The 41,583-nt window shown below is 58.4% G+C and carries 49 protein-coding genes and 5 pseudogenes; 20 read left to right on the forward strand and 34 right to left on the reverse strand.

The annotated features are described in order from the left end of the window. Positions 1 to 371: 371 nt before the first annotated feature. The 7 genes and pseudogenes from BM348_RS22550 to BM348_RS19830 form a co-directional block, all read right to left on the reverse strand. On the reverse strand, positions 372 to 722 hold the full coding sequence (locus BM348_RS22550; RefSeq protein ID WP_092907734.1) for a DUF4268 domain-containing protein: 351 nt from the start codon (positions 720 to 722) through the stop codon (positions 372 to 374). Positions 723 to 992: 270 nt separating this feature from the next. Continuing rightward, complete coding sequence (locus tag BM348_RS19805) at positions 993 to 2,036, reverse strand: NAD(P)/FAD-dependent oxidoreductase (RefSeq protein WP_092907736.1); 1,044 nt, start codon at positions 2,034 to 2,036, stop codon at positions 993 to 995. Continuing rightward, a complete protein-coding gene (gene trxA, locus BM348_RS19810; RefSeq protein ID WP_092907738.1) occupies positions 2,033 to 2,389 on the reverse strand; it encodes a thioredoxin in 357 nt (118 codons plus the stop codon). Before trxA ends, BM348_RS19805 begins: the two co-directional genes overlap by 4 nt. Before the next feature lie 223 nt (positions 2,390 to 2,612). Beyond that, positions 2,613 to 3,205, reverse strand: a pseudogene (locus tag BM348_RS22330) (class I SAM-dependent methyltransferase). Beyond that, positions 3,126 to 3,836: pseudogene (locus tag BM348_RS19820) on the reverse strand (rhodanese-like domain-containing protein); the annotation flags it as partial. The pseudogenes BM348_RS22330 and BM348_RS19820, both read right to left, overlap by 80 nt. Positions 3,837 to 3,906: 70 nt before the next feature. Further along, complete coding sequence (locus tag BM348_RS19825; RefSeq protein WP_092907740.1) at positions 3,907 to 5,700, reverse strand: bifunctional metallophosphatase/5'-nucleotidase; 1,794 nt, start codon at positions 5,698 to 5,700, stop codon at positions 3,907 to 3,909. Between the two features lie 42 nt (positions 5,701 to 5,742). Then, positions 5,743 to 6,900, reverse strand: a complete 1,158-nt coding sequence (locus BM348_RS19830) for an aminotransferase class V-fold PLP-dependent enzyme (RefSeq protein WP_092907742.1) — start codon at positions 6,898 to 6,900, stop codon at positions 5,743 to 5,745. Positions 6,901 to 7,155: 255 nt separating this feature from the next. On the opposite strand from BM348_RS19830, the gene BM348_RS19835 reads away from it, so the two are divergent. Then, positions 7,156 to 7,509 (forward strand): DsrE family protein, encoded by a 354-nt coding sequence (locus BM348_RS19835; RefSeq protein WP_175507273.1) that lies wholly within the window; start codon positions 7,156 to 7,158, stop codon positions 7,507 to 7,509. A 49-nt stretch (positions 7,510 to 7,558) separates the two neighbouring features. Here the strand turns inward: BM348_RS19835 and BM348_RS19840 are convergent. From BM348_RS19840 to BM348_RS19850, 3 genes and pseudogenes are all read right to left on the reverse strand, one after another. Next, positions 7,559 to 7,753 (reverse strand): annotated as a pseudogene (locus tag BM348_RS19840) (M20 family metallopeptidase); the annotation flags it as partial. A gap of 26 nt (positions 7,754 to 7,779) precedes the next feature. After that, positions 7,780 to 7,968 (reverse strand): hypothetical protein, encoded by a 189-nt coding sequence (locus BM348_RS19845; RefSeq protein WP_394328120.1) that lies wholly within the window; start codon positions 7,966 to 7,968, stop codon positions 7,780 to 7,782. Between the two features lie 289 nt (positions 7,969 to 8,257). Continuing rightward, positions 8,258 to 8,470: a hypothetical protein gene (locus tag BM348_RS19850; RefSeq protein WP_092907819.1), complete on the reverse strand. Its 213-nt coding sequence runs from the start codon at positions 8,468 to 8,470 to the stop codon at positions 8,258 to 8,260. A 116-nt stretch (positions 8,471 to 8,586) separates the two neighbouring features. On the opposite strand from BM348_RS19850, the gene BM348_RS19855 reads away from it, so the two are divergent. The 8 genes from BM348_RS19855 to BM348_RS19895 all read left to right on the forward strand — a co-directional run bounded on the left by BM348_RS19855 (position 8,587) and on the right by BM348_RS19895 (position 13,213). Further along, positions 8,587 to 9,024: a DUF302 domain-containing protein gene (locus BM348_RS19855; protein ID WP_092907744.1), complete on the forward strand. Its 438-nt coding sequence runs from the start codon at positions 8,587 to 8,589 to the stop codon at positions 9,022 to 9,024. 2 nt (positions 9,025 to 9,026) lie between these two features. Next, positions 9,027 to 9,587 (forward strand): class I SAM-dependent methyltransferase, encoded by a 561-nt coding sequence (locus BM348_RS19860; RefSeq protein ID WP_092907746.1) that lies wholly within the window; start codon positions 9,027 to 9,029, stop codon positions 9,585 to 9,587. A 296-nt stretch (positions 9,588 to 9,883) separates the two neighbouring features. Then, positions 9,884 to 10,378: a hypothetical protein gene (locus tag BM348_RS19870; protein ID WP_092907750.1), complete on the forward strand. Its 495-nt coding sequence runs from the start codon at positions 9,884 to 9,886 to the stop codon at positions 10,376 to 10,378. Positions 10,379 to 10,527: 149 nt separating this feature from the next. Then, complete coding sequence (locus BM348_RS19875) at positions 10,528 to 10,890, forward strand: winged helix-turn-helix domain-containing protein (protein WP_092907821.1); 363 nt, start codon at positions 10,528 to 10,530, stop codon at positions 10,888 to 10,890. Next, positions 10,890 to 11,153 carry a DUF7521 family protein gene (locus BM348_RS19880; RefSeq protein WP_092907751.1) on the forward strand — a complete coding sequence of 88 codons (264 nt, stop codon included), beginning with the start codon at positions 10,890 to 10,892 and terminating at the stop codon, positions 11,151 to 11,153. The genes BM348_RS19875 and BM348_RS19880 overlap by 1 nt, the downstream gene beginning before the upstream one ends. Positions 11,154 to 11,261: 108 nt before the next feature. Continuing rightward, the gene (locus tag BM348_RS19885; RefSeq protein ID WP_092907753.1) at positions 11,262 to 11,987 is read left to right on the forward strand and encodes an SCO family protein; all 726 of its coding nucleotides are present in this window, start codon (positions 11,262 to 11,264) and stop codon (positions 11,985 to 11,987) included. Then, on the forward strand, positions 11,988 to 12,551 hold the full coding sequence (locus BM348_RS19890; protein ID WP_092907755.1) for a TlpA family protein disulfide reductase: 564 nt from the start codon (positions 11,988 to 11,990) through the stop codon (positions 12,549 to 12,551). It begins immediately after the preceding gene. Next, positions 12,548 to 13,213: a cytochrome c biogenesis protein CcdA gene (locus BM348_RS19895; RefSeq protein WP_092907757.1), complete on the forward strand. Its 666-nt coding sequence runs from the start codon at positions 12,548 to 12,550 to the stop codon at positions 13,211 to 13,213. Before BM348_RS19890 ends, BM348_RS19895 begins: the two co-directional genes overlap by 4 nt. A gap of 2 nt (positions 13,214 to 13,215) precedes the next feature. On the opposite strand, the gene BM348_RS19900 is transcribed toward BM348_RS19895, so the two are convergent. From BM348_RS19900 to BM348_RS21595, 6 genes are all read right to left on the reverse strand, one after another. Next, positions 13,216 to 14,139: a sulfite exporter TauE/SafE family protein gene (locus BM348_RS19900; protein WP_092907759.1), complete on the reverse strand. Its 924-nt coding sequence runs from the start codon at positions 14,137 to 14,139 to the stop codon at positions 13,216 to 13,218. A 313-nt stretch (positions 14,140 to 14,452) separates the two neighbouring features. After that, positions 14,453 to 16,240, reverse strand: a complete 1,788-nt coding sequence (locus BM348_RS19905) for a carbamoyltransferase family protein (RefSeq protein ID WP_092907761.1) — start codon at positions 16,238 to 16,240, stop codon at positions 14,453 to 14,455. Positions 16,241 to 16,688: 448 nt separating this feature from the next. Then, positions 16,689 to 17,819, reverse strand: coding sequence for an MBL fold metallo-hydrolase (locus BM348_RS19915; RefSeq protein WP_092907765.1), 1,131 nt, complete (start codon positions 17,817 to 17,819; stop codon positions 16,689 to 16,691). A gap of 179 nt (positions 17,820 to 17,998) precedes the next feature. After that, positions 17,999 to 18,403 (reverse strand): helix-turn-helix domain-containing protein, encoded by a 405-nt coding sequence (locus tag BM348_RS19920; protein ID WP_092907767.1) that lies wholly within the window; start codon positions 18,401 to 18,403, stop codon positions 17,999 to 18,001. Positions 18,404 to 18,505: 102 nt separating this feature from the next. Beyond that, entirely contained in the window at positions 18,506 to 19,543 is a 1,038-nt protein-coding gene (locus tag BM348_RS19925) for a sulfite exporter TauE/SafE family protein (RefSeq protein WP_092907769.1), read from the reverse strand. Next, on the reverse strand, positions 19,544 to 19,690 hold the full coding sequence (locus BM348_RS21595; RefSeq protein WP_175507274.1) for a DUF7512 family protein: 147 nt from the start codon (positions 19,688 to 19,690) through the stop codon (positions 19,544 to 19,546). It abuts the gene before it with no gap. A 392-nt stretch (positions 19,691 to 20,082) separates the two neighbouring features. Between BM348_RS21595 and BM348_RS19930 the strand changes: the two genes are divergently transcribed. Beyond that, positions 20,083 to 20,928, forward strand: coding sequence for a universal stress protein (locus BM348_RS19930; RefSeq protein ID WP_092907771.1), 846 nt, complete (start codon positions 20,083 to 20,085; stop codon positions 20,926 to 20,928). A gap of 38 nt (positions 20,929 to 20,966) precedes the next feature. Here BM348_RS19930 and BM348_RS19935 read toward each other — a convergent pair whose 3' ends face one another. Further along, complete coding sequence (locus BM348_RS19935; RefSeq protein ID WP_245779562.1) at positions 20,967 to 21,170, reverse strand: helix-turn-helix domain-containing protein; 204 nt, start codon at positions 21,168 to 21,170, stop codon at positions 20,967 to 20,969. An 80-nt stretch (positions 21,171 to 21,250) separates the two neighbouring features. Between BM348_RS19935 and BM348_RS22105 the strand changes: the two are divergent. The 4 genes and pseudogenes from BM348_RS22105 to BM348_RS19955 all read left to right on the forward strand — a co-directional run. Continuing rightward, positions 21,251 to 21,340: pseudogene (locus BM348_RS22105) on the forward strand (SHOCT domain-containing protein); the annotation flags it as partial. Positions 21,341 to 21,951: 611 nt separating this feature from the next. Then, positions 21,952 to 22,386, forward strand: coding sequence for a thioredoxin family protein (locus BM348_RS19945; protein WP_092907773.1), 435 nt, complete (start codon positions 21,952 to 21,954; stop codon positions 22,384 to 22,386). A 110-nt stretch (positions 22,387 to 22,496) separates the two neighbouring features. Then, positions 22,497 to 23,036 (forward strand): DUF1684 domain-containing protein, encoded by a 540-nt coding sequence (locus BM348_RS19950; protein ID WP_092907775.1) that lies wholly within the window; start codon positions 22,497 to 22,499, stop codon positions 23,034 to 23,036. Positions 23,037 to 23,184: 148 nt separating this feature from the next. Then, positions 23,185 to 24,339, forward strand: coding sequence for a cobalamin-independent methionine synthase II family protein (locus BM348_RS19955; protein WP_092907777.1), 1,155 nt, complete (start codon positions 23,185 to 23,187; stop codon positions 24,337 to 24,339). Positions 24,340 to 24,383: 44 nt separating this feature from the next. Here BM348_RS19955 and BM348_RS21740 read toward each other — a convergent pair whose 3' ends face one another. Then, a complete protein-coding gene (locus tag BM348_RS21740; RefSeq protein WP_217642057.1) occupies positions 24,384 to 24,539 on the reverse strand; it encodes a hypothetical protein in 156 nt (51 codons plus the stop codon). A gap of 128 nt (positions 24,540 to 24,667) precedes the next feature. On the opposite strand from BM348_RS21740, the gene BM348_RS21745 reads away from it, so the two are divergent. Then, positions 24,668 to 24,880: a hypothetical protein gene (locus BM348_RS21745; protein WP_139231262.1), complete on the forward strand. Its 213-nt coding sequence runs from the start codon at positions 24,668 to 24,670 to the stop codon at positions 24,878 to 24,880. A gap of 39 nt (positions 24,881 to 24,919) precedes the next feature. Here BM348_RS21745 and BM348_RS19965 read toward each other — a convergent pair whose 3' ends face one another. After that, positions 24,920 to 25,192: a hypothetical protein gene (locus tag BM348_RS19965; protein ID WP_092907781.1), complete on the reverse strand. Its 273-nt coding sequence runs from the start codon at positions 25,190 to 25,192 to the stop codon at positions 24,920 to 24,922. A gap of 92 nt (positions 25,193 to 25,284) precedes the next feature. Between BM348_RS19965 and BM348_RS19970 the strand changes: the two genes are divergently transcribed. Beyond that, positions 25,285 to 25,629: a thiol-disulfide oxidoreductase DCC family protein gene (locus BM348_RS19970; protein WP_092907783.1), complete on the forward strand. Its 345-nt coding sequence runs from the start codon at positions 25,285 to 25,287 to the stop codon at positions 25,627 to 25,629. 93 nt (positions 25,630 to 25,722) lie between these two features. Here BM348_RS19970 and BM348_RS19975 read toward each other — a convergent pair whose 3' ends face one another. From BM348_RS19975 to BM348_RS19990, 4 genes are read right to left on the reverse strand one after another with little or no spacing between them, the layout of a single operon-like run. Then, positions 25,723 to 26,895 (reverse strand): inorganic phosphate transporter, encoded by a 1,173-nt coding sequence (locus tag BM348_RS19975; protein ID WP_092907785.1) that lies wholly within the window; start codon positions 26,893 to 26,895, stop codon positions 25,723 to 25,725. 53 nt (positions 26,896 to 26,948) lie between these two features. Continuing rightward, positions 26,949 to 27,410: a YeeE/YedE family protein gene (locus tag BM348_RS19980; protein ID WP_092907787.1), complete on the reverse strand. Its 462-nt coding sequence runs from the start codon at positions 27,408 to 27,410 to the stop codon at positions 26,949 to 26,951. Between the two features lies 1 nt (position 27,411). Then, complete coding sequence (locus tag BM348_RS19985; protein ID WP_092907789.1) at positions 27,412 to 27,909, reverse strand: YeeE/YedE family protein; 498 nt, start codon at positions 27,907 to 27,909, stop codon at positions 27,412 to 27,414. Between the two features lie 20 nt (positions 27,910 to 27,929). Further along, a complete protein-coding gene (locus BM348_RS19990; RefSeq protein WP_092907791.1) occupies positions 27,930 to 29,123 on the reverse strand; it encodes an MBL fold metallo-hydrolase in 1,194 nt (397 codons plus the stop codon). A gap of 242 nt (positions 29,124 to 29,365) precedes the next feature. Here BM348_RS19990 and BM348_RS19995 point away from each other — a divergent pair, with 242 nt between their 5' ends. From BM348_RS19995 to BM348_RS22110, 3 genes are all read left to right on the forward strand, one after another. Further along, on the forward strand, positions 29,366 to 29,611 hold the full coding sequence (locus BM348_RS19995) for a sulfurtransferase TusA family protein (RefSeq protein ID WP_092907793.1): 246 nt from the start codon (positions 29,366 to 29,368) through the stop codon (positions 29,609 to 29,611). Continuing rightward, entirely contained in the window at positions 29,611 to 30,201 is a 591-nt protein-coding gene (locus tag BM348_RS20000; RefSeq protein ID WP_092907795.1) for a DsrE/DsrF/DrsH-like family protein, read from the forward strand. Before BM348_RS19995 ends, BM348_RS20000 begins: the two co-directional genes overlap by 1 nt. A gap of 115 nt (positions 30,202 to 30,316) precedes the next feature. Next, on the forward strand, positions 30,317 to 30,451 hold the full coding sequence (locus BM348_RS22110) for a HalOD1 output domain-containing protein (RefSeq protein WP_245779565.1): 135 nt from the start codon (positions 30,317 to 30,319) through the stop codon (positions 30,449 to 30,451). Positions 30,452 to 31,057: 606 nt separating this feature from the next. On the opposite strand, the gene BM348_RS20015 is transcribed toward BM348_RS22110, so the two are convergent. The 7 genes from BM348_RS20015 to BM348_RS20945 form a co-directional block, all read right to left on the reverse strand. Continuing rightward, the gene (locus BM348_RS20015) at positions 31,058 to 31,984 is read right to left on the reverse strand and encodes a transcription initiation factor IIB (RefSeq protein ID WP_092907799.1); all 927 of its coding nucleotides are present in this window, start codon (positions 31,982 to 31,984) and stop codon (positions 31,058 to 31,060) included. Positions 31,985 to 32,629: 645 nt separating this feature from the next. Further along, positions 32,630 to 33,241, reverse strand: a complete 612-nt coding sequence (locus BM348_RS20025; RefSeq protein WP_092907803.1) for a hypothetical protein — start codon at positions 33,239 to 33,241, stop codon at positions 32,630 to 32,632. A gap of 851 nt (positions 33,242 to 34,092) precedes the next feature. Next, positions 34,093 to 34,950, reverse strand: a complete 858-nt coding sequence (locus tag BM348_RS20030; protein WP_092907805.1) for a DNA-binding protein — start codon at positions 34,948 to 34,950, stop codon at positions 34,093 to 34,095. Positions 34,951 to 35,680: 730 nt separating this feature from the next. Beyond that, positions 35,681 to 35,974: a PadR family transcriptional regulator gene (locus tag BM348_RS20040; RefSeq protein ID WP_092907807.1), complete on the reverse strand. Its 294-nt coding sequence runs from the start codon at positions 35,972 to 35,974 to the stop codon at positions 35,681 to 35,683. A gap of 148 nt (positions 35,975 to 36,122) precedes the next feature. Next, positions 36,123 to 36,581, reverse strand: coding sequence for a type VII toxin-antitoxin system HepT family RNase toxin (hepT, locus tag BM348_RS20045; protein WP_092907809.1), 459 nt, complete (start codon positions 36,579 to 36,581; stop codon positions 36,123 to 36,125). Next, positions 36,578 to 37,060 (reverse strand): type VII toxin-antitoxin system MntA family adenylyltransferase antitoxin, encoded by a 483-nt coding sequence (gene mntA / locus BM348_RS20050; protein WP_092907811.1) that lies wholly within the window; start codon positions 37,058 to 37,060, stop codon positions 36,578 to 36,580. Before mntA ends, hepT begins: the two co-directional genes overlap by 4 nt. Positions 37,061 to 37,256: 196 nt before the next feature. Then, positions 37,257 to 37,760: a hypothetical protein gene (locus tag BM348_RS20945; protein ID WP_139231263.1), complete on the reverse strand. Its 504-nt coding sequence runs from the start codon at positions 37,758 to 37,760 to the stop codon at positions 37,257 to 37,259. 682 nt (positions 37,761 to 38,442) lie between these two features. On the opposite strand from BM348_RS20945, the pseudogene BM348_RS22270 reads away from it, so the two are divergent. Continuing rightward, a pseudogene (locus tag BM348_RS22270) lies at positions 38,443 to 38,730 on the forward strand (AbrB/MazE/SpoVT family DNA-binding domain-containing protein); the annotation flags it as partial. Positions 38,731 to 38,748: 18 nt separating this feature from the next. Here BM348_RS22270 and BM348_RS21605 read toward each other — a convergent pair. The 4 genes from BM348_RS21605 to BM348_RS20950 all read right to left on the reverse strand — a co-directional run bounded on the left by BM348_RS21605 (position 38,749) and on the right by BM348_RS20950 (position 41,102). Beyond that, entirely contained in the window at positions 38,749 to 38,970 is a 222-nt protein-coding gene (locus BM348_RS21605) for a hypothetical protein (protein WP_175507276.1), read from the reverse strand. A gap of 105 nt (positions 38,971 to 39,075) precedes the next feature. Continuing rightward, positions 39,076 to 39,474 (reverse strand): hypothetical protein, encoded by a 399-nt coding sequence (locus BM348_RS20065; RefSeq protein WP_245779563.1) that lies wholly within the window; start codon positions 39,472 to 39,474, stop codon positions 39,076 to 39,078. Between the two features lie 153 nt (positions 39,475 to 39,627). Further along, a complete protein-coding gene (locus tag BM348_RS20070; protein ID WP_092907817.1) occupies positions 39,628 to 40,143 on the reverse strand; it encodes a DUF7437 domain-containing protein in 516 nt (171 codons plus the stop codon). Between the two features lie 404 nt (positions 40,144 to 40,547). Next, positions 40,548 to 41,102, reverse strand: a complete 555-nt coding sequence (locus tag BM348_RS20950) for a hypothetical protein (RefSeq protein WP_139231264.1) — start codon at positions 41,100 to 41,102, stop codon at positions 40,548 to 40,550. Positions 41,103 to 41,583 lie beyond the last annotated feature (481 nt).

Consider the following 41,583-nt stretch of genomic DNA (forward strand, 5'->3'; position numbering starts at 1 on the left):
AGCGAGATACTGCCATCGTGATGCGCTCTGATTTCTGGAACGTCGACCAACCCCTCTTCACGCGTTGCCGGGATTGCCGGGAGATTCTTTACAAACACCCTGCATTCGATCTTCTATTCGAAGCTGACGACGGTAATCTCGGTTTTGATATCTAAAGATTTGGCTCTGGTGAATCGCCATAGGGCGTTGGGTTGGACCTACATAGTGGCACTGTGAATGAGTCCAATCGTTTCGCCAGCAGAGATTCGGGGGAAACTGAAGCCAGAATTGTCCAAGAGTAGTGCATCGAGCACCTGATATAGAGTTGAAAGTCGCCGGAGTCTAGCGATTCACCAGAGCCAATATCTCATAAAACAGCTCGCCATGTTCAATCATCCACTGGTGGTACTCATCCCAGGATGTTTTCTCAGAGAGGACACAGGACGACGTAACGTGATTTTCGCTCGGTTGCTATTTCGTTGAGCTTCCTCAGGTGACCTCCAGATCAACGACTTACTCATCTCCTCTTCAATCTCTGCTTGTTGGCTCTTTAGTTGCTGGTAGGCCTCTTGATCGTCTTTGATGATCATCTGGCAATACAGATTACTTTCGACAGTATTGACGGTGAACTGGAGCTTGAAACCGGAACGTCCGATTGGGTTATTGTACCAGTGCTGGGGTTGGGTTTGCGTGCTCGGAGTGGGGTCTCTCGTTCGGTGATCAGGTCTCGGAACTGTGTCCAATACTCCTCTTGGAGCTTCTTTGTCTCGGAAACCTCTCCTTCAGATCTTTGGTCTTCTCTTTCCCCTCTGATGGATCTTCGACTGGGTTGAGTCGGACTGCAGGCGGTGATTCTGCGATCCGCCACACTTCTAATCTGATCGAAAACAGATCGATTCCCTCACGGCTGTTCTTGTTGAGCCAATGGAACGCGTCCTTGTGTTCGTCGTTAAACTGCGGAGACAACCAGACAATGATCCCCAACCTCACTATTCATAGCACTCATATTTCAGCTACAGAGGCATCTCAAGTGCGATTTCTTCCTCCCTCTTGAGCGCCTCAAGATATGCTTCGGCGTCAAGCGCTGCCATGCTGCCAGTACCAGCGGCGGTGATCGCCTGTTGATAGTGCGGATCAGCGACGTCGCCGGCGGCGAAGACGCCCTCGACCGTGGTCTTGGTCGTCGTGCGGCCGTCGTTGTCGGTTCGAGTGTGGAGGTAGCCGCTCTTGTCACGGTCGACGGCGGTCCCCTCGAGGAACTCGGTATTCGGCGTGTGCCCAATTGCGTAGAACACACCGCCGACGTCGATCGTCTCGAGCATCACGTCGGGGTCGTTTGCAGTTTTTTCGAGGGGATAGCCTTCGGGATGAGAGACAAGCGTCGCGCCGGTGATTCCCTCTTCTTGTGAGCCCTGGAGCGCTTCAAGTTCCGTATTCCAGCGGAACTCGATGGCCTCATTATCACGGGCGCGGTCAGCCATGATCTCGGATGCGCGCAGTTCCTCGCGACGGTGAACGATCGTCACGCTGTCGGCGAACTTTGCGAGGAAGAGCGCCTCTTCCATCGCCGAATCGCCGCCGCCAATCACGAGGACGTCGTCACCGCGGTGGAACGCGCCGTCGCAGGTTGCACACGTGGAGAGCCCGTAACCCATCAGTTCGTCTTCGTTCTCGGCGCCGACCCAGCGAGCGCTCGCGCCGCTCGCGACGATCAGCGCACGCGTTTGCAACGTGTCGCCGTTCGAGAGTTCGAGTTCGAACGGCCGCTCCTCGAGCGTCACGTTTTCGACAGTGCCGTGAGTGAACTCAGCGCCGAAGCGCTCGGCCTGGTCCTTGCCGTTTTGGATCAGCTCCATCCCGCCGACGCCCTCAGGGAAGCCGAGGTAGTTCTCGATGTCGGTCGTCAGCGTCAGTTGGCCGCCCGGTTCGGGTCCCTCGAGCACCAGCGGCTCGAGGTCGGCCCGCGCGGCATAGACGGCCGCGGAGAGGCCAGCGACGCCGGAACCGACGAACACTACGTTGCGAACATCCGTGGTCGTGTCTGTTTCCTTGTTCATTCGGTGTATCTCTCGATCAGGCTACGGAGTCGGTCTTCCGGCAGCGCGCCGGACTGCTGTTCGACCTGTTCGCCGTCCGCGAAGAAGGCCAGCGTCGGCACGCCGCGAACGCCGAACGAGCCCGCGAGTTGCTGGTGTTCGTCGACGTCGACCTTCGCGATCACGGCCTCAGTCGTGTCCGCGAGCTGCTCAAGGACGGGATTGAGCATCTGACAGGGGCCACACCAGTCGGCGTAGAAGTCAACGAGGACGGCATCGTGCGCCGTCGTGACGTTCTCGAGGTGGCTTCTGCCGTCGATGTAGATCGGTTCGTCGAGCGATTCTCCGGAGGCGCCGCGTGCATCAGTTGCCATCACCACTACGTATGGACTGATAGCGTTTAAAGGTTTTGTGAGATTTGTACAATATATAGGCAGAAGGGCTTGGAGTACCCTCGTACAGCGCACATGGTGATGAACGGAGAAATAAGCGGATAGCGTCGGATAGGTGGCCGCACAGGAGAATTCGGAGAGACATGGTGACGTTTTCGACGATCGAACCGTCTCTATCGGTTTTGCACATATAACTAACAACCAGTTATTCGACGGAGTCGGTCGGTTCCTCTGAGGGACTCGCGTCAAAGCGCACGAAATACCCGGCTCGCGTTCCGACGCGCGCGTCGAACGCCAGTCCCCGCCGTTCGACACGGCGTCGTAGCCCTTCGAATCCGACGAAGTGCGGGTCGGGGAGAGACTCGCCGACGACGAGTCGACCGTCCGGTTTCAGGACTCGCTCGAGTTCGTCGAGAGCTCGCTCCTGGTCAGGAATTTCCCCGAGGACTAAGACCAGATACGCGGCATCGAACGTGTCGTCCGGATACGGAAGCGATCGTGCGTCGCCGCGGATCGGTTCGATGTTCGGGTTCCCTCCTGTCGCATTCGCGCTCGGAGGTGCTCGACCATCTCCGATTGGACGTCCACGGCGTGCAGCGTCCCCGACGGTTCAATCGCTCGCACAACCGTCCCCGTGTAGTAGCCGGTTCCCGGGCCGACCTCGAGAAGACGTTCACCGGACCGGGGATGGAGCACGTCGCGCAGCCGGGAGCGAGTGATGACCGGGCGCGGGAAGTTGATCGCGTGGCGCTGGGCGTACGGGCACGGTGATGGGTTCGATCGCCTCGCCGTCGGCAAGAGGTTCGTAGTCGTACTCGACGCCCCGCTCGCTCGCGTGTTCTCCGAGATGGTAGGGGACGTCCAGCTCCGCCGCCAGTTTCGATCCACCCGAGATGTGGTCGGCGTGGACGTGGGTGTCGAGGACGCGTTCGATCGTCAGCCCGGCCTCCTCGGCGACGATTTTGAACTGGTCCGTCTGTCGCGTCGGATCGACGACTATGGCCGACTCGGCGTCTCTCGAGCCGACGACGTAGCCGAGACAGCCCTTCGCCCGTCGCTGGAGTTGCAGGACGTCGAGGTCGTCGTTTTCGGCCTCGACGGGAACGATCTCGTAGACTTTGCTCCAATCCTCCATGCCGCCCTTCACGACGGACACGTCGTCGTAGCCGTGTTGCTCGAGTTCGAAGCTGAACGGCGTCGATGTAAGCCCCTTTCCACAGATCGCGACTACTGTCTCTCCGTCTTTGGCCTCCTCAACGCGCTCGAGTTCCTCGTCTCCGAACTCGTTGTCCGGACCGAACGGGATGTTCTCGGCGCCGTGAATACGCCAGCCCTCGTAACTATCTTCAGGGCGCGTATCGACGAGCGTGAACGACTCGTTTGAGTCAATCATATCCGCGAGCCGTTCAGGGGAAATTTGGTTCACCATTGGAACCTCCTTACAATACTATCTGGTGCGAAGCCGCCGATAGTTCTCATCCCTGCATAGGCATCCTCAGCTACCGGTACGGATTTCGTCCGCTCTCGGGAAAGCGAGTCCTGGTTGGGATTAACCGCGTCTCGCAGTACTCATCTCCGCCGGCGTAATCAACCCCCGGTTGGATGTACGGGTATGGTCCGTCAGCGGGCGTATTCTGGACCCATCCGCCGTTGTCGGGCGTCTGGACGAGCGTCGTCTCCTCATAATCGATCGGCGAGTAGTCATTGAGGTAGTCGACGACAACGTCAACCGGAACGACGCCGTCTTCAATGTCGATATCTTGGAACGGGAAGCCGCAGTTTCCGAGATCCCGTTCGGGATCACCGGGGCGGGTAAACGTCGCGATCGAGTATTGCGCTTCGGGATCGACTGGTTCCCCGTCGACGACGAAATCGACGAGTCTGCGTTCGCGTTTCGCGGTCGGATCGATGATCACCTCCACGTTCGAAGAGTAGTTCCGGACACGGCCGTCCTCTTGCTCGTAAACGTACGGTGTGAAGTTGTCAGTGAGGAACGCCTCCATGTGGTTCAGCAGTTGCTGACCGTACGCCTCGCCGCGAGCCACTGGTGCGGTCATCGGAAACGCTTGATATAGGTGCTCAAGTGTTATCTCGCCGGCGGGAACTGCCGGACCGTAACGGAAGCCATGGGTGACCGCTAATTCGGTGCCGAAGTACGTTCGTAGTGCGTCGGCGAACAGCGCGTTCCAATCGCTCTCGAGGAACGATTGTCGATCGAGCGACGCCTCCGTCCTCCCGACGACTGTGTCCAGCGGCCGCTCGAGGGTTCCGTCCCCTCGATCGTAGGAGATTTCGTCGTCGAAGAACGGCGATCGGATATCCGCGACCGTACGTTCGGCTACCGGTTCCGGGTCGGATGTGTAGTCGTGGTCTTCGGCGAGACAATAGAGAATGTGCCGAAATGCGACGCCATCGTCATCGATGTGGAGGTCCACGCGGCCGAGTCCGTCACCTGTTCCTGATTCGACGACGAGAGTCTCCGTCTTATCGATTAGGATCGGCTCGTGCGTGTACTCGTGGGTATGCGCACTGAACAGAACATCAATACTCTCGATGTCCTTTGCTGCTTGGACGGCCCACGGCAACCCGATCTCAGTGACCGCGAGGACGACATCAGCACCCTCGTTGCGCACGGATTCTGCAGCTTCCTCGAGCAATGCTGGGTGCTTTCCGAACCGGTACTTTCCCTCGTGGAACGCCGGCGCCATACGGTCGACGTAGACGTTCGTCATCCCGACGATTCCGACGTCGACGCCATTCGCACGTTCAATCGTGTAGGGTTCGAACAGCAACCCGTCCGCATCTGGCCCGTAGAGGTTGTTCGCCAACACCTGCGCCTCGAGTTCGTCCATCAGATTCCGTAGGTTCCCGTCCTCGGCGGCCTCGTTCCCGAAGTCCCAGTTCCCCGGAACGTACACGTCCGGATCGATGTGCTCGGTTATCGGTTCTAGCATCGCCCTGCCCTTCGTGTACGTCGTCACCGCGGTGCCATGGAACGTGTCGCCGCTCATCAGCGTAAGCGTCTCATTGGTAGCCGAGCGGATCTCCTCGAGTTTGCCAGCCAACAGCGGGATCCCACCGCCGCGCCGGAGGATCCGGTTGTCGCCAGCGAAGTCGAAATCGGGGTGCGATTCGGGATTATCGTAGTAGACGTGATATTCGGGAACGAGCTGGCCGTGAAGGTCGCTGACGTGGAGACAGACTACGTCCGGTACTTGTCCCTGATCGCGGTCAGCCTCGTCCGATCCGTCGAGCCGCTTCCACTCCTCCAAGTATTCCGTGTCGAGATCCATACGATGCTCTTTCACGTCCTACGAGAGCATGTATTCAAGTCGTTACCCTGCATTGTGCTTCCGCAATTCCCACTCTTGCTCCAGTCCGTCGAGCAGTCGATCGATGTCGTTTGCAGTATTGACTGCGTGGACGGACGCTCGAACGGCGGTCGGAGATGGCAGTGCTCGAACGACGATTCCGTCGGCGGCCAGCCGTTCGACTGTCGTCGCCGGATCGTCGACATCGATGGTCACGAGCCCCGACTCCGGTACTGAGGGGCTGAGAAGACGGTCAGCGGGGACACCGTCTACTAGTCGGCCGGCGAGACGGCGGACGCGGTCTTCGATCCGGTCGATCCCGACTTCATCAATCACGTTGATTGCTTCCCGGAGTGCAACGTGGGGTGCCGGGTTCGCTGACCCAACTTCGAACCGACGTGCGCCGGCTGCGTACTCGTAGGGATCGTCGGATGGCGTCTCGACGCTTCGATAACCGACCGTTCGCGGCTCGAAACCCTCAGCGACGTCACGGTCGACGTAGAGGAAGCCGCCGCCCCACAGTCCGAGAAGCCACTTATGGCCGGCAGCAGCGACCGCGTCGGCACCCCACTCCGCGACGTTCATTGGTAGTTGTCCGGGGACCTGTACGGCGTCGACGAGCGCAAGCGCACCAGCGTCGTGGGCGATATCAACCAATTTCCCTACCGGAAGCTGCGTCCCGTGGGTCCACGTGACCGCGCTGAAGCAGGCGACTCTGGCATCCGTAACGACCTCGGCGAAACGCTCGAGATCGACGCGGCCGTCCTCGGTCTTGACGACCCGAACCTCGACGCCTTCCCGCTTGAGGCGTTGCCATGGGAGAATTCCAGCGGGATGCTCAAGGTCCGTCCGCACGACGACGTCGCCGGGTTGCCAGTCGATCGCGTTGGCGACGGCGTTGATCCCGGCCGTCGTACTCTCGGTGAGCGCGATCTCGTCCGGGTTGGCGCCGACAAACGACGCGACTCGCTCTCGAGTGCGGTCGAAGGCTCGAAACGCCGTCTCGTAGGGGTGGTCGCCAACCGGTGACTCATACTCGTGCTCGCGGACGAACTCGTCGGCGGCATCGACGACGTATTTCGGACTTGGACCGTGAGCGCCGAAATTGAGATAGGTTCCGTCCTGTAAGGCAGGGATATCCGCCCTGAACTCGGTCGGCGTCATCGTCGGACTCGGTTGCATACAGTATCTTACGAACGCAGTAGATAATAATCTTGGGTTTACTATGAAATACTAATGGCAGTCGCCGTGAACGAGCAATTCACCGACGAGCAACGGGGGTTGCAAGAAACCGGTCCCCAGTCCCATCTCGAACGCTTCGTTCATCCACAGAACCGTTCCTGGTGATTCGGCAACAACTATCGTGACCACTGAACGCTATTGCACACCTAATCGGAGGCGACAGTATTATATTATATTGGGGGTATAGTACAATACATGCCTGAACCAAGAGGCGATGACACTGGGGAACAATTGGGAATCGTACTCGAAACCAGCGATCCCGAACGCGCGTGGAACGCCTTTCGTCTCGGAATCACCGCACTAGAGAACGGAAACGACGTATCAGTGTTCCTACTCGGCGACGGCGTCGAAGCTGAGGAGATCACGGACGATCAGTTCGATGTACGGAATCGAATGGAGGAGTTTGACGAGGCCGGCGGGGAGTTGCTGGCCTGTGGCACCTGTCTGGACATCCGAAACAGCGATGGGAGCGAGGTCTGCCCGATCTCGACGATGAACGATCTCCTCGAGGTCGTGACGACCGCCGATCGAGTGCTGACGATCGGATAGTAATCGGTTCCGGATACCCTGCACAGCGGAGCGCTCGAGCGTCGGAGTGCTATCCGGATGGATCCATCCTGTCGACTGCAGACGCCCATACTTCGGACAGACACGCGTACACCATCGCGTTCCCGATGAGTGCGTCGACGGTCGTGTACTCGTCGACCGCATGGACGGTATCCGTCGCGAGCGCGAACTCTACCGTCAGAACGCCGGCGTTTCGAAGTGTCTTCGCGTCGCCGCCGCCGGTCGCGACGAGCAGGTCGTCTGTCTCGACCGTCACGAGTTTCGGTTCGCGATCGATGTCGGCGACCTCTGCGCCAGTGTGCAGGTCGACGCCCCGCTTTTCGTGAACTCTTTGGGCGTCACGGCTACGAGGTCGTCCAATTCGTCGACCACGCCCTTGACGTAGTAGGGCATCCCACAGGGGGCGTACGGCATCCACTCGCCCTTCTCGAAGACAATCACGCCGAGGTCCGGTTCCTCGCGTTTCGCCTATCTCGCGGCGCTTATTCCCACGACGTTACCACCGATGACGACGAACGTATCGGTCATACGTGTAGATTGGTGCGCTCCCATCTAAAGTATTTCTCATTATCCACAACACTATACATTCAAAGACAGCTGTGAAGAACGTTCTGCCGACCGACAACTGACGCTATTCGGCGTGTTTCGCCGAATACGGTGCAGTCGCCCTCGTGTCGTCGTTGATCGGTCACACGACGAAGGGAATGTTCTCCACGGCCGTCTAGAACAGTTACGTCTCGCAAGCCGAGCATCCGGACCATAGTCGGAACAACAGCGCGAGGGCACCGAGCACGGTGAGTACGAAGAGTCCTTCTACGAGACCTGCGACCAGTCCGACGGTAGTACCGCCGGTGACCGCCATCGTGCCGGGTCCGACACAGCAGAGACTTGCCAGCCCCGCGAGGCCCAGTAGCGACCGTCGGGAGGCAGTGACCGAATTCATGGGTGAATTTCCGAAACCGAGGCGGATATGTGTTCGGACGATTTTCCGAGTCGGCGAAACGGTAACGGCGAGATCCGAAGTGACTTTCGTATACATCCCAATACTTCTCACGAACAATGCTACCTATCGATCCCGCGAAGATCGATCCGGACGACATCGGTGCGAAACAGACGACCCTCGAGACGGACCATGAAGACGCCATCGAACACGTTCGCGAAGTGTTCACCGACGCGGGATTCGGCGTTCCCGTCGAATTCTCGCCGTCGGAATTGCTCAACGAGAAGGTCGATGCTGACCGCGACCCCTACTACGTCCTCGGCGCGTGTAACCCGTCGGTCGCCGACCGGGCACTCGAGGCTAGCGACGGTAAACTTGGCGCGCTGTTCCCGTGTAACGTCGTCGTCTGGGAGGAAGAACCCGGTCGACAGCGCGTCTACCACGTCTCGATCATGCGGATCGCACGACTAGTCGGAATAGCACCGGAGGACGACGAGATGGAAGACATCGTCGCCGAGACCAGCGAACTGGTCGATACTGCGTTCGAGAACCTGTAACCATGGGATACCACACGTTCGACGCCGAACGAGCGGACAAGTTAGAGGTGGCCGGACGGCGCTATCGGTTCGTCTCGGCTGAGGAACTGCTGTGGGCGCTCTCCCTCTCGCCAGAGGACACAGTTGCCGACCTCGGCAGTGGAACCGGCTTTTTTACCGATGACGTCGCACCATACGCCGGTGAGGTCTACGCAGTTGACGTTCAAGAGGAGATGCATGAGTACTACCGAGGGAAGGGCGTCCCGGAGAACGTCGATCTCGTGACCAGCGACGTGAGCGACCTGCCGTTCGACGACGGCGGCGTCGACACCGCGTTCTCGACGATGACCTACCACGAGTTCGCGAGCGACGCGGCGCTGGCCGAGATTCGCCGAGTCCTCGCTGCCGACGGCCGACTCGTCGTCGTCGACTGGGCGGCGACCGGAACCGGAGAGAACGGTCCGCCGGTCGACGAGCGCTACAGCGCCGACGAGGCAACGGACACCCTCCGCGAGGTCGGGTTCGATATCGAACACGAGGCCGTCCGACCGGAGACCTTCCTGCTGATTGCTACGCTTGAGTAACGAACTCGTCGATTTGCTGAGTCAGCAAATCGGAGGTGGTAATTTCAGGGTATCACTCCTCGATTCAGTCGGATGCACCTGTGCGACTCGAGCAGAGAAAATACGATCAAACGTGTCGAAACGATCTCGTATCCATTCGAGAGATGGTGGGGAACGATTGGCTTCGTTTTCGTCGGTGTTGCGTTACTCCCGTACGACAGCGCTCTAATTAGCGCCACTGAGATCGCCATGTTGCTGTTTTTCCTCGGACGGGTGGGTCATCCCAAACGGTGTACGATCACGACGGGGGATCCGAAATGAGTGGACATAGTTTACTCCAATCGATCCGATCCGATTGGCGAACGATGATATGGGGGATAGCCGCTGGAATCAGCGTGTTCCTGCTATTCGGACTTGTTACTGGACTTATCCCGAATCCACTCTACGTCCGGATGGTCCCGCGGACATGGATTGACTACATGTTTCTGATTCTGACCGCGCTTCTGGCGGGCATCTATACCGCACAACGAGTGGCGACAACGGGATCTAAACCCGACCTCAAGGACACCGACGGGAGCGAAATCGACGATTCGAGCAATGAAGATCGCTGGGTTTTCGGCGGCCTCATTGGCGGGTTCCTCGCGGTCGGTTGCCCGATCTGTAATGTCGCCCTGCTTGCATTGTTCAGTTCGTCAGCGCTCATGACGTACTTCGATCCGTTACGACCGGTGATCGGCATACTCTCAGTGTCGATACTGATCGGACTGATCTATACTCGTCACAGACGGTCGTGTTCATGCTGCACACCGTGATCGACGCAATCGTGTGCCCTCGCGGAATCGTCGCGATACAAAATCAGCAGTCACGATGTGCGCCTCGAGCGTGTGTACAAGAGGATACCGATGTTTTGCTGAATCAGCAAATCGTGTCCTATTTGGCGCTTAAAGACGGGATATATCATGTGCAACACGGAGGTCCCTCGGATTCGACGGAGATATTCCAGATCCTCGCAGACGAGTATGCACGGGAGATTCTCCTCGCAGCGGATCGGGATGGACCGAAGACCGCAAAAGCTCTCAGCAAAGAGTGTGACGCCTCGCTCGCTACGGTTTACCGCCGAGTGTCGAGGCTACAAGACCATGGACTCATCGAGGAGCGTCGAACCGTCGACTCGGACGGATCACACCGTAGTGAGTTTGAAACAGCGCTCGAAGAACTCCACATAGATATTACTGACGGACAACTCTCACTGGCGATAGAGACGCGGGACGAACTCGCTGACAACTTTACGGCGCTCTGGAATGGGCTCCGGGGTGACAAATAGTGGAACTCTCGTTTCTCCTCGCTAAATCGTTCACACTCCTTTTGAGCCTGATCGTCGCGTATCTGGCGTATCACGGCTATCGACGATCCGGTCAGAAGCCGATGCTGTACGTCTCCGGTGGATTCGTCTTTATCGGTGCCGGTGCGATCTGTGAAGGACTTATCTACCACGTATTCGGGACGACAATCGCATCTGCCGCTCTTGTTCAGGCAGTTATCGTCTCGAGTGGCATGGGACTCGTCCTTTTGTCGCTCACGAAGTAGTCTCAAATACTTGCATGCTCAGAGCATGTCTCGTTATACACGAATGGCGTTTTGCTGACCCAGCGAATCGCCGTTCGGAATTTACGATTCCCACCGAAATGCCGATGCATGAACCGGCGTTTCTGCCTCCGATCGATCGGTTCCTCGAGTATCGCCGCCGTTGCAGGTTGTCTAGATTCTCTCCCGACTGGTGACGAGGGAAATGCGGACACCGGTAAAGGTAGTGATCAAAAACATGCTGACGGAGTGACCCTTGGACCGCCTGAACAGGACCTGAGCGAGGCATCCCACCCGAGTTACGGTGACGAAGCCCCGGCGGTCTCGCTTCCTGATCCGTTGACTGGTGAGACCGTTTCGACTGATCAGTTCGAAGGTAGTCGATCTACCTTGATGACGTTCTTTTACACATCGTGTCCTGATGGCGTCTGTCCTGCGTTGTTACTGCGGTTGCGACGAGCACAGGAGGTAGCGGCTGAGCAGGGGTACGGTGATGAGGCTGCGTTCCTCGCGATGACGTTCGACCCCGAGCGGGATACTGCGGACGTGTTAGAGACGTATGCCGGCGAACAGGGCGTCGATCATGATGCCGAAAACTGGCACTTCCTGCGACCTGAACGGTACGACGACGGCAAAGAGATCGTGACCGAACAGTTTGGGTTACCGCTCGAGAAGCGGGATGCTGACGAGTACGAGAATCTCGACTACATGTTCCCTCACTTGCCCTATATTTTTCTCGTCAACGAGCGGGGACTCGTCGAACGTGTCTATCCAGACGGCGCGACTATTTCGCCATCAGAAGTAGTGGACGACCTCGAAACGGTGGTGAACGGATAGATGCGACGACGAGACGTGCTTACCGGTGTAGGAAGTCTGGGTATCATCGGCGGAGCCGGGGTATTGGCAGTTCGTGGCCCACCGTCGTTTGCCGGAACCGACGACTCAGACGGCGGTGAAGCGACGACTGCTGACCCGATGATGATCGAGACGATCGACGCACCGGGAAGCGAAGCCGGCGAAGTTCGCGTTCCGGCGACCGATCAGGCGACGTTCATCGATTTCTTCGGAACGTGGTGTCCGCCGTGTGTCGAGCAGATGCCTGCACTCGCAGCGGTCAACGAGCGTCTTGGCGATGATGTGCTGTTCATATCGGTCACGAACGAGGCGATTGGCTCAGCTGTCACCAAAGAAGAACTCGTCGATTGGTGGACGAAACACGACGGAAACTGGCTCCTCGGACTCGATCCGACTGCTGAACTGACAGCACAGTATCTCTCCGGGGGGTATCCGTCTGCCGTCGCGATCGATTCGTCCGGACGGGTTCAGTGGTCGGATGCCGGCGTCAAGACCGCCGACGAACTTGCGGCGGGAATCGAACTGGCGCTCGAGGCGGAGAGATGATCGACGCCTCGCTGCTGTCGACGGTCGCTTTCGCGCTCACCGCCGGCGTGGCGACCTTCTTCAGCCCCTGTGCGTATCCGCTGTTGCCCGGATACGTCGGATTTTACGCCAGCCGGACTGACGGGGAGAACGCGTCGATCGTCGGGGCGACCGTTCGAGGCGTCGTCGCGGGTATCGGTGTCTTGGGTACGTTCGCTGTCCTCATCGGTGGGACGTTCTGGCTGGGTCAATCGATAGTCTCGCGGCTGACGATCTTCGAGTCACTCGTCGGCGGGCTGTTAGTCGTCTTCGGCGTCCTCGTTCTGGTCGGTCGTGCGCCCTCGCTGTCGATCTCACTGCCGGAACGGCGCTCGAGCGTTGCCGGGTTCGGGATTTTCGGCGCTGGATACGCGCTTGCGGGAGCTGGGTGCGTCGCCCCCATTTTTCTTGCAGTCGTTGCTCGGTCGGTGTCGCTACCGACAGAGTCGGCAGCGCTTGTCCTAATAACCTACGTTGGAACTGTCGTCACCTTGATGGTCGCTGTAACAGTTGCGACCGGGATGGGACTCGTGGCGAGTGCGAGTCGATTCGCAGCCTATTCGGGCCATTTGAAACGATTGGCGGGCGGCGTAATGATCGCTGCAGGCATCGGGCAACTGTATCTGGCGTTGATCGTCTACTAAGTTCAAAAGAACAACGTTGGCACGGTGTTCCGCAAGATGTTAAGTGAGATGACGAACAGTAGTCCGACGACGAACCAGTTGAACGTTCGTTCGTCGAACTCGAGACGCCGGAGGTACGTGCCCAACAGCAGGCCGACGACCGTGACCACTGCAATCACGGAGCCGAGCCAGATCCGATAGGTCGTCAGGAGCTCGGTAAATAGCGCCATCTGGACGATCCGGACCGTGAATATCGTTCCGAGCACCATCGAGAGTCCACCGATGTACCTCTCGGCGTTTCGTTCGAAGGTGTGGAAGTACGCCGGCAGTAGCGGTCCAAGGTTCGCGAACGCGAGCAAAAATCCCTGCGAGAATCCTGCGGTTCCGAGAGCAAACGGATGGTGTGCCTCTTCGACCATGACGAAGTTCTGGGCGACTTGAAAGGCGACGTAGCCGAGGAGGACGAGGGCGATGACGAAGGGGACCAGCGGCCCAGTGCTGAACGTCGCCAGCGCTACGACGCCGAGGACGGTTCCGACGATGGCGAGTAACAAGAGCGGCCACTCTTCGCGAACGAACGCCCGTCCCGTACTGGTTTCTGCGATCTGAAACATGTTGAGCATCCATGGCGGGATAGCCAGGACGACGACGGCGACGGTTGGATCAATTACTGTGGCGAAGATCGGCGTCATGATGAGCGAGTAGCCGAAGCCGGTCATTCCCTTCACGATACCAGCGACAACCGCGACCAGACTCAACGCGGCGAGCAAGCCGATTGAGAGATCCGATTCAATACCTTGGCCGACGCTCTCGAATCCGGGGAAGAAGACAATCGAGGCGACGAAAGCGGCCAGCGTCGCGCCGACCATCGTCAGTTCTCGAGACCGGAACTCCAGGAGGTTGCTGAGGAACTGTTCGATATCGGCTGGAGATTCGGGAGCACTCATGCTAGTTCGAAGACGAATTGAGACGACACGAAGTCGTGATTATGGAACGTTCACGGGCCGACCGTATTCCACTGTTCGATACGGCGAAATTTATCCTGGTTCGAGTCACTGATGCCTCACCAAAACACGGTATCAACCCCTCGACGGAGCGTGTTCACAGGATAGTCTCGCTAAATCGACCCGTCGCAGATACCAGTAATATCATCCGTTATTTCCACCGAACAATTGAATACCAACGACTAATGACCGAAATCATCTCTACAGAAGTCAACGCAAAGTGTCTCGAAGCTCGAGCCTGAGGCAGTTCACGTAGCTATTTTGGTGCCGCAGTCGCCATGTTACCCACCTCAAGGGCCAGTTCGGAATCGCGGTCGGTTTTTGTCGTTTCCTTTTCGATCACGAAATCCTCGAGAACGAGTACATCTAGACCCATCCCGTAGAAGTCCTTGATCGCTTGCGTCGGCGTCCGTACGATCGGTTCGGCGTGATCGTTAAACGAAGTGTTGAGGACAACTGGCACGCCGGTGATGTCGGCGAATTCGGAGAGGAGACGGTGGTAGCGTGGATGTTGCTCCTCACGAACTGTCTGCGGACGCGTCGAGTCGTCAGACGGATGTAGGACTGCCTCCAGGTCTCTGGTTTTCTCGGGTCGAACGTCGTACGCGTCGATCATGAACGGTGACGGTCCGTCGTTGACGAGGTACTCATCGGCGGCTGACTCGAGCATCGACGGCGCGAACGGACGCCACTCCTCTCGATGTTTGACGAACCGGTTCACCCGGTCTCGAGATGCCGTGGTGCGAGGATCGGCGAGGATGCTTCTGGCACCGAGCGCCCGCGGTCCCATCTCCATCCGGCCCTGGAACCAGCCGACGAGGTCGCCGTCGGCGAGCCGTTCGGCGACGTACCGCTCGAGGTCCTTCGGTTGCGCGTACTCGAGTTTGTTCGTCTTGACGGTCGATTTTATCTCTTCGGCGTCGTATTCGGGACCGAGATAGACAGTGGTCTGACGGTCGACGGCCGACGGCGACTGCCCCGTCCATCCCGCACCGAGCGCGAGTCCCGCGTCGTTGGCGACCGGTTGGACGAAGATATCGTCGATCAGCGGCGACTCGCGAACGCGTTTGTTCAGTTTGCAGTTTAGCGCGACGCCGCCCGCCATCGAGACGTTCGCCGTGTCCAACTGATCGACGGCTGTTTCCGCGATGTCGACGACCGTCTCCTCGAGCAGTTTCTGAGAGGTATGCGCGAGGTCTTTCTCCCACTGGTCGAACTCGCCAGGCGTCTCGTTTCGAGGACGGCCAAACGCGTCCTCGAGGGTTTCGGTGCCGTGGCCGGTTCCCCAGCGCTTCGTCAGTTCGGTGACGTCGTAATCGGCGCCCGTGTCGATCAACTCGCGCAGGACGCCTTCGATCTCCGGATTGTCCTCGCCATAGGGTGCCAGCCCCATCACTTTCCCCTCGCCGTTGAACATCCGGTAGCCGAGGAACTCCGTGACGACCGCGAAGAAGAGTCCGAGACTGTTCGGGTGTTCGTAGGTGTACGCGCGTGTCAGGCCGTCCTCGTCGTCGGCATACCAGACGACTGTCGAATCGTACTCACCTTTCGCATCGATCGTAAGAACGACGCCATCGTCGAACCCGGACGGATGGAACGCGCTCGCAGCGTGGCAGCGGTGATGCGGAATCGTCTCGATCGGCGGCACCGGCGAACCGATCGACTCGAGGCGATTCTCGATCTGTCGGGTCGGAACGAACCGGCTCCGAACCTGCGTGACGAGCGTCTGCTCGAGTGCGGAGAGTTTTCGTCCAAATCCGGGTACTTGGATCGCGTCGGAAACGTAGTGTGAAGCGATCTCGCCACGGAGCTGCGGCTCGTACGGGAGGAGAATCCGATTCAGGTCCGGAAGAGACAGGTTTCGATAGTCGAGACACGCCCGGATCGCGTGTTTGGGAAACGTATCCGTGGCGTGTTTGTCCCGCGTGTATCGCTCTTCCTCAACGCCGAAGACGGGCGTTCCGTCATCGAAGAGAACGGCGCTCGGGTCGTGCTGGCCGTAGAGTCCGATCGCCGGTTTGAACGCGAGTTGATAGTCAGTCATGGCTCGTGAAAGTGATGTATCGTAACCTAACCCAGGAGACGGCAAAACGACGCTGACGATTTGCTGACCCAGCAAATCGTCGGCAACGCAGTCGTGTTCGTCGTCGGCCTGGCACTGGCGGTCCGCATTCGAACGGATCTCGACGCGATCGAGCACTCTGCCCGAGACCTCGCCCGGCGCGACGCCTGCAAGCAGTCCACCGACCGTCAGTGTCAGCTACCGCTCGACGCGTATTCACGGTTCTCGTCGATGTTTCTCCGACAGCAGAAATCGGTATACCCGATTGAACTGGATACCGGTTCGTGAACGGGAAAACTGTTCCATTGGGGCCGGAATCCGCTGGGCCGCACGTTCGTCTTCCAGTTCCCGTTACCGAACCCAAACTGTTCTCTCACGACGGTCGTCCAGAGCTCCGACGACAGCGTGACCGTTCGAACGACTGACGACATTAGTTCGCAGCGCAGTTGTTCGGCCCGAGTTCGAGCGCCTCGACGTCCCCGCCGGGTTGCTCCCTGCCCCAGTTGATCTGCTTAATCTCGTTGTAGTTCGCTGGTTCGTCCGCGAGGCTCTCGACGATGGTCTCGACGAACGCCTCCTCGTCGCCGTCCTCGACGTGACTCAGGAGTTCGTTGGTCGTCTCTTCCTGGAGGTCGCCGAGTTCGGTCGCGAGCGGGCGAATCGACTCGTCACTGAAGTGACCCGGAAGGACGACGGTCTCGTCCGCGAGGTCCGTCAGCCGCTCGAGGCTGTCGAACAGCTGGCTCGAGGCCTCCCGAATGGCCTCCTCCTCGCTGTCCTCGAGGTCGGGACGGCCGACGCTGCGGAGGAACAGCGTGTCTCCGGAGAGGAGAGCGTCACCGAACCGGAACGAGACGCTGCCGGGGGTGTGTCCCGGCGTGTGGAGCACCTCGAGGTCCCGGTGGCCGACGGGAATCGTCTCGCCGTTTGCGAGTTCCGTGACGTTCTCGAGCTCGCCGGCGTCGTCCCCGTGGAGGTGATAGGGAACGTCGAGTTCACCGGCGAGTCGGCGGGCGCCCGAGACGTGGTCGGCGTGGGCGTGGCTGTCCGCGACGCCGACGATCTCGAGGTCGCGCTCGTCGGCCGCGTTCAGGTACCGATCAACGTACTGGCTCGGATCGACGACGACGGCCTCCTCGCCGTCGTGGGCGAGGTACGAGACGCAGCCCGTCCCGGGGCGGACGACCTGAACGACTCCCTCGACACCCGCACTCTCCTCAAGGTCGTACTGACGGTGGACGCGACCCCAGCCGTTCATGCCGTCGTCGATGGATCTCGCGTCGAACCCGTGTTCGCGAAGGAACTCCGCCGCTCGCGTGGACGTGATGCCAGCGACGCAGACGACCGCGATCTCCGTGTCTTTCGGGAGCTCGTCCAGGTGCTCCTCGAGCGTGGAGTAGTTGTACTCCAGCAGTTCGTCGTAGATGGGTACGTTCGTGCTCCCGTCGATCCGCCACTCCTCGTAGTCGTCCTCGTTCCTGACGTCGAGGACGAAGAGGTCCTCCTCGTCTTCTTCGATGCGTCGTGCGACTTCCGTCGGATCGAAGTTAATATTGTTCATTTCACCCAATTCTACACGATACTGGCCCTTAAGTCCGTTGCCGGACTGTGCGTCAGTCGATGTCTCCGTCGGAACTGAGGGCTGGACGTGAGACGAAATGCTGAGATGGGAGCGCTGTCGAACGGCACTCCGCAGCGGAGACTCGAGAGTCTTCCGAGAGTTCCGATACCAGATTTCAGTTACTGGGCGGGGACTTCTGTGCCGGCCTCGGCGTGTTCGTACTTGTCCTCGAACTCCTGAATGAGCTGGCCCATCTTCGCGTACCAGTCGTTCAACATCCGCTGCATGTCGTTCGCGATCTGGGTCGGATCAGTCGGGTAGTAGACGTGGTAGTAGCCGCCCTGCTCGTAGTTGATCTGCTCCTTCTGGATGAAGCCGCTCTGGAGCAGTCGCTGGATCGATCGGTACGCGGTCGAGCGCTCGCGGTCAACCTGGTCGGCGACCTCGTCGATTGTCAGCGCCTCCTCGCTTTCGACCATTACGCGAAAGCAGTCCTTGTCGAGTTGCTTGAGCCCGTGGATACACTCCAGCAGCCCCTCGCACTCCATGTCCTGCTGTAGTTGCTCTGCCATTGAGTCAGCCATTTAACTATCACGTGGTAGGGACCGCGACGATATAAGGATTGTGCGAATATTGTACAATCTCGGTGAGCCGATATCTGAATGGGGTGAGTGGCGTCTACGGCGTTAGTTCGTGGACGTCGTGGACGCGTTCGACTGCGCTCGCATCGTCATGATCGTGCTGACGATCACGGCCCCGCTGACCATGAACGCCGAGAGCAGGATCAGTGCAAAACTGACCGTATTCAGTACGTCCATTCCGAGGTAGTCGCCCGCCTGACGGAACGCGACGGCGATCGAACCACCGACCAGCATCAGTCCGAAGTAGATCTTGATGTCGTCTTCGTTGACGATGCCGGTCGCGGCCGAGCCGATCCGGGCGCCGAGCGCGCTCCCCGCAAGTAGCGGTGCGACGATCGAGAGATCGACGCCGCCGTTGAGTCCATAGGTGAACGCGCCGAACCCGCCCGAGAAGACGATCTCGAAGAGGTCGGTCCCGACCGCGACGGGAACCGGGACGCCGATGAGGTAGACCATCGCGGGCATCTTGATGAAACCGCCACCGACACCCAGGAAACCCGACAGCAGACCCGTGGCGAACGCGACGACCAGAATCAACCAGAGCGAGACCTGGATCCCGCCGGCAACTGTCATCATCGGCGGGATACGGTAAGACTGAATCCGCTTCGCGAGGGGCGGAATCGCGTCCGGATCGATCTCCCCGTCGGACTCGTGGTGGCTGCTACTCGAATCGTCTCCGCCGTCGTTTACGAGCGCATTTCGGGTGACGAATAGCCCGACCGCACCCAACAGGACGACGTACGTGACGCCGATGGCACCGCTGGCGAGTCCCAATTCCTCGAGATAGTACACTATCCGACTCCCTACCTCGATACCGCTCGTCGTCCCGACGATCATCAGTCCGCCAAGTTTGTAGTCGACCTGGCCGAGGTCGCGGTGTTTCAGCGTCGCGATCATGGCCGTCCCGAAGACGAAGGCCATGCCGCTCCCAACGGCGACTCTGGCGGGATACCCCATTACGAGTAACGCCGGTGTGACGAGGAACGAACCGCCCATGCCAAAGAAGCCGAATAGGACGCCGACCATGAAACCGAAGCTTATGAACAGTGCGAGCGTCATCAGGGCGATTCCGAATAGCTCCATCTATGCCCGTGTGATTTTCTCGACGATCGGCGCTGCGACTCGCTCGAGCGCGCCGTACCCGACGTAGAGGACGAACGCCTCGAGGAGGACGGCGCCAACGAGGGCGCCTGCCTGTACTGCTGACGAATACGCTGCGAGATCGATCATCGATATCGACCTCTGCCGGTTCGGTGGGTCTGGATCATGCGTTCAGTATCGACTACCCGGAGAGTGGATATAACGCTTTTGGGGCTACTACACAATATTACTGCAGCCTATGTAACGGCTATCCTACGAAAATATCGAGATAACTTATTCAAATATACGAGACTCGCGATAACCGGTCGTCAAAGCTCACGCGCGGACGCCCCCGCTACTGTAATGGAGTGATCGTTCCCCGCTCGAACGTGTACGGGACTGAAACGGAGGCTGTCCGAGCGGCGTCCAATCGCTGTCGGATCGTCAGTCGTTCGCTACTCGACCGCTGTTTGATCAGCCGCCGCCGAACGGGCTATATTGATACCCAAAAACAATATTATCACGTCACTCCTACGAGGAGTATGAGAGCGATCTGTGCGACCGACCTCTCCGCCGCGAGCGAGGCGACGATCGAGAGCGAGACCTGCCTCGAGTGTCTGGACCGAATCGGCGTCGACGAGATCCACCTCGTGACCGTGGTCCCGTCGAACGTCCACGCGGGCATGCCCGGGATAGACTTCGAGGACCGACGCGAGCGAGCGCTTTCGCGCTACCGACACGTTATCGAAGACGCCGGCTTCGACGTCGACGCGCACGTCGTCCGGGGCACGCCGCACCGACGCATCAACGGCGTCGCGGAGGCGATCGGTGCCAGTCTGACGGTCGTCGGCTCGCGCGGGACGAGTCCGCTTGAGAACCGCGTTATCGGATCGACTGCACGCAATCTCGCGCGGACGACGATCGTCCCACTGCTGGTCAACCGGATCGAACGCGAGGCGGACGAGCCAGCCGTCGTCCGCGAACACCTGTTTCGGCGGATGCTGTTCGCGACGGACTTCTCGGAGAACGCCGAGCGGGCGTTCGAGGCGTTTTCGTACCTCCGTCACGCAACGCAAGAGGCGACGCTAGTCCACGTTGAAACGCCGAAGGATCCGGCGCTTCCAGAGGGCGCCGACCCCGAAGCGCGACTGGCGGAGTTGGAGACCAAACTCGAGGACTGGGAGATCGAGACGCGAACGGCGATCCGTCAAGGTGATCCGGCGGACGAGATTCTCGCTGCGGAAGTCGAGTACGAACCGACGACGATTCTCGTCGGCTCGCGCGGTCACAGCAGGCTCCGTAGACTCTTGCTCGGGAGTGTCTCCGAAGATATCGTCGCACAGGCGGACGGCAACGTTATGCTCGTTCCGCCAGATAGAACGGCGTAACACGAGGGCGAACCGTGCTCACTCGAGCGTGAACCGGTTCACCGGTCGTGAGAGATGGAGTCGACGCGTTCGTCGGCAAACCAGTGTGCGATCGCGCTCTCCGCGCGATGCAGGATATCGCAACAGATCGACTTGGTCACGCCGAACGCCGATGCGACGTCCGTCAGCGTCGCCTCGCGGAGAACGTCGTAGTACCCCGCCTCGAGAGCGGTGCGGAAGACCTCGAGCTGCCGATCCGTCAACAGATTCTCTGCGTCGCTCGCAGCGACGGATTCGATGTCTCGACCTGCAGGAGTGCGGTCTCGTCGTGCTTCCAGAGCAACTCGAGGAACTGAGAAACACCTACGCACGCAGTAACCTCACCGACGAGGAGTTCGAAGAGCGCCGCGAACGCTTGCGACGGGAGAAGTAGTACACGGTGGATGCATTCCGAGCGGGACGCCGCCACTTCTGTCCGGCAGTACCCTCTCTCGATGGATCGAAGCACGTTCGTCCAGCCGGTCCCGGACGTGCTTTTCGCTGATCCCGCAATGGGGTACACGCCCTCAGACGGCGGATTCGAGGACCGTCCCTTCGAGTTCGTCGGAATGGAACCGACCGGAGCGATGAGCGCGACCGCGACTGACATGGCACGGTTCGTCCGGGTACACCTTCACGGCGGAGCCGTCGATACTGAACGGATCCTCGAGTCGGAAACGGTCACGGAGATGCACCGTCGGCAATTCACCAACGACAAACGGGATGGGAGAAGGTGCGAGACGCGGCGAAGCGGTCTTGGGTCACCGCAGCAGCCACGAGGGCAGTCGATACGGTACTGCACTACCCGATCAAACGGTCGGTGTCAACGCCATATCATGATTTATCACTGGACTCGAGGACGCTCTGTTCCCAGTCTTCTCAGCCCGAACGATGTGAGAGTCGGCCGACGATCCGCGACGAGACTAGTGCGAGTTCAAACTGGCCATATGATATTGTAGTTAATTCACAAAACCGTTATTGCTGTGGAAACCGTACCGTCGATCGATGAGCGACTCCGCAAACGACGAACGCCAACGGATCCGCGACCAGAAGAAGCGAGAGCTGCAGGAACGTCTCGAGAACGGCGGGAGCCTCGACGCGGCCGACGGGGGGAGCACCGTACCCGACGAGCCAATCGCAATCACGGATCAGGGTCACCTCGACGAGGTCGTCGGAGAGCATGACGTCGTCCTCGTGGACTGTTACGCCGACTGGTGTGGCCCCTGTCAGATGATGGAGCCGACGATCGAGGCCCTCGCCGCGGAGACCGACGTCGCGGTCGCGAAGGTCGACGTCGACGCTCACCAGCAGATCGCCCAGCAACTGGGCGCTCGCGGCGTCCCGACGCTGGTCCTCTACGCCGACAGCCAGCCGGTCGAGCGGATGGTCGGCGTCCAGGACCGCGGAACGCTGGAGAGGCTAATCGAGCAACATGCGTAGTGACGCACCTGCCGAGGCCACGGCAGTCGATAATGATTATCTGAACAGCGCCCTGGTCCGACCTAAATACGGGGACCGGCGACACGACCACGACACACTGACCTTCAGCTATGACCACCGATTGGCGGCGAGCGATCGAGACGCAACGGGAAGAGAAAGACCGTTACTTCGGCGGCGACCCGCACTCGCCGATTCCGTCTGACGAGCGCGAGTCGTTCGACGGCCTCGAGTATTACCCGATCGACGAGGCCTACCGGTTCGAACTGCCGCTGCACGAGTACAACGACCCTGAACCGGTCACCGTCGGGACGAGCACCGACGGCGAGCGAAAGTACCTGCGGTGGGGCGAGTTCCGATTCACCGTCGACGGCAAAGACATCACACTTCAGGCCTACAAGGCGGATCCGGACGACGATCGGCTCTGGGTCCCGTTCCGAGACGCGACCAGCGGCGACAAGACCTATGGCGCCGGTCGGTACCTCGACCTCGAAGGCGACGGCCATCGAACGAACGATGGTAACTGGATCCTCGACTTCAACGAGGCGTACAATCCGACGTGCGCGTACTCGGATCGGTACGAGTGTCCGCTCCCGCCGACGGAAAACTGGCTCGAGATCCCGATCGAGGCCGGCGAACAGGCGTACCACTAACGATGGTTCTGCACTAATTCAGTGCCCTCGACGGAATCTCGCCGTTTTCGAACGACGTAGACGCTATCGAACCACCGTGACCGGCGTCGACCGTGAGAATATCATGGGTTATATTATCTACTGAAACTATTACTCACAAGAGTACCCAATGACGACCACCAAAGACAGAATCCGCACGACGCACATCGGGAGTCTCCCCCGCCCGCCGGCGCTGCTCGAACTCCTCGAGGCGCGTCAGAACGACGAACCGGTCGACGAGGACGAGTGGACCGAAACTGTCGCGGAGGCCACGCGGGCCGTCGTCGAGCGACAGGCCGAGGTCGGGCTCGACGTCGTCAACAACGGCGAGCAGTCGCGGGTCTCATTTAACTGGTACGTTGCGGACCGATTGAGCGGGATCGACGGGAAGCGCGAACAGGAGCTCTGGGCGGATCTCCAGGAGTTCCCCGAGTACGCCGAGGAGACGTTCAAGACCGACGTCATTGACCTCTCGATGCAGCCCGTCGTCGACGGTCCCATTGAGTACACCGGCCACGGGGAAGCCGAGGACGAACTTGAGGAGTTCCGAGACGCGCTCAAGACCGTCGACATCGATTTCGAAGGGACGTTCGTGACCTCGGCGTCGCCGAGCATCGTCGCAACCACTCACGTCAACGAGTACTACGACACTTACAAGGAGTTCCTCTTTGCCGTCGCGGACGCGATGCAAGCGGAGTACGAATTGGTCGCCGAGACTGGAATGACCCTCCAGATCGACGCGCCCGAACTCCTCACCATCGGCCAGACGGCGGTCTACGCGGACGAACCGCTCGAGGAGATCAGAGCAGCCACGCGTCTCCACGTCGAGGCGCTCAACGAGGCCCTCGAGAACATCCCCGCTGAGCAGGTCCGCCTCCACACCTGCTGGGGGAGCTACGAGGGCCCCCACCACCTCGACGCGGACCTCGTTGACCTCCTGCCGGAGATCTACGAGGCTGATATCACTGGACTGAGCGTCGAACAGGCTAACCCCCGCCACCAGCACGAGTACCGCGCGTTCGCCGAGCAGCCGCTTCCCGACGGCTGGACGTTGATGCCCGGCGTCATCGACGTGAAGACGAACATCATCGACCACCCGGAGACGATCGCGGACCGCCTTGAGCGCGTCGCGGACGCGGTCGACGACTCGACGCCGATCGTCGCCGCGCCCGACTGCGGGTTCGGCACGCAGGCCGGCCTCGGGATGGTCGACCCCGAGATCGCGTGGGCCAAACTCGAGGCGCTCGTCGAGGGCGCCGAGATCGCGACCGAGCGCATCTACTGACCGACCACCGGCGATACCGTCGCAGCGCGGGACTCGCGAGACCGTTACGGACAGTCGCGCTCGCCGAACGAGCAAGCGAACGATCCCTGGTCGGCGACCCGCGTCTCGCCTGACGGGAGTGCGACAAGCATCGCTCGTCCACCGTAGCCGTGGATCTCGTCGTAACCGTGGACAATGACACACGAGATGTCGTCAGGCACTTTAACGCACTCGGAACGAGTGAACGGCTGTTCGGAGTGGGGGGTGTCAGGTCGCGCCAACCGAAGAGCGTCCCGTTGAGGCGCTCGACCTGCCACCAGTTCGTGTAGCCGTCCTCGCCGTCGTCGTGGTGAAGCGCCACGTCGAACGCGTACGCGTCTCCGTCGTTAACGCTCACCTCGACGACGTTCGCCTCACGGAGGGGGAGGTCGTCGCCGTCGATCACGTCTCCGCCATCGTTCTTGTCGGTCCTGTTGACGTCGCTCGAGTCAATGTCCAAACTGAGGTCGCTACAGCCGGCCAACGCGGCGATCGCGAGCGTTCCCGCCGTACGCTCGAGTAGTCGCCGTCGGGACGGATCGGGTCCGGTCAGCTGCCACAACTAGATCGTCTCGTCGGGATCGTGTTCCTCCACCATGCGCGCTGCTTCGTCGGCATACCGGTCACGAACGTCTGGATCCTCGACGGTCGCGAGGTCATCGGGAGAGACATCCTTCGCGGCAGTGACCGTGTCCAGGTCGACCGCCTGTACTGCGAGTTCCTTTCGGAAGGTTCGTGTTCCGTCGGGAGTCGCATAGGTGAGGATGATGAGGTCTCGATTGTCGTAATCGCGCTCGACCAGCCACACGCGAATGTCGGCCGACTCCGATGGCATGAGAACCCAAACGGGAAGCGTAAGGGTAGTCGTTGGGGTTGAGAGTTTAGTGGCTTGAGAACCTCATCGGTATCCACGCCTTCGGCTCGAGAATGTCACCACCGACGCTCGTCTACGACGACGATTGCGGGGTCTGTACTCGTGCAGCACGGTTTGTGGACCGCCGCGCGGCGATCGACATCGTCGGCTTTTCGGAACTCACGGACGACCTGCAAGCGCGTTTGCCGCTCGACTACGAGGCGTGTGCGCATCTGGTTACCGACGAGACGACCTACTCCTGTGGGGCAGCGATGGAACGCGCCTACGAACGGACCGGCCTTCTGCCATCGCAGTTTTTTCCGCTGTTTCGTCGCATTCCTGGATATGCACCCGTCCGCGAGTTCGTCTATCGCGTCGTCGCGTCGAACCGGCCGTCGATCGGCCGATTGCTACCGTAGCTTCTCGAAAGCGTATAGGCAACCCGCTATTCCGACCGAGATTCGATCGAAAACAGACGGTAATCGAAGAAGGGCCGAACGCGTCCTGCAGCTTCAGAGGTCCAGAAGAAGCATCGACCCGTAGCCGAGACCGAACGCGAGTATGAACGATCCGACCCAGGCGGCAACGGTGAGTCCCAGCTTTCGCGGACTGACGCCGGCTCCGCCGGCGACCGCGGCCCCGCTGCCGACGATCGCACTCACGATGATCTCGTTGAACGAGACCGGGACTCCCAGCAGAACCGCGCTCTGTGCGATGAGAAACGAAGGGACGAGCGTCGCGATCGAGCGACGCGGCCCCAGCGACGCGTACTCCTGGGAGATCGACTTGATCATTCGCGGGGCGCCCGTCCACGAGCCGACGAGGATTCCGACGCCGCCGCCGAGCAGGACTGCGATCGGCGATACCGTCGGCAGCTCCTCGAGCAGCGGGAACAGCGGTCCGACGGCGAGTCCCACTTGACTCGCGCCCGCCGAGAACGCCACGAGCGCACCCAGCGAGAGCAGGAACCGGCGCAGACCGCCGGCCTCGTCGCGACCGACGTCCCAGCGGACGACGGCCGCAGCGACAGCTCCGAAACCTAGCGAGACTGCGACTGTGGCGGCGGTACCGTCGAACGGAATCACAGTGGCGCCGCCGGTAGCGAGCGTCCCGCCGACCGACGCGAGGAACGCGAACTCGAGGTTCGCGACGACCGCGCCGACGATTCCGGCGAGGAGCGGAACGCTGACGTCCTCGGGAACGTCCGGTCGCGGAAGAACACTCGCAATACCGTATGCGATGCCCCCGCCGACGAACGGCGTGAGGACCCAGACCGCGCCAATTTCGGCGTACTTCCCCCAGGCTGGATCGCCGCCGAGCGCGAGGCCGACGCCGACGACCGACCCGGTCACGGTGAACGCAGTCGCGATCGGATATCCCGTGTAGATCCCGATCGCCATCAGCCCGGCGCCGATCAGTAGGACGACGATGACGCCGCTGACAGGGAGGCTGATTCCGTCGACGAGGCCGCTGCCGACGGCTTCGGAGACACTTCCGCCCTGTGTCACCGCGCCAGCGAAGCCGAGAATTCCGACGAAAAACGCCGCACGCATGGTGGGAATAGCGTTCGCACCGACGGCTGGGGCGAACGGGGTCGCGCCGCTCGAGCCGGCGCCGATGACCCACGCCATGAAGAGGCTCGCGATCGCGGCCGCTGCGAACAGGAGTATCATTGTGGGTTCCATCAGTGTACGAAAATCCTCCGTTTCAGTTCTCGAAACACGAAATTCGAACGGTGTTAGTCGGCGCTCACTGAGCCGGAGTCAGCGGCGGCACGCTTGCTGCGCCAGACCCCCTGCAGGTAGGCGCCGGCGAACATGCCGACGAGCGCCCACAGGATGGTGACGTTGCCGATCCCAAGGCTGGCGTAGGCCGCGCCGGGACAGATCCCCGACAGTCCCCAGCCAACACCGAAGATCGCGCCGCCGATCAGGACGTTTCGATCGAACGATTTTAGCCGACGACGGTACACGTCGCCCGTCAGCGGTGCGCTGTCGCGAATCCGGGGCATGATCGCGAAGGCGATCCCGGAGACAATCGCGGCACCAAACATGACGAACGGCAGGCCGAAGTCCTCGAACTGGAGGAAGTCCAGCACGACTTCCGGCCGGGCCATGTGGCTGTACGCCAGTCCGAAGCCGAAGATCAGGCCGCCGACAAGGATCAGCGGCATGAACAGCGGATGGCGATTTCTGCTCATCTTACGGACTCACCCCCATCGCCTGGACGATCTGGGCGGTCACGATCGCGACCGTCAGGAACGTGATCACGCCGACGATCGACGTTTTCGAGGCCGAGCCGACGCCGCATACCCCGTGGCCCGACGTGCAACCCTTCCCGACGCGCGTCCCGATCCCGACGAGGACGCCACCGAGCAGCAACCGCCAAGGCTGGACGTCGGTTGTCCACGTCCCGCCCTGCCAGAAGACGGCGTAGACCGCCGCTCCCAGAATAATTCCGAGCGTGAAGACGACGCGCCAGTTCCGGGAGCCGCGGTACTGCTTGAACCGTGACTGATCCGAAACGTACGACAGCGTCGACTCGAGGAACGTACTCGCGCCTGCGGCGATCCCCGTCCCGAGATAGATGACGACTGCGCCGAGGCCGACGAGTAGTCCACCGATAGCGTACCGGGAGATGCCGTTGGGAAACGGCTCGGCGGGCACTATCTGACCCGGAGCGGCGAGTTCGGCGAGCATTGCGATCTCGATCACGGTTATCAGTCACCCGCCAGCGACTCTTGGCTGGCCGCGCAGTTGTTCGGGCCGAGCTCGAGTTCGAATGCTTCCTTGTCGTCGGCCTCCTGCTGCCCGAGATTCGTGGGAATGATGTCCTCGTAGTTGGCCGGACGGGGCGGCATATCCGAGAGAATCAGCTCGACGAACGCATCCTCGTCCATCGTCAGAGCGTCCATCTCCGACTCGATCTGGCCGATCGGTACCGTATAGGTGCCATCGTCGGCGGGATCGGCGGAGTCACTGAAGTGAGCCCCGCCGACGAGCGTGTCGTTAGGCAGAGTCAGCACGCGCTCCTGCAGCGACTCGTAGAGCTGGCGTGCGGCGTCTTCTGCGCCCTCGTCGCCCTCCTCTAAGTCGGGGCGGGCAACACTCTCGACGAACAGGCCGTCGCCAGTCGCAAGCAGCGAGTCCTCGATCAGGTACGAGGTCATCCCGGAGGTATGTCCGGGCGTGTAGACGGTTTCGATCGTGGCAGCACCGACTTCGAACTCGTCGCCGTCTGCTGCGAGAGTCATCTCGTCGGCGTAGGTGATACCACGGTCGACCGCCGCCTTGGGGATGACGCCCTCGACGCCCTCATCGGCGAGGTCGCGGATCCCCGAGATGTGATCCGCGTGGATGTGCGTGTCGATTGCGTACTTCAGGTCGACGCCCAGTTCGTTCACATCTTGGAAATAGCGGTCGGTGAATGCACGCAGTGGGTCAATCAAGGCCGCCTCGTCACCGTCAACGATGAGGTAGCCGAGACAGCCGCTCGAGGGACGCTGGTACTGGTAGAGCGTCCCCGCCCCGTCGTAGCGCTCGACCTCGACGCGCTCGTAGATGCGCGCCCAGCCGTTCATCCCATCCTCAAGGTGGTCGACGTCGTAGCCGCGCTCTCTCAACTGTGCGGCGACGTACTCGCTCGAACCACCCTTCGCACAGAGAACCGTAACTTCGCGGTCATCGGGAATCTGTGCAAGGACATCATCATCAATTTCGTCGTCCAGGAACTCGAAGTACGGGATGTTGGTCGATTCAACGGTCTCTCCGTCGATCTTCCATTCGTTGTACTCCGATTCCATGCGGGTATCGAGGAGCGTGACGTCCTCACCCGCGTCGATTCGTCCCTTCAATTCGTCTGGACTGACCGATTCGATCTCGACGTCCGGCATTGGAAGATCCATATCGTCCATGTTGTACAGTTCCCAGTATCGGCTACTGGCACTTAAGGGTTTGTGTAGTATTTCCTCTTATACACAATATAGGCCAGTCAAACACAGCCCACTATTTCTATATGCGCGTATGTGGACGATAGCTAACTAATATTTCATCCTTCCCAGGACAGGGGTGTTCGTGTATTGTGCAATAATCGGAGGTCTTATATGGGAGCACCCAATATTGTATGATAGCTCCAATACGGGGCCAGAACGAAACTATGAGTTCGGAATACCAGACCACGGAGACGCTAGACGTGAAAGGACAGTCGTGCCCGATGCCCATCGTGAAGACCAAGCAATCGATTGACGATCTCGAGGCCGGCGACGTCCTCGAGGTCGTCGCGACTGACTCGGGCAGCATGAGCGACATTCAGGGGTGGGCCGACGGCACCGACGGCGTCGAACTCCTCGAGCAGGTCGAGGAGAACGATTTGTACACTCACTACGTGAAGAAAACGGAATAATGAGCACGGATAACCCAACGACGGCAGTCGACGACGCCGATACGGACGTCGACGCCGCCGAGTTACAGGCGCTGCGCGAGCGCGTCGAGAAATTAGAAGAATCGATGGCAGCGGTGGACACTGGCGACGATCAGAAGAAGATGACCATCGTCGCGACACAGGGGAGCTTCGACATGGCGTATCCACCGTTAATCCTCGCGAGCACTGCGGCCGCCTTCGGCTGGGAGGTTGTCGTCTTCCACACATTTTGGGGCCTCGATATCCTCCACGAGGAGAAGTCGAAGGACCTCAAGTTGAGCGCCGTCGGCAACCCGAACATGCCAGTACCCAATGCCGTCGCTGCGCTGCCCGGCATGGACACGATGGCTACGAAGATGATGCAGAAGAAAATCGACGAGAACGGGACTGCCACCATCGAGGAACTGATTGACCTCTCGCTCGAGAGCGGCGTCGACCTGCAGGCCTGTCAGATGACGATCGAACTGATGGACTACGACGAGGACGACTTCTACGACGGCGTCACCACCGGCGTCGGCGCGGCCACCGCGTTGCAACACATGGCCGAATCCGACATTCAGCTCCTTGTCTAATCCATGAGCGCCACCGAGTCAACGCGCTCAAAGCCGAGCCTACGCGTCCTCAAAGCGATTTCCGACGCGAAAGATGTCTCCCCCGACTGCCCTCAAGCCACCGTTCAACGACGTTATGGATCCTGCTGCGCTGGACCGGTTGTTTGAACCGACCACTAGTGACGACTCGGTCCGAGGCGGACACATTCCGTTCTGGTACCAAGGGTATGACGTAACAATCTCTTCAGATGATACCATCAAACTATCGTAAGAAGAGTATGGTATTCGCTTTTACGACCTTCGCTATTGGCATTTTCATGCACCACTACACCCTGCGGTTGAATCATACGACGAAGAAGGTCTATAATCGATTAATTACTGAGCGATTTGTACTCATACTTGCTGTTAGTTTCCCTCTATTGAAATTCTTTTCTTCAGACATTCTTTAGACCGTAACCATGCTCACTACACGTGCGAACTGAACAAGTACCATTCTTGGTTCTATGAAGATAATTTTTCTTTGACATAGATATTTACGTCTGATCGTGATTCAACAGCATATGGAACCCAGAATCGAACGCCGGTGCCATATTTTGATTGGCAGTTCGATGATTCTACTGACGATCGGAATTGGGTACTGCGTCATCGTCGGAACGTGCCTGGCCGACTTTCTGGTAGTGATCGCAGGACTCTTTCTTGGATGGGTGGGGTTATTCTACTGCGTTGGGAACTCTTCTATTTGGGGATAGCCTCCCTAATGTCATTCCTATACTATGTTAGCTATAGGTCACTGTACGCCCTGTACTTGTCGCAGAGGTTAACAAACCGCTAATCTTCTACGAATTGTAACAGTGCCTGAAATCCCACAGCGTAGCCGTTACACAATCAATTCGTCTAACGCATCACGGTGAGTCCGCACTGTTGTTGCTGAGACATCCGCAGCCTCCGCGACAGTCGACTGGGTGAGATACCACCCGTCTTCCCGCCCTGCTTTGTACAGACAGGCAGCAGCGAATCCCGACGGTCGAACTCCTATCGTTAAGCCCGCTGATTTCGCCCACTCCGCCAACTCTGTAGCTCGGTGGCGAATCCGATCCGGAACCTCGAGTTCCGAGGCAAGTCGGGGCACGAACTCGCGTGGTGCAACAGGCGCGGCTGGCAACCCAAGATTTGCGTTCATCGTCTTGTACGCGTTCCGAACTCGAGAGTGCTCAACACGTGCAAGTTCCGTAACGTCCTCGAGCGTTCTTGAGAGGCCGTTGCATCGACAGGCACCGTAGACGCTGGCTGCGGCCATCGCTTCAATTGACCGGCCCGGAAGTAGGTCTTCGTTCTGGGCACTGCGGAAGAGCTGACACGCCTGGTCACGAATCGATTCAGATAACTCGAGCACGCCTGCAATCCGACGGACTTCACCGAGCCCCTGTGCGAGGTTGCGCTCGGCTTTCGACCGAAACCGCCCTCGAGAGTGCTCCCGTCGGAGCCGCCCCAACTGTCGTCGCTTCCGTCCAGCAAGCATGTTCCCGTTTGCATCGGTTCCACGCCCGATCTCGGTGGAGAGCCCTCGGTCATGCCGGGCGGCTGTCAGCGTGGCACCTGTTCGCTTCCGTTCGTCTCGATCGCAGGCTCGCCACTCGGGCCCGTGGTCTGTTCGTTGTTCGTCGACGATGAGGCCACACTTCTTACAGATAGTTTCGACCGTATTGGTGGTAACCCGGCCACCACATTCGGGACAGCGGTTCGAATTCGATTCATCTTGGACGTTTTCGCCAACCGTCGTCGTGTAGATGTCTCTCGTTGCCATGAATTTCTCGAGGGACGTCGTGGATCGCACTTCTCAGAACGCCCCTCACCCGAAAGGGGCCAATAAACTCACAGCAAGGCAGGTGACAGGATGGTTTCGTGCGGTGGTGAACGCCTCGAGGGTGCTTAGTCGCACTGAGACGTGACTCACTGCGGAAGACGTCAAGAGTATACTGTATCGACTAAGAGGAGATCTGGGCTCTGTTGCAATTCTCAGCGGCAAACTGGGGAAGAAATCCTAACTCGTTCTCGAATGCTCTAGAGAGTATGATGGCGTCACTCTGATCAGCATGATACGGATTGTATTAGCGATCCTCATCGTCAACCGACCTTGTAAGAGTAGAGTTGGTTTTCTCTACAGAGAAACAAGGTGAGTGCCTCAGGGCTTGACCCCGAGGGGGTTCGCGGCGTAGCACCTCTTAGGTCGTCTATCGGCAGTTACCGGTCGCGTAATCGATCTCGAGCGGCTGCAAACCGAACGGGATCAGTGTCACCAGCAGCAGCCATGTCGTTTGCCGACTGGAGTTGGGAGTCAATAAGGCGATTCTGCTGGCGTGACCAGTCACTATCGTCGTGGGTCCGAACGTACTCGGCCCACCGTTTGATCATTGCGCGCCGTTGCTCCGTGTTCTGGCGTTGATCGTCCTCAAACTCCTGTGAGTTCAGCATAGTAGTCCTCAACACCAAGCTCTTTGACGTATGCTTCGAGCTGCTCCGTGTTAAATCGTTCCTCGAACGTCAGATACAGGTGGAGAGCATCTTCGAAGTCTTTCCCACTACGGCTGTCTGCTGCTTTCGCGAGTCGGAGTTTGTACGCAATCTGCAGTTCGAGCGAACTGATCTCGATCTGCCCCTCATCGAATGTGACGGTGAGTGGGTTCGAAAGCGCCTCACGTTCGACATCGTTTGAGACGAACCACGTCTCGAAGTTCGGATACATCTCACCATCCTCTGCAATCCGAATGCGGCTCCCGTCGCTCAACATTGAATACATCTCATCAAGTGGCATTGCCATTCCCCAGTAGCCCCGATCCTTGAGTTCGGTAACCAACTGCTTGGTTTCCGTTTCGGACAGCGACTCCAGAATTACATCGATGTCTTCTGTTGACCGAGATCGACCAGTGAGGATTGCGACATACCCACTGACAATGACGTAATTAACATCGCAAGCGTTGAGGATCTGTGTAAATGCTAATACGTCTTTGTCGAGTTCTGAAAGCTCACGTGATACCGTGAGTCCATTTTCACTGAGTTCCATCAGTTTCCTCCATGGAATACGAATAAACAGGCCGGTGCCTCAGTTGCATACGTTCTTTATTTGGTGCCAACATTCTTTGAACCCTTTTTCGGTATCTTGACTTACGTTCTCTCTGGTTTTACTTGTGTACCATAGCTCGGAGTGCCTGAGGCTTATTTCTGTGCCCAATGGTGAGATAGAGGCTTTTCACATAACGAGACGCTTTTTGTACGGTGGCGAAAGCCCGGTTGTGAACGGAGTGAACAACCCGGAACGTGGAGGTGGGTGGGGCGGTGGGAAGTGGGTAATCGGGCACTACAGCCGAACACACTGCCACCAAGTCGTGAGTCCTCGCGAGACCTTGCGAGCGACGCTACGACTCTCCGTGTATCGACACGTCCCGCAGCGACCCTGTCCACTCGCACACTGCACACGTCCGTTCGTCTCGAGCGTCGCTGTCGGTGCTGACGAGTGTCGTCACACCGCAGTCAGGACACCGTTCGGAACACCGCTTCGACCAGGTGCACGCATCACATGTGAGCCCTGCAGTGATGTCGTACCTTCCTCCATGGTCGAGCAGCGGTTCGTACCGGAGTTCGTCCGCCCCACACTCGGGACAGCTATCTGTGTCTGATACGACCTCGGTTACTGAGAGTGCAACTTGTACTGGCATATCAACTACCTCGCTCCGCCCCTTCGGGCGTGCGACAAACCCACCGAGCGACTCGAGTGTCTCTCGAGAAGCCAGCCGCTCGAGGGATTGTAGTCCACGGTCGTGGCTGCGCGCGCAGCGCAGCGAGCACGGAGCGGAGGGTGGGGTGGCGGGGTCTGGGTCGGTCTGGCCCACAGCAAAAAAGGGGGCACTTCCCCAGTTATTCGTCCCACCACCGGCCGCGTTCCGGGAACTCGATGCGCGACCAGCCGGTCAACGCGAGCGAGCATCGCCCCTGATACCAACTCTTGGCTGCCGCCCGGAACCTGACCGTCTGTCCCTCGCGAACCATCGTCTGATTCGACCGCTGCCAGATCGTGAACTTCGTTCGTCCGCTTTTGTCCCCGAGGAGCCCGACTTGCTGGATGTTCGAAGAGGAGGGCGTCCAGAGCTCGATGACTTCACCTTCGACCGTCACCTCGCCGACCGGGACCTCCGCGATATCTGCGATCGGGACGATCGTCCCTGACTCGGCCTTGACCTCCTCGAGCGTCTCGAGGACCGCCGTTGTCACTTCCGTCTCATCCTCTACTTTCTCGGCCAACCGCTTCGCGATGACTGCCCGCGACCAGCCGCCATCGATGCGCTCGCTGATCCGCATCGCCTGTCTGTTGACTGCTGCAAGATCGTTCTGGGAGAGCCGCGCTCGAGGATCGACGATGTCGGGTTCGTCGCAACTACACTGCTCGACGACGACTTCTCGCGTCCGCCTCGCCCGGTCGTCCTGCCCACCGAGTTCGGCTTGGGCACTGATCAGTTCGAGTTCCGCCTCTCGAGCACGAATCCGCTCTTCGTGCTCGAGACTGACACCGTGCATCCGCCCATCGCACGTATTTGCGATGCCGTCCGGGTGATTCGCGTCCACCTTCGCCTGGATCTCCATCTCGACCGTCGCCTGGAACGCCGGCGTATCGTCGACGACTTCGACGCCGTCCTCGTCGACCACCGTGTCGTCTGTTTTCTCGAACGCCTGTTCATCGACCGAAACTACATTACTGGTAACGTTGTTACTAGACATTGGAATCTACCTGGATTCCGAAGGCGCTCACGCGCTGGCTACCGCGATCTTACCTATCGCGGTTTTCCACGACGACCGACAGAACCATCTGCGCGCTCTCGCTCGCGCCTTCGCTCGCGCCCCACTGGGCGCGAGCGCGAGCGCGCCTACGGCTACCAGGCAGCCAGCACCGCGCGCAGACCCGCCCAAAGCGACCGTCCAGCTTTAAGCCGTTTCTCGCGTCCGGCCCGAATGCGGACTCGTGTCCAGTGTGGGTGTCGGCGAGCACGCGCGCCGCAGCGAGTCGCGCGAGCGCAGACGGCACCCAGCTGGAACGCGAAAGGCGCGAGGGGCGCAACCGAAAACGCGCTTAATGCTGGCGCCGAGACCAGACGCCCGGAACGGTGACCGAGCGGTGCGGATCGGTCACCGCAGGCCCGGACTGGTCGGTCGCGAGTGTCGAGTGGGCGGCACGCTGCGAGCGGGGCGTGCCGTTCACAAACACTGGCCCCGCAGCGCCACGCCGCTCTGTGGCGTGGCGACCGGGGCCGGTGACCGAGAACAAATCGTCACCCGTGATTCCAACGGGAGGCGATCCACGCCAACTAACCCCGTTCGAGTTTGTGGAATTTCGGCACACCGCTTCGAGATAGTTACCCGTTGGTCTTGATTTAGACGCGCATCAGAGAAGGCTAGAGAGGTAGGCGGACGCGCACGACTGAGATCCGCCTTCAGTGGCCGGCCGAATTAGCTACTCGGCGCTCGAGGTGAGTGACTCGACGTACTGATTTTCCCACTCGCGTCGCGCTTCGAGTTCGCGCTGACCGCGAGCCGTGATCGTGTAATAGTTCGTCCGCTTGTCGAGTTTGCCTTTCTCGACGAGGCCCTTGTCGACGACTTCGTCGAGGTTGGGATACAACCGACCATGATGGATCTCGGTCTCGTAGTACTCTTCGAGTTCGTCCTTGATCGCCAGCCCGTGGGGCTCGTCTTGGCCGGCGATCGTATACATGACGTCACGCTGGAACGCAGTCAAATCGTACATATCGGAATTATTTCCTATCTGCTGATAAGGTTTCCGAGACGTAGTGGGAGAATACAAACTGAGCGCCACTGGAACAGCCATGATCACATACTGGCCCTCTCGTCTTTTGCACGTAGGGTCTCCCCAGTATGGTAGCAGTCGATGCTAGTTATTCATCAAGAGCTCCGATAGACTCGAGATAGCCACGGATTTCGATAACAAACTGTCGGTACCGCTCGAGATCTTGGAGTGCGTTGTACACCACATCGTGTTCGATGATCTCACCATAGGTATGCGCGAGGACATTACGAAATCGAGTACCCTGTGCCATTGCGTCAGCCGTTGAAGCAGACAGTATCTCGAGTTCCTCGAGTGCTTGCATCGATTCGGGATTGCTCACTGGCGGGGTTCCGCGCTCGTGTTTGACCAGTTCTTCACCGATGTCGATGGCTGCCTCGGTCATTTTCACGAACCGACGCTCAACGATGTCTTGCGTGTCTGAATCAGCATGATACGCCTCACGGCTCAGCGACTGCTTCCGAGCGAGGACGCCCAAGCTCACTTCGATCGTCTCGACAGCGGTAAGTATTCGATTGAGGCGGTCAGAAGGAAACGTCCCGCCTGTCATCGGTCACGAGTCTCGCCATCAGTAGCCGTGACAGCGGAACTGCCGAGATGCTTGTCGATTCGTTCGAGTGCCGCATCGAACCGTTCACGTGGTGATCGATCAGAGGATTCAGCTGGCCGTAATTGGTTCCGGTTGGCAGCCACGTCCTCTGGCTCACCGATGAGCAAGACGCCCTGAGTGAAGATGCTCTCTACAAGGTCCGGTGATGCCGTTTGGAGGTCAACCAAATCGATATTGTCGGTCTCGAGTGTGGCACTGAGGTCAGCACTCAAACCAAAAAAGATGTCGTTGTAGTCTGGATCAGCAGGGCGAACCGTCTCAAGCACAACTGCGATATCGAGATCGCTCCCAGCGTGCGTCTCTCCCTGGGCGTGAGACCCAAACAGAATCGCTAGCTTCACTGGATGCTCTTGCAGGACCTCCCGAAGGGTCTCGAGCGGGACGGATTCATCGAGAGTAGCTTCCTCAGTGGTCCTCATTATCGGAAAAGACGTTCTTGTTGCACATAAACGCTCAGGTGATAGCCAGGGGAATCGGATTCGCATAACGAGACTCGGTAGTCCACCAGTCTAACTGTGTATTCTCAGATTTTGTTTGACAAATATGTGAACATGCTATAGAGAAAATCGAATCAGGGAGGATATTGAATGCTATTTTCGAACCGCTGGAAATTTGCTAATCTGATGCTGTCCCAATTTGGAGTCCCCCCTTTTCTATGCTGAGGGAAATGTTATTTGTACTTGAGTTTAGAAATGAAATTGATTTAGACGCTCCATTGGCTTTCACAGTGACATTGTATTCACTTTCATCCTGGAACACACCACGATAGCCTTCGATACTACCCGGAGGGACCGTAACAACGTCATACACGGTACTTCTAGTAGACGTGTTTTCAACCTCAACTCTGAGGTCGACGGCTTCACTAAGGTCATTCGAAACTACAAGATGAGAAGTTGGTCTATATCTTTCTTGGAACGTTATCTCGGACCTCGAAATTGTGAATGTGAATCTATCATAAGGAGTCCCGCCTGGGTCTACCGTGGTTTCTATTGACTTTTCATCCGCAGAAATTGATACGGTATGCGGTCCGCCTCCAGTAGAAAATAGATCGGTAAACGATTTTGGATATTCTGATCTAACTGAAACATTTCTTTTTTCGCCCTCACCATCAGGACCCATTACTGAGATCTTGACTTCAGTTGATTCACTGAGATCGTTCTGAATAACCAGCTCATACTGAGACTGGCTCTCTGTTTCTTCAAACTGGACATGCTCTGGGTCACTTTGGGATCCATTGAATGAATCGAAGGGCTCTGGTGAATCGCTAGACGCCGGCGACTTTCAGCACTATATCAGTGGCTTGATGCACTACTCTTGGACAATTCTGGCTTCCGTTTCCACTGAATCTCTGCTGGTGAAACGATGGGACCCATTTGCTCTGTCCCGATGTGGTACAACCCAATGCCCTATGGCGATTCACCAGAGCCAACTATAGCTACAGCACTCACCCGGTCTATACAACCACACACTTCGTTGTTCGTCTCTCTGATCAATTACAGTCATTTCTGAACGCCTCACCCCTTTGGGGAGACAATAAACTCAGCGGAGGGCTTTGTAAGGGACTTCAGTTATCGTCTCCGACGAATCGCCGTGCACGCGTCCAGATCGTGTCATCTTGATTAGCACCCGTCTCATCCACCTCGAGATTCGAAGACCGGTCACGACGCTCGAGTTCGGCGATAAATGACGGGAATGGACTAGCGTACTGCCCGATATGCGAGATATAGTGCCCAAGACAGATTGGGTGAGAGGAAGGAATAATTATGAACGGGTCACCACTATGAATTAGAGTAGTACAGAACAACCAAATGGTTCTGAGAAGGAAGTTGTTGCTGTTACCAAGCATGGTCAGGCGACCATCCCGAAGCGATTCCGTGAGAAGTTGGGAATTGAAGCGCCCGGGAAGGTGCTGTTCCGAGAGACTAAAGATGGTGACGTGATCGTCGAACAGATTCGGTCCCCGAGCAAAATGCGAGGATTTGCTGCCCAGAAGGAGACATCGACCAATCAGCCTGCAACCGATATCCTTCACGAGAAGCGCGAGCAGGATCGAAACGAGCGCAACGCACAGTTCTTGACAGAGGAGTGATGGCGATCCCTAACCGCGTCATATTTGACGCCGAGCCGTTGATTCGAACACGCAGATGATGAACCTAGCAGTGCTGTAGTTGAGGGGTATCTCGATGTGGTCGCCGTGGAGGACATGATCGGCTACTCGAACTATGTGAACCTCGCCGAAGTCCGGTATACCATCGCCCGAAAGTACGATCGTGCCACCGCTGACGAGTATCTCAACTGGCTCGAGGAGCTGGGATTGCTTTCTGTTCACTGATCATTGATCGCGGGTCCATAGGGCTCATCTTGGTCGGCAATCGAATGCAGGACATAACGCTGGAACGCGGTCAAATCGCACATATCGGAATTATGAATTGAGTCAGTCGAATTCGGAAACGAAATCCTCGTCGAGTTCATCAGCGAGTTTGCCACCAGTAAGCCAGGTGACTTGCTCGTCGTCGAGTCCATACTGTGGGATCAGCGATTCCGCAGCTTCGCCAAGGGGAATATCATTCGTAACGAGTGAAACCTGATCAGTGGTGCCATCGAGGAGCAGTTCGAGCGCCAGACCCACGAGTTCTGTATCCGTCTTTTCGACCGCATCTTCTGATCGATCACTGGCGCTCGCGATGAAACGCCGTGCCTGATCCATCACGTTCGAGATATCTGAATTCGAATAGGACGGGCTTTCAGTAACCTTCATCCACCCCTCTCGTAGTGCCTCTTCGATAGCGGAATCACCGGCTATATACTCGTCGAGAACTGGGTCGCCAGTCACTTCGGCATACACCTGCGGCGAGATGCGGAAGACCGTCTCACGCTAACGAGCTTCACGAGCGAGCGCCTGAAATCGTGTGCTTTCACGCCGCCCGCAACTGATGAGGACCGACGAATCGATAAAAACGACGTCTCTGTCGCTTTCCATCCCAGATCAGGCCTCAACAACAGGTCGAAGTGCGTCCAGAATGACGCCCGCCTCTAAGGGCGATATCTCTTGCTCACGAGCCATAATCTGATGCGTGACTGATCCGTCGACGTATTCGCGAGCATATTTGAGTGCGACGGCAAGCCCATCCAGCCCATGGCGATCGATGTACGTATCGATGTCGTCGTCCCGCGTTCGACGGGCAATTGCCTCGACCAACTCCGGTGTGATCCGACGTTCGGCATCGCCTTCTACCAGTTGGAGATCGATCTCGTGAGCCGTATACTTCGCCGGTCGCCCGTCGTTTGACTGCTCGATGAAGCCTGCAGCTTCGAGACCATCAACGTAGTCGTAGACTGTTCGCTGTGGGAGATCGAGTGTCGTAACGATCTCTTGGATTTCCGTCGCCGGATGATGGCGGATATAGGTATATATCCACGCTTTGCGAGCATTCCCGAGGAGCTCGAACGCCTCACCACCCGTATCGAGTGGGGTATCCCAGTTTGCTTCTCTCGTTGCCATCCGTAGTAGCGAATTGCACGCAAAACACAATAAGGCTTATCGAGACAATATTGTCATGATTCGACTGTTACTACAGGAACCAATTGACTTCGCTTTGGGAGCAAATGGACCTCCCCCCGAGCCTAAATCCTGTTGAGCTACGCCTCGAGTAGTCAATGGGTGAACCAGGAGAGCCAAGCGTCGCTGGAGTCGGATCATGCCGACACTCCTCGTTTGGTTCGTCTAACCACACAATGCGTTGGTCGCCTCTCTGGTCGATTGCAGTCATTTCTGAACGCCTCACCCCTCCGGGGAGGCGATAAACTCGGCGGAGAGTTTTGGAACAAGATTCCAGTGTGTCATAGAACAGTTCTCATACTTCCCCATGACTACCCGACAAACGGTAAGTACAGAGAAGGCAACTATCAATCGGGCTGTCCGTCGTTACTCTTCCGAATAATTACTGGAACAGACCTCGTATATTTCTCCCCTTCTAGAACTACTGTTGCCTCTACCGACCGTGGAGTTACGTCAATAACCTTCTGAAAGGTCAATTCTGGTGGATAATCGTTTGCCTCACGTGGGGTTATGTACTCGGCAAAAATCACTGTGTTAAATAATCGGCTTCCAACACTTTTCCCTATTCCGTCAACAGGGATAGTCAAACGTTCCTCAATAGCCGATAGCACTGCTGTTGAACCAACAAATGCAGATTTCCGCTTTGCCCAGTGTTTGAATTTATTTGTAGTATACTCCTGCGGTTCTCCCCCAGCATATACGATAGGATACCGTACTTCATCCGACTTTTCAAGGTATGTTATTGCGTCGTCAGTGATTGTTTTTTCCACCGATACTTGCTCTCCTTTTCCACTCTTCCCTTTCCCCAACTTCAGAAGCCAGTTAGGCTTTCCAACTGCTACGAAGCCCACGAGCGACGTTATACCAGCTCCGAGCGTCGCAACATAACTTCGGCGTTTCATATTGAATCCTACAGTATATCTATATAAATATCTTTTAGTGAAACAACTATTTGAACCGCCGATAGATACGCACACGTAGTTACCGAACCTTCGTTCTTCATTGCAGTCGGTTTCGGGACCGGGCCGACGACTGACCCGGAGGGAGGAGTGATTTTCATCACGGCTCTGGTGAATCGCTAGACTCCGGCGACTTTCAACTCTATATCAGGTGCTCGATGCACTACTCTTGGACAATTCTGGCTTCAGTTTCCCCCGAATCTCTGCTGGCGAAACGATTGGACTCATTCACAGTGCCACTATGTAGGTCCAACCCAACGCCCTATGGCGATTCACCAGAGCCTTCATCACCGTTTTTCTCTGTGCTCCCTCGCTAACGCTCAGTCGCTCGGCAAAACGTTGATACACGAACTAAACGCCAAAGAAACTGATTGCAACGTGGGGTTACTGTTCGTTCCTCGAGCGGATAGAGAGGGTACCGCAT

This window comes from Halostagnicola kamekurae (assembly GCF_900116205.1).
Taxonomy (GTDB): Archaea; Halobacteriota; Halobacteria; order Halobacteriales; family Natrialbaceae; genus Halostagnicola; species Halostagnicola kamekurae.

Bases quoted from the DNA above. Each gene is read 5' to 3' on its own strand.
- BM348_RS19805 (WP_092907736.1), bottom strand. From the start codon at position 2,036: ATGAACAAGGAAACAGACACGACCACGGATGTTCGCAACGTAGTGTTC.
- trxA (WP_092907738.1), bottom strand. From the start codon at position 2,389: ATGGCAACTGATGCACGCGGCGCCTCCGGAGAATCGCTCGACGAACCG.
- BM348_RS19825 (WP_092907740.1), bottom strand. From the start codon at position 5,700: ATGGATCTCGACACGGAATACTTGGAGGAGTGGAAGCGGCTCGACGGA.
- BM348_RS19830 (WP_092907742.1), bottom strand. From the start codon at position 6,900: ATGCAACCGAGTCCGACGATGACGCCGACCGAGTTCAGGGCGGATATC.
- BM348_RS19835 (WP_175507273.1), top strand. From the start codon at position 7,156: ATGCCTGAACCAAGAGGCGATGACACTGGGGAACAATTGGGAATCGTA.
- BM348_RS19850 (WP_092907819.1), bottom strand. From the start codon at position 8,470: ATGAATTCGGTCACTGCCTCCCGACGGTCGCTACTGGGCCTCGCGGGG.
- BM348_RS19855 (WP_092907744.1), top strand. From the start codon at position 8,587: ATGCTACCTATCGATCCCGCGAAGATCGATCCGGACGACATCGGTGCG.
- BM348_RS19860 (WP_092907746.1), top strand. From the start codon at position 9,027: ATGGGATACCACACGTTCGACGCCGAACGAGCGGACAAGTTAGAGGTG.
- BM348_RS19870 (WP_092907750.1), top strand. From the start codon at position 9,884: ATGAGTGGACATAGTTTACTCCAATCGATCCGATCCGATTGGCGAACG.
- BM348_RS19885 (WP_092907753.1), top strand. From the start codon at position 11,262: ATGAACCGGCGTTTCTGCCTCCGATCGATCGGTTCCTCGAGTATCGCC.
- BM348_RS19890 (WP_092907755.1), top strand. From the start codon at position 11,988: ATGCGACGACGAGACGTGCTTACCGGTGTAGGAAGTCTGGGTATCATC.
- BM348_RS19895 (WP_092907757.1), top strand. From the start codon at position 12,548: ATGATCGACGCCTCGCTGCTGTCGACGGTCGCTTTCGCGCTCACCGCC.
- BM348_RS19900 (WP_092907759.1), bottom strand. From the start codon at position 14,139: ATGAGTGCTCCCGAATCTCCAGCCGATATCGAACAGTTCCTCAGCAAC.
- BM348_RS19905 (WP_092907761.1), bottom strand. From the start codon at position 16,240: ATGACTGACTATCAACTCGCGTTCAAACCGGCGATCGGACTCTACGGC.
- BM348_RS19915 (WP_092907765.1), bottom strand. From the start codon at position 17,819: ATGAACAATATTAACTTCGATCCGACGGAAGTCGCACGACGCATCGAA.
- BM348_RS19920 (WP_092907767.1), bottom strand. From the start codon at position 18,403: ATGGCTGACTCAATGGCAGAGCAACTACAGCAGGACATGGAGTGCGAG.
- BM348_RS19925 (WP_092907769.1), bottom strand. From the start codon at position 19,543: ATGGAGCTATTCGGAATCGCCCTGATGACGCTCGCACTGTTCATAAGC.
- BM348_RS21595 (WP_175507274.1), bottom strand. From the start codon at position 19,690: ATGATCGATCTCGCAGCGTATTCGTCAGCAGTACAGGCAGGCGCCCTC.
- BM348_RS19930 (WP_092907771.1), top strand. From the start codon at position 20,083: ATGAGAGCGATCTGTGCGACCGACCTCTCCGCCGCGAGCGAGGCGACG.
- BM348_RS19945 (WP_092907773.1), top strand. From the start codon at position 21,952: ATGAGCGACTCCGCAAACGACGAACGCCAACGGATCCGCGACCAGAAG.
- BM348_RS19950 (WP_092907775.1), top strand. From the start codon at position 22,497: ATGACCACCGATTGGCGGCGAGCGATCGAGACGCAACGGGAAGAGAAA.
- BM348_RS19955 (WP_092907777.1), top strand. From the start codon at position 23,185: ATGACGACCACCAAAGACAGAATCCGCACGACGCACATCGGGAGTCTC.
- BM348_RS19965 (WP_092907781.1), bottom strand. From the start codon at position 25,192: ATGCCATCGGAGTCGGCCGACATTCGCGTGTGGCTGGTCGAGCGCGAT.
- BM348_RS19970 (WP_092907783.1), top strand. From the start codon at position 25,285: ATGTCACCACCGACGCTCGTCTACGACGACGATTGCGGGGTCTGTACT.
- BM348_RS19975 (WP_092907785.1), bottom strand. From the start codon at position 26,895: ATGGAACCCACAATGATACTCCTGTTCGCAGCGGCCGCGATCGCGAGC.
- BM348_RS19980 (WP_092907787.1), bottom strand. From the start codon at position 27,410: ATGAGCAGAAATCGCCATCCGCTGTTCATGCCGCTGATCCTTGTCGGC.
- BM348_RS19985 (WP_092907789.1), bottom strand. From the start codon at position 27,909: ATGCTCGCCGAACTCGCCGCTCCGGGTCAGATAGTGCCCGCCGAGCCG.
- BM348_RS19990 (WP_092907791.1), bottom strand. From the start codon at position 29,123: ATGGACGATATGGATCTTCCAATGCCGGACGTCGAGATCGAATCGGTC.
- BM348_RS19995 (WP_092907793.1), top strand. From the start codon at position 29,366: ATGAGTTCGGAATACCAGACCACGGAGACGCTAGACGTGAAAGGACAG.
- BM348_RS20000 (WP_092907795.1), top strand. From the start codon at position 29,611: ATGAGCACGGATAACCCAACGACGGCAGTCGACGACGCCGATACGGAC.
- BM348_RS22110 (WP_245779565.1), top strand. From the start codon at position 30,317: ATGGATCCTGCTGCGCTGGACCGGTTGTTTGAACCGACCACTAGTGAC.
- BM348_RS20015 (WP_092907799.1), bottom strand. From the start codon at position 31,984: ATGGCAACGAGAGACATCTACACGACGACGGTTGGCGAAAACGTCCAA.
- BM348_RS20025 (WP_092907803.1), bottom strand. From the start codon at position 33,241: ATGGAACTCAGTGAAAATGGACTCACGGTATCACGTGAGCTTTCAGAA.
- BM348_RS20030 (WP_092907805.1), bottom strand. From the start codon at position 34,950: ATGTCTAGTAACAACGTTACCAGTAATGTAGTTTCGGTCGATGAACAG.
- BM348_RS20040 (WP_092907807.1), bottom strand. From the start codon at position 35,974: ATGTACGATTTGACTGCGTTCCAGCGTGACGTCATGTATACGATCGCC.
- hepT (WP_092907809.1), bottom strand. From the start codon at position 36,581: ATGACAGGCGGGACGTTTCCTTCTGACCGCCTCAATCGAATACTTACC.
- mntA (WP_092907811.1), bottom strand. From the start codon at position 37,060: ATGAGGACCACTGAGGAAGCTACTCTCGATGAATCCGTCCCGCTCGAG.
- BM348_RS20945 (WP_139231263.1), bottom strand. From the start codon at position 37,760: ATGGGTCCTGATGGTGAGGGCGAAAAAAGAAATGTTTCAGTTAGATCA.
- BM348_RS20070 (WP_092907817.1), bottom strand. From the start codon at position 40,143: ATGGCAACGAGAGAAGCAAACTGGGATACCCCACTCGATACGGGTGGT.
- BM348_RS20950 (WP_139231264.1), bottom strand. From the start codon at position 41,102: ATGAAACGCCGAAGTTATGTTGCGACGCTCGGAGCTGGTATAACGTCG.